Origin of the sequence: Sphingomonas desiccabilis, assembly GCF_004135605.1 — a bacterium.
GTDB lineage: Bacteria > Pseudomonadota > Alphaproteobacteria > Sphingomonadales > Sphingomonadaceae > Sphingomonas > Sphingomonas desiccabilis.
Window position 1 is genome coordinate 1 of sequence record NZ_SDPT01000002.1, and the last position, 55,349, is coordinate 55,349.

General features: G+C 70.5%; 54 protein-coding genes and 1 tRNA gene (1 of these 55 running past the window's edge). 29 read left to right on the top strand and 26 right to left on the bottom strand.

Features of this window, described 5'->3' with window-relative positions; all coding sequences use genetic code 11:
* Positions 1–416: 416 nt before the first annotated feature.
* Positions 417–1,418, bottom strand: a complete 1,002-nt coding sequence (locus EO081_RS08180; protein ID WP_129341497.1) for a LacI family DNA-binding transcriptional regulator — start codon at positions 1,416–1,418, stop codon at positions 417–419.
* Between the two features lie 123 nt (positions 1,419–1,541).
* On the opposite strand from EO081_RS08180, the gene EO081_RS08185 reads away from it, so the two are divergent.
* From EO081_RS08185 to EO081_RS08220, 8 genes are read left to right on the top strand one after another with little or no spacing between them, the layout of a single operon-like run.
* Entirely contained in the window at positions 1,542–2,792 is a 1,251-nt protein-coding gene (locus tag EO081_RS08185; protein WP_129341498.1) for an MFS transporter, read from the top strand.
* Positions 2,789–3,853: a sugar phosphate isomerase/epimerase family protein gene (locus EO081_RS08190; RefSeq protein ID WP_129341499.1), complete on the top strand. Its 1,065-nt coding sequence runs from the start codon at positions 2,789–2,791 to the stop codon at positions 3,851–3,853. Before EO081_RS08185 ends, EO081_RS08190 begins: the two co-directional genes overlap by 4 nt.
* On the top strand, positions 3,853–4,998 hold the full coding sequence (locus tag EO081_RS08195) for a Gfo/Idh/MocA family protein (protein ID WP_165284563.1): 1,146 nt from the start codon (positions 3,853–3,855) through the stop codon (positions 4,996–4,998). The genes EO081_RS08190 and EO081_RS08195 overlap by 1 nt, the downstream gene beginning before the upstream one ends.
* Positions 4,995–5,366, top strand: a complete 372-nt coding sequence (locus EO081_RS08200; RefSeq protein ID WP_129341500.1) for a c-type cytochrome — start codon at positions 4,995–4,997, stop codon at positions 5,364–5,366. Before EO081_RS08195 ends, EO081_RS08200 begins: the two co-directional genes overlap by 4 nt.
* A 13-nt stretch (positions 5,367–5,379) precedes the next feature.
* Positions 5,380–6,294: a hydroxypyruvate isomerase family protein gene (locus EO081_RS08205; protein ID WP_129341501.1), complete on the top strand. Its 915-nt coding sequence runs from the start codon at positions 5,380–5,382 to the stop codon at positions 6,292–6,294.
* A gap of 43 nt (positions 6,295–6,337) precedes the next feature.
* A complete protein-coding gene (locus EO081_RS08210; RefSeq protein ID WP_129341502.1) occupies positions 6,338–6,907 on the top strand; it encodes a gluconate 2-dehydrogenase subunit 3 family protein in 570 nt (189 codons plus the stop codon).
* Entirely contained in the window at positions 6,904–7,746 is an 843-nt protein-coding gene (locus EO081_RS08215) for a sugar phosphate isomerase/epimerase family protein (RefSeq protein WP_129341503.1), read from the top strand. The genes EO081_RS08210 and EO081_RS08215 overlap by 4 nt, the downstream gene beginning before the upstream one ends.
* Positions 7,747–7,772: 26 nt before the next feature.
* Positions 7,773–9,449, top strand: coding sequence for a GMC family oxidoreductase (locus EO081_RS08220; protein WP_129341504.1), 1,677 nt, complete (start codon positions 7,773–7,775; stop codon positions 9,447–9,449).
* A gap of 41 nt (positions 9,450–9,490) precedes the next feature.
* Here the strand turns inward: EO081_RS08220 and mgrA are convergent, their stop codons facing one another.
* From mgrA to EO081_RS08255, 7 genes are all read right to left on the bottom strand, one after another.
* Complete coding sequence (mgrA, locus tag EO081_RS08225; RefSeq protein WP_129341505.1) at positions 9,491–10,570, bottom strand: L-glyceraldehyde 3-phosphate reductase; 1,080 nt, start codon at positions 10,568–10,570, stop codon at positions 9,491–9,493.
* A 159-nt stretch (positions 10,571–10,729) separates the two neighbouring features.
* Positions 10,730–11,257: a hypothetical protein gene (locus EO081_RS08230; protein ID WP_129341506.1), complete on the bottom strand. Its 528-nt coding sequence runs from the start codon at positions 11,255–11,257 to the stop codon at positions 10,730–10,732.
* Positions 11,258–11,355: 98 nt separating this feature from the next.
* On the bottom strand, positions 11,356–12,435 hold the full coding sequence (gene aroC, locus EO081_RS08235) for a chorismate synthase (protein ID WP_129341507.1): 1,080 nt from the start codon (positions 12,433–12,435) through the stop codon (positions 11,356–11,358).
* Positions 12,432–12,959: a GNAT family N-acetyltransferase gene (locus EO081_RS08240; protein WP_129341508.1), complete on the bottom strand. Its 528-nt coding sequence runs from the start codon at positions 12,957–12,959 to the stop codon at positions 12,432–12,434. Before EO081_RS08240 ends, aroC begins: the two co-directional genes overlap by 4 nt.
* Positions 12,956–13,759, bottom strand: a complete 804-nt coding sequence (gene fabI / locus EO081_RS08245) for an enoyl-ACP reductase FabI (RefSeq protein WP_125961322.1) — start codon at positions 13,757–13,759, stop codon at positions 12,956–12,958. The genes EO081_RS08240 and fabI overlap by 4 nt, the downstream gene beginning before the upstream one ends.
* Positions 13,756–14,631 (bottom strand): YihY/virulence factor BrkB family protein, encoded by an 876-nt coding sequence (locus EO081_RS08250; RefSeq protein WP_129342418.1) that lies wholly within the window; start codon positions 14,629–14,631, stop codon positions 13,756–13,758. The genes fabI and EO081_RS08250 overlap by 4 nt, the downstream gene beginning before the upstream one ends.
* Before the next feature lie 95 nt (positions 14,632–14,726).
* A complete protein-coding gene (locus EO081_RS08255; RefSeq protein ID WP_129341509.1) occupies positions 14,727–15,656 on the bottom strand; it encodes a DnaJ C-terminal domain-containing protein in 930 nt (309 codons plus the stop codon).
* Between the two features lie 97 nt (positions 15,657–15,753).
* Here EO081_RS08255 and EO081_RS08260 point away from each other — a divergent pair, with 97 nt between their 5' ends.
* The gene (locus tag EO081_RS08260) at positions 15,754–16,443 is read left to right on the top strand and encodes a DUF4197 domain-containing protein (protein WP_129341510.1); all 690 of its coding nucleotides are present in this window, start codon (positions 15,754–15,756) and stop codon (positions 16,441–16,443) included.
* A 7-nt stretch (positions 16,444–16,450) separates the two neighbouring features.
* Here EO081_RS08260 and EO081_RS08265 read toward each other — a convergent pair whose 3' ends face one another.
* The 4 genes from EO081_RS08265 to ku all read right to left on the bottom strand — a co-directional run bounded on the left by EO081_RS08265 (position 16,451) and on the right by ku (position 23,483).
* Positions 16,451–17,332, bottom strand: a complete 882-nt coding sequence (locus tag EO081_RS08265) for a transglutaminase family protein (protein WP_129342419.1) — start codon at positions 17,330–17,332, stop codon at positions 16,451–16,453.
* Positions 17,332–19,818 carry a circularly permuted type 2 ATP-grasp protein gene (locus tag EO081_RS08270; protein WP_129341511.1) on the bottom strand — a complete coding sequence of 829 codons (2,487 nt, stop codon included), beginning with the start codon at positions 19,816–19,818 and terminating at the stop codon, positions 17,332–17,334. The genes EO081_RS08265 and EO081_RS08270 overlap by 1 nt, the downstream gene beginning before the upstream one ends.
* A gap of 81 nt (positions 19,819–19,899) precedes the next feature.
* On the bottom strand, positions 19,900–22,422 hold the full coding sequence (ligD, locus tag EO081_RS08275; RefSeq protein ID WP_129341512.1) for a DNA ligase D: 2,523 nt from the start codon (positions 22,420–22,422) through the stop codon (positions 19,900–19,902).
* A gap of 128 nt (positions 22,423–22,550) precedes the next feature.
* Positions 22,551–23,483 carry a non-homologous end joining protein Ku gene (gene ku / locus EO081_RS08280; protein ID WP_129341513.1) on the bottom strand — a complete coding sequence of 311 codons (933 nt, stop codon included), beginning with the start codon at positions 23,481–23,483 and terminating at the stop codon, positions 22,551–22,553.
* Between the two features lie 122 nt (positions 23,484–23,605).
* Between ku and pdxH the strand changes: the two genes are divergently transcribed.
* Genes pdxH through EO081_RS08295 form a run of 3 tightly spaced genes read left to right on the top strand, consistent with a single transcriptional unit; the run spans position 23,606 to position 25,934 of the window.
* Complete coding sequence (gene pdxH, locus EO081_RS08285) at positions 23,606–24,187, top strand: pyridoxamine 5'-phosphate oxidase (RefSeq protein ID WP_129341514.1); 582 nt, start codon at positions 23,606–23,608, stop codon at positions 24,185–24,187.
* Positions 24,184–25,137 carry a cation diffusion facilitator family transporter gene (locus EO081_RS08290; protein ID WP_129341515.1) on the top strand — a complete coding sequence of 318 codons (954 nt, stop codon included), beginning with the start codon at positions 24,184–24,186 and terminating at the stop codon, positions 25,135–25,137. The genes pdxH and EO081_RS08290 overlap by 4 nt, the downstream gene beginning before the upstream one ends.
* 2 nt (positions 25,138–25,139) lie before the next feature.
* Positions 25,140–25,934: a PhzF family phenazine biosynthesis protein gene (locus tag EO081_RS08295; RefSeq protein WP_129341516.1), complete on the top strand. Its 795-nt coding sequence runs from the start codon at positions 25,140–25,142 to the stop codon at positions 25,932–25,934.
* A 215-nt stretch (positions 25,935–26,149) separates the two neighbouring features.
* On the opposite strand, the gene mnmA is transcribed toward EO081_RS08295, so the two are convergent.
* Complete coding sequence (mnmA, locus tag EO081_RS08300; protein ID WP_129341517.1) at positions 26,150–27,259, bottom strand: tRNA 2-thiouridine(34) synthase MnmA; 1,110 nt, start codon at positions 27,257–27,259, stop codon at positions 26,150–26,152.
* A gap of 124 nt (positions 27,260–27,383) precedes the next feature.
* Here mnmA and EO081_RS08305 point away from each other — a divergent pair, with 124 nt between their 5' ends.
* The 3 genes from EO081_RS08305 to EO081_RS08315 all read left to right on the top strand — a co-directional run bounded on the left by EO081_RS08305 (position 27,384) and on the right by EO081_RS08315 (position 29,405).
* A complete protein-coding gene (locus EO081_RS08305) occupies positions 27,384–27,629 on the top strand; it encodes a hypothetical protein (RefSeq protein WP_183947947.1) in 246 nt (81 codons plus the stop codon).
* Between the two features lie 86 nt (positions 27,630–27,715).
* Entirely contained in the window at positions 27,716–28,015 is a 300-nt protein-coding gene (sciP, locus tag EO081_RS08310) for a CtrA inhibitor SciP (protein WP_125961312.1), read from the top strand.
* A gap of 100 nt (positions 28,016–28,115) precedes the next feature.
* Entirely contained in the window at positions 28,116–29,405 is a 1,290-nt protein-coding gene (locus EO081_RS08315; RefSeq protein WP_129341518.1) for an adenylosuccinate synthase, read from the top strand.
* A 275-nt stretch (positions 29,406–29,680) separates the two neighbouring features.
* On the opposite strand, the gene EO081_RS08320 is transcribed toward EO081_RS08315, so the two are convergent.
* The 4 genes from EO081_RS08320 to EO081_RS08335 all read right to left on the bottom strand — a co-directional run bounded on the left by EO081_RS08320 (position 29,681) and on the right by EO081_RS08335 (position 34,005).
* On the bottom strand, positions 29,681–30,589 hold the full coding sequence (locus EO081_RS08320; protein ID WP_129341519.1) for a prephenate/arogenate dehydrogenase family protein: 909 nt from the start codon (positions 30,587–30,589) through the stop codon (positions 29,681–29,683).
* On the bottom strand, positions 30,589–31,680 hold the full coding sequence (locus EO081_RS08325; protein ID WP_129341520.1) for a pyridoxal phosphate-dependent aminotransferase: 1,092 nt from the start codon (positions 31,678–31,680) through the stop codon (positions 30,589–30,591). Before EO081_RS08325 ends, EO081_RS08320 begins: the two co-directional genes overlap by 1 nt.
* Positions 31,681–32,272: 592 nt before the next feature.
* Positions 32,273–32,965 carry an RlmE family RNA methyltransferase gene (locus EO081_RS08330; RefSeq protein WP_129341521.1) on the bottom strand — a complete coding sequence of 231 codons (693 nt, stop codon included), beginning with the start codon at positions 32,963–32,965 and terminating at the stop codon, positions 32,273–32,275.
* Entirely contained in the window at positions 32,962–34,005 is a 1,044-nt protein-coding gene (locus tag EO081_RS08335) for a Ppx/GppA phosphatase family protein (protein ID WP_183947945.1), read from the bottom strand. The genes EO081_RS08330 and EO081_RS08335 overlap by 4 nt, the downstream gene beginning before the upstream one ends.
* A 249-nt stretch (positions 34,006–34,254) precedes the next feature.
* Here EO081_RS08335 and EO081_RS08340 point away from each other — a divergent pair.
* A tRNA-Gln gene (locus tag EO081_RS08340) sits at positions 34,255–34,328 on the top strand.
* Between the two features lie 206 nt (positions 34,329–34,534).
* Here EO081_RS08340 and EO081_RS08345 read toward each other — a convergent pair.
* Positions 34,535–35,662 carry a glycoside hydrolase family 26 protein gene (locus tag EO081_RS08345; protein WP_129341522.1) on the bottom strand — a complete coding sequence of 376 codons (1,128 nt, stop codon included), beginning with the start codon at positions 35,660–35,662 and terminating at the stop codon, positions 34,535–34,537.
* Between the two features lie 389 nt (positions 35,663–36,051).
* Between EO081_RS08345 and EO081_RS08350 the strand changes: the two genes are divergently transcribed.
* Entirely contained in the window at positions 36,052–36,921 is an 870-nt protein-coding gene (locus EO081_RS08350) for a PEP-CTERM sorting domain-containing protein (RefSeq protein ID WP_129341523.1), read from the top strand.
* Positions 36,922–36,925: 4 nt separating this feature from the next.
* Here EO081_RS08350 and EO081_RS08355 read toward each other — a convergent pair whose 3' ends face one another.
* Entirely contained in the window at positions 36,926–37,483 is a 558-nt protein-coding gene (locus tag EO081_RS08355; RefSeq protein ID WP_129341524.1) for a hypothetical protein, read from the bottom strand.
* Positions 37,484–37,547: 64 nt separating this feature from the next.
* Between EO081_RS08355 and EO081_RS08360 the strand changes: the two genes are divergently transcribed.
* Positions 37,548–38,219: a glutathione S-transferase family protein gene (locus tag EO081_RS08360; protein WP_125961305.1), complete on the top strand. Its 672-nt coding sequence runs from the start codon at positions 37,548–37,550 to the stop codon at positions 38,217–38,219.
* A 200-nt stretch (positions 38,220–38,419) separates the two neighbouring features.
* A complete protein-coding gene (locus tag EO081_RS08365) occupies positions 38,420–39,271 on the top strand; it encodes a glucose 1-dehydrogenase (protein WP_129341525.1) in 852 nt (283 codons plus the stop codon).
* A gap of 100 nt (positions 39,272–39,371) precedes the next feature.
* On the opposite strand, the gene EO081_RS08370 is transcribed toward EO081_RS08365, so the two are convergent.
* Both EO081_RS08370 and EO081_RS08375 read right to left on the bottom strand, forming a co-directional pair.
* Entirely contained in the window at positions 39,372–39,989 is a 618-nt protein-coding gene (locus tag EO081_RS08370; protein WP_129341526.1) for a YbhB/YbcL family Raf kinase inhibitor-like protein, read from the bottom strand.
* 562 nt (positions 39,990–40,551) lie between these two features.
* Positions 40,552–41,115 (bottom strand): peroxiredoxin, encoded by a 564-nt coding sequence (locus tag EO081_RS08375; protein ID WP_129341527.1) that lies wholly within the window; start codon positions 41,113–41,115, stop codon positions 40,552–40,554.
* A gap of 111 nt (positions 41,116–41,226) precedes the next feature.
* Here EO081_RS08375 and hisN point away from each other — a divergent pair, with 111 nt between their 5' ends.
* On the top strand, positions 41,227–42,012 hold the full coding sequence (gene hisN, locus EO081_RS08380) for a histidinol-phosphatase (protein WP_129341528.1): 786 nt from the start codon (positions 41,227–41,229) through the stop codon (positions 42,010–42,012).
* Between the two features lie 149 nt (positions 42,013–42,161).
* Here hisN and mscL read toward each other — a convergent pair whose 3' ends face one another.
* Positions 42,162–42,650, bottom strand: coding sequence for a large conductance mechanosensitive channel protein MscL (mscL, locus tag EO081_RS08385; protein WP_129341529.1), 489 nt, complete (start codon positions 42,648–42,650; stop codon positions 42,162–42,164).
* An 81-nt stretch (positions 42,651–42,731) separates the two neighbouring features.
* Here mscL and EO081_RS08390 point away from each other — a divergent pair, with 81 nt between their 5' ends.
* The 4 genes from EO081_RS08390 to EO081_RS08405 are packed head-to-tail and all read left to right on the top strand — an operon-like array spanning position 42,732 to position 45,425.
* Complete coding sequence (locus tag EO081_RS08390; protein ID WP_129341530.1) at positions 42,732–43,322, top strand: LemA family protein; 591 nt, start codon at positions 42,732–42,734, stop codon at positions 43,320–43,322.
* A gap of 8 nt (positions 43,323–43,330) precedes the next feature.
* A complete protein-coding gene (locus tag EO081_RS08395; protein WP_129341531.1) occupies positions 43,331–44,221 on the top strand; it encodes a TPM domain-containing protein in 891 nt (296 codons plus the stop codon).
* On the top strand, positions 44,221–44,892 hold the full coding sequence (locus EO081_RS08400) for a TPM domain-containing protein (RefSeq protein ID WP_375781660.1): 672 nt from the start codon (positions 44,221–44,223) through the stop codon (positions 44,890–44,892). The genes EO081_RS08395 and EO081_RS08400 overlap by 1 nt, the downstream gene beginning before the upstream one ends.
* The gene (locus tag EO081_RS08405; protein ID WP_129341532.1) at positions 44,889–45,425 is read left to right on the top strand and encodes an NUDIX hydrolase; all 537 of its coding nucleotides are present in this window, start codon (positions 44,889–44,891) and stop codon (positions 45,423–45,425) included. Before EO081_RS08400 ends, EO081_RS08405 begins: the two co-directional genes overlap by 4 nt.
* A gap of 19 nt (positions 45,426–45,444) precedes the next feature.
* Here EO081_RS08405 and EO081_RS08410 read toward each other — a convergent pair whose 3' ends face one another.
* The 3 genes from EO081_RS08410 to EO081_RS08420 form a co-directional block, all read right to left on the bottom strand.
* Positions 45,445–45,726 (bottom strand): ETC complex I subunit, encoded by a 282-nt coding sequence (locus EO081_RS08410; protein WP_129341533.1) that lies wholly within the window; start codon positions 45,724–45,726, stop codon positions 45,445–45,447.
* A 41-nt stretch (positions 45,727–45,767) separates the two neighbouring features.
* A complete protein-coding gene (gene hrpB / locus EO081_RS08415) occupies positions 45,768–48,233 on the bottom strand; it encodes an ATP-dependent helicase HrpB (RefSeq protein WP_129341534.1) in 2,466 nt (821 codons plus the stop codon).
* Between the two features lie 254 nt (positions 48,234–48,487).
* Positions 48,488–50,119: an FAD-dependent monooxygenase gene (locus EO081_RS08420; protein WP_129341535.1), complete on the bottom strand. Its 1,632-nt coding sequence runs from the start codon at positions 50,117–50,119 to the stop codon at positions 48,488–48,490.
* Positions 50,120–50,241: 122 nt separating this feature from the next.
* Here EO081_RS08420 and EO081_RS08425 point away from each other — a divergent pair, with 122 nt between their 5' ends.
* Together EO081_RS08425 and EO081_RS08430 are read left to right on the top strand one after the other, a co-directional pair.
* The gene (locus EO081_RS08425) at positions 50,242–51,333 is read left to right on the top strand and encodes an anhydro-N-acetylmuramic acid kinase (RefSeq protein ID WP_129341536.1); all 1,092 of its coding nucleotides are present in this window, start codon (positions 50,242–50,244) and stop codon (positions 51,331–51,333) included.
* Positions 51,334–51,378: 45 nt separating this feature from the next.
* Entirely contained in the window at positions 51,379–52,023 is a 645-nt protein-coding gene (locus EO081_RS08430; RefSeq protein WP_165284565.1) for a class I SAM-dependent methyltransferase, read from the top strand.
* 11 nt (positions 52,024–52,034) lie between these two features.
* Here the strand turns inward: EO081_RS08430 and EO081_RS08435 are convergent, their stop codons facing one another.
* Complete coding sequence (locus EO081_RS08435) at positions 52,035–52,625, bottom strand: TetR/AcrR family transcriptional regulator (RefSeq protein ID WP_129341537.1); 591 nt, start codon at positions 52,623–52,625, stop codon at positions 52,035–52,037.
* Positions 52,626–52,701: 76 nt separating this feature from the next.
* Between EO081_RS08435 and bdcA the strand changes: the two genes are divergently transcribed.
* From bdcA to EO081_RS16820, 3 genes are all read left to right on the top strand, one after another.
* On the top strand, positions 52,702–53,415 hold the full coding sequence (gene bdcA / locus EO081_RS08440; protein ID WP_129341538.1) for an SDR family oxidoreductase: 714 nt from the start codon (positions 52,702–52,704) through the stop codon (positions 53,413–53,415).
* A gap of 107 nt (positions 53,416–53,522) precedes the next feature.
* On the top strand, positions 53,523–54,551 hold the full coding sequence (locus EO081_RS08445) for an MBL fold metallo-hydrolase (RefSeq protein WP_311721253.1): 1,029 nt from the start codon (positions 53,523–53,525) through the stop codon (positions 54,549–54,551).
* A gap of 73 nt (positions 54,552–54,624) precedes the next feature.
* A protein-coding gene (locus tag EO081_RS16820) for a TonB-dependent receptor (protein WP_165284567.1) crosses the window boundary here: on the top strand, positions 54,625–55,349 show its beginning. The gene runs 2,050 nt beyond the window's last position; only the first 725 of its 2,775 coding nucleotides appear in the window; its start codon is at positions 54,625–54,627; the stop codon falls past the right edge of the window.

Genomic DNA, 55,349 nt, shown 5'->3' on the forward strand with positions numbered 1-55,349 from the left:
GCGGGGTGGAGCAGCCCGGTAGCTCGTCAGGCTCATAACCTGAAGGTCACAGGTTCAAATCCTGTCCCCGCAACCAACACTCAACACACAGCAAAGCCCGCCAGGTCCAACGACCTCGCGGGCTTTGCTGCGTCCGGGGTAGGCGGGTTCAGGACCTGGAGATGCCGTGGCCGCGTGGAAACGGTCGCGGTGGGCGTGGCGCGCCTCCTCAGCCGAACTGGCGCCAAACAGCGCGCTCATCAACAGGGCTCACCGCAACTGGACCCCGGCCTCCGCCGGGGTACGATGAAAGTGGTTCCTCGGGATCGACGGCGTCTTTCGAGCTCAGGCGTCAAGCGCGGCTTCGCTGCTTTGCCGGTGTTGCGTGGGTCCGCAGAGGATCTTCATGGTGCTGCGGCCGACCACGGGCGGCCGCGCTAGCGGCGGGCCGGGGCGGTGCTGCTGCGGACGACGAGTTCGTGGGCGAGGGTCAGCTGGCGGCGGGCGGGCGTCGTGCCGCGCAGGATGTCGACGAGGAGCTCCACGGCGCGCTGGCCGATCAGGTCCTTGGGCTGGGCGATCGTGGTGAGCGGCGGCGAGAAGAAGCGGGCGAGGGGCAGGTCGTCGAAGCCGATCACCGAAACCTGGTCGGGACAGGAGAGTCCCGCCTGGGCGATCGCGCTGATCGCCCCCATCGCCATCTCGTCGCTGAAGCAGAAGATCGCGGTGACCCCGCCCGCGAGCAGTTCGCCCGCGCGCTGGAAGGCGGAGGCGGCGGAATAGTCGCCGGCGCGCAGCTGCAACTGGTCGCCAACCCCGTGCCGGTCGGCGGCGCGCAGCGCGCCCGTCAGGCGATCGCGGCTGATCGGGCTGATCGCCGGGCCGGTGATGACGCCGATGTCGCGGTGCCCGAGCGCGATCAGATGCTCGATCGCGTCGCTGCTGGCGGCGGCATTGTCGATATGGACGCTCGGCACGCCGATGTCGGGGCTGTATTCGCAGCCGTTGACGATCGGTGCTGCCGTCCCCTGGGCGGCGAGCAGCGGCGCGAGGCTGGCCGGAAGGCGGTGGCCGAGGAACACCAGCCCGTCGACCTCGCGGCGCGAGAGCATGTCGGCGTACTGATCCTCCACCTCCGGATCGTGGCGGGTGTCGCCCACCACCACCGAATAGCCGGCATCGCGCGCGGCCTCCTCCGCGCCGCGGATGACGCTGGCGAAGAAGGGGTTGGAGATGTCGGGCACGGTCAGCAGGATCTTGGCGGCGCGCAGGGTGCGCAGGCTGCGCGCGGCGACGTTGGGCTGGTAGCCGAGCGCATCGACGGCATCGAGCACGCGCCGGCGCGTCTGCTCGGCCACGCGCGCAGGCTGGCTCAGCACGCGCGACACCGTCGCGGTGGAGACCCCGGCGACGGCGGCGACCTGGATGATCGTCGTCATGCCCACTTCATGTCGCCTGCGGCGAACCGTGTCGATAGCTGGTGATGTAATCCTTTACATGGCGGTTCGCGCTGTTAGGCTACCCCGTGAGAGCAGGAAAACTGCGGCGGAGGGGATAAGCGCATGGTCGCTGCCGAAGGGACGTTGACGGGTGACGTGCGCCCGGCGTCGGGAATGCTGACGGGGCGGCTGAGCGCCCTGATGTTCATGCAGTTCTTCATCTGGGGCGCGTGGAACGTGACCCTGGGCCTGGTCATGCAGACGGTCGGCATCGGCAACCTGATCGCCAACGCCTTCTCCGTGGGGCCGATCGCCTCGATCGTGGGCTCCTTCCTGCTCGGCATGGCCGCCGCGCGCTATTTCAGTCCCAAGATGCTGATGGTGATCCTGCACCTGGTGGGCGGCGTGCTGCTGTTCGTGCTGCCCTCGCTGGTGACGCCCGAGCATGGCGACAGCTTCGTCTGGCTGCTGCTGGGCTACATGATCCTCTACATGCCGACCGTGGGCCTGGCGAACACCATCGCCCTCAAGAGCTTCGGCGAGCGGGTCGACCGCTTCCCGTTCGTGCGCGCGTTCGGCACGCTGGGCTGGATCGCGGCGGGGCTCATCATCGGCTGGGCGGGTCTGTCGGCGAGCCCGCAGATCTTCACCATCGCCGCGGCGGTCTCGATCGCGCTCGGGCTCTACAGCGCCACCCTCCCCAATGTGGAGGCGGACGCCCCGCGCGACGAGAGCGTGATCCGGCAGGTGCTGTGCATCGAGGCGTTCGGCCTGATGCGCCAGCGCTCGTTCCTGATCTTCATCGCCTGCGCGACGCTGATCTCGATCCCGCTGGCGATGTATTACGCCTATGCCTCGGCCTATATCGGCACCGCGGGCATCGAGAACGTCGGCGGCACCATGGCGATCGGGCAGATGTCCGAGCTCGCCTTCATGTTCTCCATGCCCTGGCTCTATCGCCGCTTCGGCGTGAAGCCGCTGCTGCTGGTCGGTATGATCGCCTGGGCTGTGCGCTATGCGCTGTTCGCGATCGGCGACGGCGGTGATTCGCTGTGGGCGATCTACCTGGGCGTGGCGCTGCACGGCGTGTGCTACGACTTCTTTTTCGTAGCGGGCGCGATCTACACCGGCACCATCGCCTCGCCCAAGGGCGTCAACGCGCAGGCGCAGGGGATGCTGACGCTGTTCACCTATGGCGTGGGCATGCTGCTCGGCTCGCAGATCGGCGGCCTGCTCTACGCCCAGCTGCCCGAGACGCCGAGCGTCGCCGACTGGCAGCACATGTGGTGGTACCCCGCGATCGCGGCGGCGGTGGTCGCGATCCTGTTCCAGATCAGCTTCCGCGACCAGACCAAGGGAGAGGCGCGCGCATGACCGCGATGAAGGGGCCGGGCATCTTCCTGGCGCAGTTCCTGGGCGACACCGCGCCCTTCGACACGCTCGACGGGCTGGCCGAATGGGCGGCGGGCCTCGGCTTCGTGGGCGTCCAGATCCCGTGCGACCCGCGGCTGATCGACCTGAAGACCGCGGCCGAGAGCAAGGACTATTGCGACGAGCTGCGCGGGCGGCTCGCGCGGTTCGGGATCGAGCCGACCGAATTGTCGACGCATCTCCAGGGCCAGCTGGTGGCGGTGCACCCGGCCTATGACGCGCTGTTCGACGGCTTCGCGCCGGCCGAGGTGCACGGCAGGCCCGACGCGCGCCAGGCCTGGGCCGTCGAGCAGGTGACGCTTGCCGCCAAGGCGAGCGCCAACCTGGGGCTGTCGGCGCATGCGACCTTCTCCGGCGCGCTGGCCTGGCCCTATGTCTATCCCTGGCCGCAGCGGCCCGCCGGGCTGGTCGAGGAGGCGTTCGCCGAACTGGCGCGGCGCTGGACGCCGATCCTCAATGCGTTCGAGGATGCGGGCGTGGACTGCGCGTTCGAGATCCACGCCGGCGAGGACATCCACGACGGCGCATCGTGGGAGCGGTTCCTGGCGGCGGTCGGCGAGCACCCGCGCGCGCGCATCCTGTTCGATCCGTCGCACTATGTGCTGCAGCAGCTCGACTATCTCGACTTCATCGACCGCTATCACGACCGGATTTCGTGCTTCCACGTCAAGGACGCCGAGTTCAACCCGAGCGGCCGTTCGGGCGTCTATGGCGGCTATGAGAGCTGGGTGAACCGGGCCGGGCGCTTCCGCTCGACCGGCGACGGCCAGGTCGACTTCGTCGGCGTGTTCAGTAAGCTTGCCCAATATGGCTACAAAGGCTGGGCGGTGCTGGAGTGGGAATGCGCGCTCAAGCGCTCCGAGGACGGCGCGCGCGAGGGGGCGCCGTTCATTCGCGACCACATCATCCGCGTGACCGAGCGCCCGTTCGACGACTTCGCGGCGAGCGGCGTCGACCGGGCCGCGATTCGATCGCTGCTGGGCCTGAAGGAAGGCGAGGCGTGATGCGGCAGCCGCTCCGGCTCGGCATGGTGGGCGGCGGCGAGGGCGCGTTCATCGGCGCCGTGCATCGCATGGCCGCCGCGCTCGACGGCGACTGGCGGCTGACGGCCGGCGCGTTCAGCACCGATGCCGGGCGCAACCGCCGCACCGGCGAGCAGCTGGGGCTCGATCCCGCGCGCGTCTATGACTCGCTCGACGCCCTGCTGGCGGCCGAGCGTGCGCTGCCGGCGGAGGCGCGCATCGATGTGCTCGCGATCGTGACGCCGAACCACCTCCACGCGCCGATGGCGATCGCCGCGCTGGAGGCGGGCTTCCACGTATTCTGCGAAAAGCCGATGGCGATGAGCGTCGCCGAGGCGGAGGCGATCGCGGCGGCGGCCAAGGCGAGCGGGCGGACGTTCGCGCTGGCTTTCACCTACAGCGGCTATGCGCTGGTCGAGGAGGCGCGCGTCCGGATCGCGCGCGGCGACCTGGGCGCGATCCGGTTGGTGCAGGTCGAATATCTCCAGGGCTGGCTGAGCGCGCCGATCGACGAGGCCGGCAACAAGCAGGCCGAGTGGCGCACCGACCCTGCGCGCGCCGGGATCGGCGGCTGCCTGGGCGACATCGCCACCCATGCGTTCCAGCTGGCCGAGCATGTGTCGGGGCTGCGCGCCGAGGCGGTGGCGGCGGACCTGACCATCCATGTGCCCGGACGGCGGCTCGACGACGACGTGAGCGCGCTGCTGCGCTTCGGCGGCGGCGCGCGCGGGACGCTGAAGGCGAGCCAGGTCGCGGCCGGCGAGGAAAACGGCCTGAAGTTGCGCATCCATGGCGAGCGCGGCGGGCTGGAATGGGCGCAGATGGAGCCCAACACCCTCACGCTGCGCTGGCTCGATCGGCCGGCGGAGATCCTGCGTGCGGGCGGGCCGGGCTTGAGCGACGGCGCGAGCGGGCTGCTGCGCACCCCCGCGGGGCATCCCGAGGGCTATGTCGAGGCGTTCGCCAACCTCTATCGTGGCTTTGCGGCGGCGCTGCGCGGCGAGTCGGGCGGCTGGTTCCCCGGCGTCGGCGACGGGTTGCGCACCATGAAATTCGTCGAGGCCGTGGTCGCCAATGCGGCCTCGGACCGGAAGTGGACCAGGATTGATCCGGGAGAGAGTGTATGAAGCGTATCATCAGCCTGGGGGCGGCGGCAGCGATGCTGGTCGTCACCGCGGCACCAGCCGTGGCGCAGACCGCGCCGCCGCCCGCCTTTGCCGCCTGCAAGGCGTGCCACACCGTCGACAAGGGCGGCCGCAACGGCGTCGGCCCGAACCTGAACGGCGTGGTCGGCCGGCCCGCGGCCGCGGTGCCGGGCTTCAACTATTCCAACGCCTTGAAGGCCTCGAAGCTTCGCTGGGACGAGGCGACGCTCGACCAGTTCCTGGCCGCGCCCACCAAGAAGGTGCCGGGCACGCGCATGCCGATCGGCATGGCGGACGCCGCCAAGCGCAAGGCGATCATCGCGTTCCTGAAGGCGCAGGGCGGCAAATGATCGGGCGGGGGGCATGACGGTCTCGCGTCGCACCGTGCTGGCTGCCGGCGCGGTCGCGCCGCTCGCGGCGAGCGCCGGCCTGGCGCAGGGCGGCGGCGGCTCCAACGCCGCCCGCTTCTCGCTGGGCTATGCGCCGCACGAGGGCAGCTTCGCCAGCCGCGGCGGCCTGCTCGAGCAGATCGCCTATGCCGCCGACCAGGGCTTCACCGCCTGGGAAGACAATGAGGCGCGCAGCCGGCCGGTCGCGGAACAGGAGCGCATGGCCAAGGCGCTGCAGCAGCGCGGCATGGCGATGGGCGTGTTCGTCGCCAGCATGCCGAAATGGTCGCAGTCGCGGCCGCTGCTGGGCGCCAACGACGGGGCCGAGCGCGAGGCGTTCCTGGCCGACGTCCGCAGCGCCATCGACGTCGCCAAGCGGCTCAATGCCAACCGGATGACGGTGGTGACCGGCTTCATGGACCCCAAGGTGCCGGTGGAGATCCAGACCGCGCGGGTGATCGACGTCATGCGCCGCGCCGGCGACATCGTCGCGCCCCACGGCATCGCGATGGTGATGGAGCCGCTCAACACGCGCACCAACCATCCCGGCGTCTACATGCAGAGCATCGCCCAGGGCTATGCCGTGGCGCGCGGAGCGAACAGCCCGGGCGTGAAGATCCTGGCCGACCTCTACCACGAGCAGATCCAGTCCGGGAACCTGATCCCGGTGATGGACGCCTGCTGGAGCGAGATCGGCTATATCCAGTTCGGCGACAATCCCGGGCGCAACGAGCCCGGCACCGGCGAGATCCATTACGCCAACATCGTCCGGTGGCTGCGCCAGCGCCGCTATCCCGGCGTGATCGGCATGGAGCACGGCAATTCCATCAAGGGCCGCGCGGGGGAGGACCGGCTGATCGCCGCCTATCGCGCGATCGACGCACAATGACCGGGGAGGGACGGATGCCCCGCACTATGGGAGGAGAAGCGAAGTGATCGATCGCAGAACGGCACTTGCCGGCGTGGTCACGATGTTCGGCGCGGGGCTGTTCGCCCCGATCGCGCGGGCGGCCGGTGCCGCCCAGGCATCCCGGATGCCGGTGATCTCCGACGGCCCGCCGAGCACGGCGGTCTTCACGCCGGACCAGCGCGCCCTGGTGACGGTGCTGAGCGAGCGGATCATCCCGACCACCGACACGCCGGGCGCGATCGCCGCGGGCGTGCCGATGTTCATCGAGAAGCTGCTCGCCGACTGGGCGGTGCCGGACGATCGCAAGCCGATCCTGGCCGGGCTGCAGGCAGTCGAGGCCCGCAGCCTGAAGGATTATAAGGTCTCCGCCGCCAAGGCGACGCCGGAGCAGCAGGATGCGCTGCTGACGCTGGCGATGAACGGCCAGATCCCGGGCGGCAAGGACTTCTTCGAGGCGATGCGCCAGATGGTGATCACCGGCTATTACACGTCGGAGATCGGCATCACCCAGGAGCGCGAGTATCTGCCGGTGCCGGGCGAATACAACGGCGCCTTCCCCTATTCCCAAGTCAACAAGGTCTACAGCGCATGATCAGCCGCCGTACCCTGCTCGCGGGCGCCGGGGGCGTCGCGGCCGTCGCCCTGTCGGACCGGATCGTCCCGGCCGCCCTTGCCGCCCAGATCCCGGCGGTGGGGATCCAGCTCTACACCGTGCGCGAAATCTTCCAGAAGGACCCGGTGGGGACGCTGGGGCAGGTGGCGCGCATCGGCTATCGCGAGGTCGAGTTCGGCGGCGGCGGCTATGACGCGATGGACCATGCGCTGCTGCGCCGGACGATGGACCGGCTGGGGCTGCGCGCGCCGTCGGTACACATCGGCTATGACGCGCTGCTCGGCCAGTTTGAGCGATCGGTGGCCATGGCCAAGACGCTGGGCGCGGACACGGTGGTGCTGCCGTACATGACGGACCAGCACCGCACGGAAGCCGGGTGGAAGGCGGCGCTGCCGAACATCGCGCGCTTCGGCGCCGAGCTGAAGAAGGCGGGGCTGGGCTTTGCCTATCACAACCACGACTTCGAGTTCACGGTGAAGCCGGGCGGCAAGAGCCTGTTCGACCGGCTGATCGAGGAGACCGATCCGTCGCTGGTGCAGGTGGAGCTCGACCTCTACTGGGCCGCGCACGCGGGCGAGGACGTGGCCGGGCTGATCGAGCGGCTGAACCGCCGCATCTATGCCTATCACGTCAAGGACATGCGCGCCGACCGCAGCATGACCGCCGTGGGCCAGGGCAAGACCGACTTCGCCGCGCTGTTCCGCCTGAAGGGAAGCGCCGGGGTCCGCCACTTCTATGTCGAGAACGACGAGGCGCCCGCGCCCTATCTTCCCGACATCACCACCAGCTTCAACACGCTCCGCGCGCTGCGGTTCTGAGCACGTACGGCCAGGGGAACAACATCATGGCTTCGACCAACAGGTTCGACGCGATCGTCATCGGATCGGGCGTGAGCGGAGGCTTCGCCGCCAAGGAACTGACCGAAAAGGGGCTGCGCGTCCTGATGCTCGACCGGGGCGTCATGGTCGAGCACGGCGAGGGCTATCCGTATGACGGCAAGCCGGCGTTCGACGTGCCGGCACGCAACATCATGCCCAAGCCGGTGATGGACAGCAATTACTTCATCGCGCGCCACGGCTATGTGCAGCCCAGCAACCAGCGCTTCTACAACGACGACCGGCAGAACCCCTATGCCTATGACGAGGGCGACAAGTTCTACTGGATCCGCCCGGGCGCGGTGGGCGGCAAGTCGCTGATCTGGGGCCGGTGGAGCTTCCGCTGGGCGCCCGAGGACTTCGAGGCGAACAAGCGCGACGGCATCGATGGCGTCTGGCCGATCGGCTATGACGACGTCGCGCCCTGGTACAGCTATGTCGAGAAGTACATCGGCGTGTCAGGCTCGCGCGAGAACCTGCCCTATCTGCCGGACAGCGAGTTCCAGCCGCCGATGCCGATGAACGTCGCCGAGCAGTGGCTGAAGCAGCGGCTGGAGACGAAGTTTCCGGGCCGCAAGCTGATCCACACCCGCCTGTCCAACCTGACGGAGGACAAGCCCGAGCAGAACCGCACCAAGTGCCAGATGCGCAACCAGTGCGGCAACGGCTGCTCGTTCGGGGCCTATTTCTCGACCCAGGCGGTGACGCTGCCGGCGGCGCGGGCGACCGGGCGGCTGACGCTCCAGTCCGACGCGGTGGTCACCAACGTCGAATATGATGCCGCGCGCAAGCGGGTGACGGGCGTGCGCTACGTCGATGCCAAGACCGGCCAGGCGCAGACGGTGTCGGCCGACCTGGTGTTCGTCTGCGCATCGGCGATGGCGTCGGTTCAGATCCTGATGAACTCGCGCGCCGCGGGAAGCGACCGTAGCCATTTCGACAGCAGCGGAACGCTCGGCCGCTATGTGATGGACCATATCTTCCGCGTCGGCATGGAGGGCGAGGTGCCCGGCATGACCGACCTGATCGAATATGGCCGACGGCCCGGCGGCGTCTATATCCCGCGTTTCCGCAACATCGGCGGCGACGAGGGCGTGGGCTTCAAGCGCGGCTACGGCTACCAGGGCAGCGCCAGCCGCGACCCGTCGCCGCCGGTCGGCTTCGGCGCATCGATGAAGCAGGGCCTGCGCCGCTATGCGCCCTGGAAGTTCAGCATGGGCGCGTTCGGCGAATGCCTGCCCTACAAGGACAACCGCGTGTCGCTGCACGCGAACAAGGTGGACCGGTTCGGGGTGCCGCTGATGCGCTTCGACGTGCGCTTCCGCGACAACGAGCTCAAGATGATGGCGGACGCGCGGGTGCAGGGCGAGGCGATGCTGAAGGGCGCCGGCCTCCTCAACGTGCGCAGCTGGGAGGGCGAGCATGTGCCCGGCGACGCCATTCACGAGATGGGCGGCGCGCGCATGGGCGCCGATCCCCGCACCTCGGTGCTGAACGGCTGGAGCCAGGCGCACGACGCGTCCAACCTCTATGTGACCGACGGCGCGCAGATGACCTCCGCCTCCTGCGTCAATCCGTCGCTGACCTACATGGCGATGACCGCGCGCGCGGCCGACCATGCGGTGAAGCAGCTGCGACAGGCCTGAACCGCGGGCGGGCGCCGGGATGCCGGCACCCGCCCGGCCGGTCAGGCGGCGCTACGGCCGCCGGCCGGCGGGGTTTGGCGCAGGCTGGACGAGCCTTCCCACAGGTTGATCCCGCCTTCGCCGGCATGGGCGTCGATGCGGGCGAGCTCGTCGTCCGAGAAGTCGAGGCGCTTCAACGCATCGAGGCTGTCGTCGAGTTGGGCGACGGTGCGCGCGCCGATCAGCGCCGAGGTGACGCGGGGGTCGCGCAGCACCCAGGCGATCGCCATCTGGGCGAGGCTCTGGCCGCGTGCCTGGGCAATGGCGCCGAGCGCGCGGACGCGATCGAGATTCTCCGGGGTCAGCAGCCCCTGCGACAGCGAGCCGCCGCGCGAGGCGCGCGCATCGGCGGGGACGCCGCCGAGATATTTGTTCGTAAGCATGCCCTGGGCGAGCGGGGAAAAGGCGATGCAGCCGGTGCCCAGGTCCGCGAGCGTCTCCAGCAGGCCCCCTTCGATCCAGCGGTTGAGCATCGAATAGCTCGGCTGGTGGATGAGGAGCGGCACCTTGTGCTCGGCAAGGATGGCCGCGGCCTGGCGGGTCAGCTCGGGCGAGTAGGAGGAGATGCCGACATAGAGCGCCTTGCCCTGGGCGTGGATCTGGGCGAGCGCGCCCATCGTCTCCTCCAGCGGCGTGTCGGGATCGACGCGGTGCGAATAGAAGATGTCGACATAGTCGAGGCCCATGCGCTTCAGGCTCTGGTCGCAGCTGGCGATCAGATACTTCCTGCTGCCGCCGATGCCGCCGTACGGCCCGGGCCACATGTCCCAGCCGGCCTTGGTGGAGATCAGCAGCTCGTCGCGGTGGGCGCGGAAATCGTGCGCCATCACGCGCCCGAAATTCTCCTCCGCCGAGCCATAGGGCGGGCCATAGTTGTTCGCGAGATCGAAGTGGGTGACGCCGCGGTCGAACGCGCGGCGCAGAATCGCGCGGCCGGTCTCGAACACGTCCGCACCGCCGAAATTCTGCCAGAGGCCGAGGCTGATCGCCGGCAGGTCCAGGCCGCTGCGACCGCACCGCCGATAGGGCATACGCCCGTCATAGCGCGCGGGATCGGGCTGGTAGGGGGGCTCGAACGACATTCGGCAGGTCTCCGGTTGCGGGGGCCTGCGCCTTGTAGATGCAACGGCGTGCCGGAGCTATTCCGGACGCGGCCCCGGGAAGGGAAAGCGCGCGCCAGCCGGCGGCGCGGTGCCGCCGGCTGGACGTGCGAGGATCCCGGCGGGTGCCGGGAGGGTCGATCAGCGACCGCCCGAGCTGCCGCCCGAGCTGCCGCCGGTGCTGCCACCCGAGCTGCCACCGGTGCCGGTGGTTCCGCTGCCGGTGCTTCCGGTGCCCATCGTCCCGGTCGTGCCGGTGCCGGTGGTGCCAGTCGTTCCGGTGCCGGTGGTGCCGGTCGTGCCCGTGGTGCCGCTGCCGCCTGAGCTGCTCCAGCTACCGCTGGTGCCGCCCGAGCTGCTGGGAAGGCCGTCCGGAGACGTGGTGGTCGAGCCGGGCGTGGTCGATCCGCCCGGTGCGGTCGTAGTGGAACCGCGGTTCGTCTTCGAGCCCCGGCGCGACGGGCGATCGGACCGGTCCGGGGTCGTCGTCGTCGAGGTGTCCGGGCTGGTGGTCTGCGTACCGCGCTGCATGTCGCCGGTCGTTTCCGTGCCCGGGGTGGTGGTCGGATTCGCCGTCGGGTTCGTCGTCGTCGGGCTCGTCGTCGTCTGGGCGATCGCGGCGGCTGAGCCACAAACCGCCAGCATACCGATCAGGATTGTCTTACGCATGATGGGGTTTCCTTCTCCAAAACCGAGGGCTCAACGCCGTGGGTTGCAAGAAGTGCCATGTTTTCGCCAAGATTCTTGGCCGAAAAATCCTTAGATTATCATAGGTTGATTCCACCGCATTGGGCGCGGTGGAGCAGTTTCTGGTCGGCGAGGACTAGCGCGACCATTGCCTCTACTACGGGTACGCCGCGGATGCCGACGCAGGGGTCGTGCCGGCCGCGGGTGGCGAGCGTCGTCGCCTCCCCTTCCCGGGTGATGGTTTCCATCGGCGTCAGGATCGAGCTGGTCGGCTTGAAGGCGACGCGCAGGCGGACGGGCTGACCGGTGGCGATCCCGCCCGCGATGCCGCCGGCGTGGTTGGCGAGGAATCGGGGCCCGTCCTCGCCCGGGCGCATCGGATCGGCATTCTCTTCGCCCGAAAGCGCGGCGGCCGCGAAGCCGTCGCCGATCTCGACGCCCTTGACCGCATTGATCGACATGGCGGCGGCGGCGAGCTCGCTGTCGAGCTTGGCATAGAGCGGCGCGCCCCAGCCGGCAGGCACGCCAGTCGCCTCGCAGGCGACCACGGCGCCGAGCGACGAGCCGGCCTTGCGGGCGCGGTCGACCAGCGCCTCCCAGCGGACCGCGGCTTCGGCGTCGGGGCAGAAGAAGGGATTGCGGCCGATCTCGGCGGCATCGAAGCGGGCATAGTCGATCGCGTCGCCGCCGATCGCCTCGACCCAGGCGGTGATCGTCACCTCCGGGATCACCCGCCGGGCGACGGCGCCGGCCGCCACGCGCGACGCGGTTTCGCGCGCGGAGGAACGCCCGCCGCCGCGATAGTCGCGGAAGCCGTATTTGGCGTCGTACGCATAGTCGGCATGGCCCGGGCGATAGGCCTGGGCGACCTCCGAATAATCCTTGGAGCGCTGGTCGACATTCTCGATCATCAGCGAAATGGGCGTGCCGGTGGTGCGGCCCTTGAACACGCCGGAGAGGATGCGCACGGCATCGGGCTCGCGGCGCTGGGTGGTGAAGCGCGAGGTCCCGGGGCGGCGCGCGTCGAGGAACGGCTGGATGTCGGCCTCGGTCAGCGCGAGGCCCGGCGGGCAGCCGTCGACCACCGCGCCGATCGCGGGGCCGTGGCTCTCGCCCCAGGTGGTGAAGCGGAACACCCGCCCGAAGCTGTTGACGCTCATGCGGCCTCCCCCAGCAGCGCGAAGGCGCCGGCGTGCGTCGCCTCGCCGCGCACGCCGCAGGGCATCGCACCCTGCTGCAGCGGCAGCGCCAGCAGATAGTCGCCGGCATAGGGCGAGGCGAAGCCCTTCGCCCAATCGGCGGCAAAGCCGAAGCGGCCGTAGTATTCGGGATCGCCCAGCACGAAGCAGAGGTGCACGCCTGCGTCGGCGAGATGCTGGAGCCCGGCGCGGACCAGCGCCTCGCCCACGCCTTGGCGGCGGTGGGAGGCGGCGACCGCGACCGGCGCGAGTGCAACCGCGGCGATGGGCTTGCCCGCGATCTCCACGGCCATGCGGCTGAACGCCACCATGCCCGCGAGCATGCCGTCGTCCTCGTCGTCCGCGACCAGCGTCAGCACCATGTCGCCGTCGATGCACAGCCGCTGGACCAGCATCGCCTCGTCGGGTGCCGGAAAGGCGGTGCGCAGCAGCGCGTCGATGGCGGCTACGTCCCCGCCCGAGGCCGGGCGGATGGTGATGCTCACGACAGCGCGATGTCGGGCGCGTCCTCGGCCTTCATGCCGATGACGTTGTAGCCACCGTCGACGTGGTGGATCTCGCCGGTGACGCCGCTCGCCAGGTCGGAGAGCATGTAGAGGCCGGCGCCGCCCACGTCCTCGATGGTGACGTTGCGGCGGAGCGGCGAGTTCAGCTCGTTCCACTTCAGGATGTAGCGGAAGTCGCCGATGCCCGAGGCCGCGAGCGTCTTGATCGGGCCGGCCGAGATCGCGTTGACGCGGATGTTGTCGCGGCCGAGGTCGACCGCCAGATACTTGACCGAGGTGTCGAGCGCCGACTTGGCCACGCCCATCACGTTGTAGTGGGGGACGACCTTTTCCGAGCCGTAATAGGTCAGCGTCAGCAGGCTGCCGCCGTTCGGCATCATCTCCCGCGCGCGCTTGGCGACGGCGGTGAAGCTGTAGACCGAGATGTTCATGGTCATCAGGAAGTTCTCGAGGCTGGTGTCGTAGTAGCGACCGCGCAGCTCGTTCTTGTCGGCAAAGCCGATCGCATGGACGACGAAGTCGATCGTCGGCCACTTCTGCGCCAGCTCGTCGAACGCGCGGTCGAGCGCGCCCATGTCCGACACGTCGCATTCGATCAGCGTGTCCGAGCCCAGCTGCTCGGCGAGCGGCTTCACGCGCTTGCCCAGCGCCTCACCCTGATAGGTGAAGGCCATTTCCGCGCCCTGCTCGTGGAGCGCCTTGGCGATGCCCCATGCCAGCGAACGATCGTTGGCAAGCCCCATGATGAGCCCACGCTTGCCCTGCATCAGTCCCGTCACGCCGCTGTATCCTCCTGTGGTCCGGCCGGCTCCTCTAGCCCCGCTTCGGGGGTTTCCGCCAGCGCCGCGTTCAACTCTGCGCCGACGACCACCCCCAACCCCACGACGAAGAAGAAGATCAGCGCGATCATGACGCCTGCCAGGCTGCCGTAGGTGAGATCATAGCCCCCGAGCAAGTCGAGCGACAGCGGCAGCAGCGCGGTGGTGCCCAGCCACCAGCCGGCCGTCAGCGCCGCACCCGGCCATTTGGGGCACTTGCTGTAGCGGTACTTGCTGGGGGTGAGGGTGTAGAAGAGCATGTAAAGCGCGACGAACAACGCGACCGCCGGCGCCAGCCGCGCGACCGAGAGGATGCGCGCCGTGTCGGTCAGGAACGGCATCACGCGCAGGATGAACTGCTCGACGCCGAGCAGCGCCACCTGGAAGCTGAACGCCGCCATCGCCAGGATCACCGAGCCGACGATCAGGCCGATCGAGCCCAGGCGATATTCCCAGAACGGCCGGCTGAAGGGGATGCCATAGGCCTGGCGCAGGATCGAGCGCACCGTCTCGATGAAGCCGGTGGTGGTCCAAAGGCCCACCAGCGCGCCCAGCCACAGCAGCGAGCCCGAGCGCGCCTGGAGCACGTCCAGGATCGGCTTTTCCAGCACGCTTGCGACTTCGGGCGGGACGGTGCGCAGGAACGCCTCGACCGCGTGGACGCCGTCGCCGGTGCGCCCCACCAGCCGCGCGACCGCAGCCGCCACGATGAAGAAGGGGAACAGCGTCACCAGCGAGAGATAGGCGAGGTTGCCGGCGTGGGTGAAGCCGTCGGTATAGGTGCCGACCGCGACCCGGCGCAGGATCTCGATCACCCGCTCGCTCAGCCCCATGCGCGACAGCAGCGGCGCACGGCGGTGCCGCCGTGCCTCCGGGCTCTCGGGGGAAACCGCGCCGATCGGAAGGTCGGAGCCGACGCGGGGATCCGTCACAGGCCGAGCTTCGAGCGGGGATCCTGATCGCGGCCGGGCCAGCCCTGCACGAATTCGACCAGCGCGTCGTCGCCGACCGGCAGGTCCACCATCAGCGTCACCAGCTGGTCGCCGCGGCCGCCGCCCTTCTTGTGGAAGCCGCGGCCCTTGAGGCGCAGCACCTTGCCCGAGGTCGAGCCCTTGGGGACCTTGAGCATCACCGCGCCCTCGACGGTGGGCACGCGCACTTCGCCGCCCAGCACCGCCTCCGCCAGGCTGACCGGCAGGTCGAGCCGCACGTCGTCGCCGTCGCGGGTGAAGAAGCGGTGCGGCTGCACCTCGAGGGTGACGATCGCGTCGCCGGGGCCGCCGGGGCCAGGATCGCCCTTGCCCGCGAGGCGCATCTGGGTGCCGCTTTCGAGGCCAGCGGGAAGCTTCAGGTCGATGGTCTTGCCGTCGCGCAGCATGATCCGCTGCGGGCTGAGCGTCGCGGCATCGGCAAAGGAGACCGCGAGGCGATAGGGGACGTTGGCGCCCTTGGGCGCCTGCCGCCGGCCGAAGCTGCCGCCGCCAAAGCCGCCGCCTCCGCGCTGGCCGCCGCCGAACAGCCCCTCGAACAGATCCTCGAAGCCGCCGGCATCGCCGCCGCCGCCGAAGTCGAACTGGGTGCGTCCGCCGCCGCCCGGGCGGGGGCCGCCGCCGCCGAAGCCGAAGGGTGCGGTGGGATTGCCTTCGCCGTCGATCTCGCCGCGATCGAACCGGGCGCGCTTGTCCTTGTCGGTGAGCAGGTCATAGGCCTGGGTCACCTGGCTGAAGCGCTCGGCGGCCTTGGGATTGTCCTTGTTCCGATCGGGGTGCAGCTCCTTGGCGAGCGTACGGTACGCCTTTTTAATGTCCGCTTCGCTCGCGTCGCGGGCCACGCCCAGGGTTGCGTAAGGGTCTGCCATGCCCGTTAGCTAGGCGGTGCAGGGCGCGGCGGCAATGGGTCGGCCGCATCCATTTCCATGGCGGAACGAAGCCTGCGGGCGGCCGTTTCACGAGGTCATGACCGCCTGCGCTTCCCCCGCCCGTCGCCGCCTGCTCGTCCAGTCCGCACTGCTGCTCCCGCTGCTTGCCCTGCCGGGCTGTGCCACGACGCTGGGAAGCTATGGCGTGGAGGAGGGCGTGCGGCGGCTGCTGACGCTGTCGAGCCAGCGCGCCTTTGCCCGGCTGACGGAGCCCGGCGGCTTCTATGACGACCAGCTGACCCGGCTGACGCTGCCCGATACCGGCGGCAACGACGTGCTGGGCGCGCTGCTGCGGACCAATGCGGTGCGCAGCCGGGTGGCGATGGCGCTGAACGACGTGGCGGTGGATGCGGCCGAGCGGGCGACGCCGGTGGTGCTTGATTCGATCCGGTCGATGAGCGTCACCGACGCGATCGCGATCCTGCGAGGCGGGCCGACCGCAGCGACCGACCTGCTGCAGCGGCAGGTGGGCGGCGCGCTGGTGGAGGCGATGTTCCCCGAATTCTCGACCGGCCTGCGATCGGACGCGCTGGAGATCCTGACGGCGGTGGCGGGTGCGCGCACCGGCATCGACTATATGGCGCTGGCACGCACGGGCGCGGAGCAGGCCGGGCAGGCGATCTTCCGCGCGATCGGGCGCGAGGAATCCGCGATCCGTGCCGATCCGCGCAGCACGCGGGACCCGGCGCTGATCGCGCTGCTGGCGGGAAGCGCGCTGGTGCGCTGAGGCGCCTTCAGTCCTCGATCGGCGCGACGTCTACCGAGACGGACATGGTCTGGGCGCCGGAGCCGAGCACGACGCCGTCGATCGGCGCGATCTCTGGATAGTCGCGGCCGACCGCGACGATGACATGGTCGTTCGCCATCCAGATGCCGTTGGTCGGATCGACCCCGATCCAGCCGAGCCGGTCGCCGCACCACAGTAGCACCCAGGCGTGGGTCGCGTCCGCCCCCACCAGCCGCGGCGCGCCCGGCGGCGGCAGGGTGCGCAGATAGCCCGAGGCATAGGCGGCCGGCAGCCCGGCGGCGCGCAGGCCGGAGATCATGATCTGCGCAAAATCCTGGCAGACGCCGCCGCGCTGGGCGAAGGCGACGTGCGGGGGCGTGTCGACCAGCGTGGCGGTGGTGTCGAAGGCGAACTCGCGCTGGATGCGCTGGGCGAGCGCGATCGCCGCCTCCAGCGCGCCGCGGTCCGGATCGAGCTCCTCCGCGCACCAGGCGCCGATGTTGCGATCGAGCGGGATGTGGGGCGAGGGGAAGAGGTAGCTCGCGGGGCTCGCCGGGCCGACGTCGCGGCTGTCGCGCGCCCAGGCGGCGATCTCGGCCAGGGTCGGGTCGTCGGCGGCGGGCATCGGCAGCGGCCGGTCGACCGTCATCCGCGCGCGGCTTTCGATGGTGAGCTCCCGCTCCGGCTTTTCGACGACGAGCCGCATGACGTTGGCGAGCCCGGCCTGGGCGCGTGCGGGGGCGATCTCGCCGCCCGGCTCCACGGAGAGGTGATAGTCGTCGAGCGTCTGGCCGGACCAGAGGATCGGCTTGAGCCGCAGGTTGCATCGCGCGAAGCCGGCCGCATCGGCATATTCGAAGCGGGTCACATGGCGGATGGCATAGCGCATCATGCGAGCGTCAGCCCGGAGCCGCGCAACGGCTCGGCCCCCTGGAGGAAGTAGCGCGCGGCGATCGCGTCCGAGAGTTGCATGAGCTTGGCCTCCAATGCGCCGATGGTGGCGGGATCGAGGCTGGCGGCGGTGGCGGTGGCGACCATCGCCTGGACCGCGGCTGCCACGGCCTGCTGCGGCTCCGCCAGCCCGGAGTCGGAGAGCACGGGAAGCCGGGCGAGATGCTCGGCGATCGCCCCCACCTGAAAGGCGATGGCGCGCGGATTGCCGGGGTCGAGCGCGACCAGGTCCAGCACGGGCAGGCGACCGAAGCTGGTCAGATAGCGCTGGCGGTAGCTGATCTGGCTGTCGGCGAGATCGAGCAGCGTGGAGAGATCGTCCGAGGTCGCCTCGCAGCCGGCAAAGGTGCGAAGCGCGCGGGTGATCGCGAGCGCCCGCTCCAGCCGGCGGCCGAGATCGTGGAAGCGCCAGGCGTCGGTGCGCGCCATATGCTCGGCCGAGAGCCCGGCAAGGGCGGCATAGCGGCGCTGGAGCGAGCCGGCACGGTCGAGCAGCCCCCCGCGGCTGGGGTGGGGCGCGTCGAGCAGGCGCATCATGTCCGCCGACAGCCGATCGCGCGAGATGGCGCCGATGCCGGCCGCCAGCCGGTTGATCTGCCGGACGTTGTGCCACTGGCCCTCGGCGCCGTCGATCGCGACGCGGGCGAACTCGACGAGCTCGCGGCGGCGGCGGCCGGCGGGCGCGGGGGCGGCGCCCGCGTCGGCGATCAGCGCGACCAGCCGCGCGACGGTCTCGTCGGCGAGCGCCGCACCCGTGTCCGCGCTGATCGAATGGCCGAGCAGCACGCGGGTTGCGCCCAGCAGCGCCTCGCCCCGTTCGAGATAGCGGCCGAGCCAGAAGAGATTGTCGGCGACCCGGCTGGGCAGGGTGCCGGGGTTGCGGCGCAGCTCGACCGCGCCGGCGACGGGCAGGAGCGAGACCGGGGGCACCGGGTCGGCGCCGTGGACGCAGACGTCGGCGGACCAGCTTCCCTCGCCCATCACGGTCGCGCGGGTATCCGGCTCGCCGCCCAGGCGCGCGAAGCCGCCGGGAAGCACCGCCCACCGGCCGTCCGCATCGCGCGCGGCGAAGACACGCAGCGTGAACGGCCGTGGGGCGAGCCGCTCCCCCTCGGCAAAGGGCATGGTCGAGAGGCAGACTGCTTCCTGGCCGACATAATCCTGCGGCCGGCGTGCCATGTCCTCGGCCAGGAGCTGGCGGGCGTCGGCATCGAGATCGGCACCGAGCACGGGGCCGCCGCCCGGAAGGCCGAGCGGCACGGCGCCGAACGCGGGTGCCACCACCATCTGATCCAGGTTGGCGAGCACGTGCGCGCGCTCGGCCGGCTGGCCGCACCACCAGGTGGCGATGTTGGGAAGCTGGAGTGGGGCGCCGTTCAGCCGCTGCGCGAGCGCGGGGAGGAAGGCGGAAAAAGCCGGTGCCTCGAGCATGCCGGCACCCGGGGCATTGGCGACGACGACGTTGCCGGCCGCCATCGCGTCGATGAGGCCGGGCACGCCGATCGTCGAGCTGGCGTCGAAGGCGAGCGGATCGAGCAGGCGGGGATCGACCCGACGGCACAGCGCGTCGATCCGCTTCAGCCCCGCGATGGTGCGGACGTAGAGCCGGTCGTCGCGGACGGCGAGGTCGGCGCCCTCGACCAGCAGGAAGCCGAGGTAGCGGGCGAGATGCGCCTGCTCGGCATAGCTGGGGTTGAGGCGGCCGGGCGTGAGCAGGCCGATGCGCGGTTCGCTGCGGCGGCAGGTGGCGGCGAGGCCGTCGCGCATGGCGGCAAAGAAGGGCGCGTGGCGGCGGACGTTGAGCCGGCCCTGCAAGCCGCCCAGCGTACGCGCGATCGCCAGCCGGTTCTCCAGCGCATAGCCGGCGCCGACCGGCGCGCGCAGATGATCGGCGAGCACGCGCCAGCGCCCGTCGGCGTCGCGGCAGAGGTCGGCGGCGAAGAAATGGAGATGGTGGCCGCCCGGCGGCGTCACCCCCACCATCGGCCGCAGGAACAAGGGGCTGCCGGTGACCAGGGCAGCCGGGATCGCGCCATCCGACACCAGGCGTCCGGGGCCGTAGAGATCGGCCGTCACCGCCTCGACCAGTTCGGCGCGCTCGGCGATGCCGGCGGCGATCGCCTGCCACTCGGTGCTGTCGATCAGCAGCGGGACCGGCGACAGCGGCCAGCGGCGCTCCTCGCTCTCGCCGGGCATGCGGTGGCCGAGGCCGATGTCGTCGGCCTGGCGCTGCGCGCGTTCGCGGGCGTGGCCGAGCGAGTCGCCCGCGGCGGCGGCAAGCTCCTCCAGGGCCGCGAGCCAGGCGGCGCGGCCCGCCGAATCGCACAGCACGTCGCCGGCAGGCGCCTGGGCGCAATAATCGGCGGCCCAGCGGCCGGCGATGGTGCGAGCGTCGAACAGGCTGGCTAGGGCGGGGCTCGCCAATTCAACACTCCGGTTGCAGCTGGAGGGTGTCGACCACAATCCGTGCCGCGGTGCAACCGCAGGTGGTGGCGGCGTGCTCCGTCAAAGGTCCGGCAGTGGCTGGTCGGCGATGCCCCAACCGGCGAGGCCGCGTCCGTTGGCGCGCTCGATGAGCTCGGCGGCATCGTGGATCGAGAAGCGCTTGGGCGTCTCGATGTCGCCGAATTCGGCCCAGCTGACCGGGGCCGCCACATGGGCGCCCGGACGCGCGCGCGCCGAATAGGGCATGACGGCGGTGGCGCCGCGTTGGTTGCGCAGCCAGTCGATGAAGATGCGGCCGACCCGCTTCGCCTTGGACATGGTGGCGACAAAGCGCTCGGGCTCGGCGGCGGCCAGGGCGCGGGCGAAGCGATCGGCGAAGGACTTCACCGCCGGCCATTCCGCCTGCGGCGTGAGCGGCACGACGACGTGCACGCCCTTGCCACCCGACAGCATCGGGAAGCTCGCGAGCCCCATGTCGGCCAGGTGGCGCTTCAGATCCTCGGCCGCGCGCTGGACGTCCTTCCAGTCGAGCCCCTCGTCGGGGTCGAGGTCGAACACCAGCCGGTCGGGACGCTCGACATCCTCGGCGCGCGATCCCCAGCCGTGGAATTCGATCGTGCCCATCTGCACGCAGGCCATGAGGCCATCGAGGTCGCGGACGTAGAGATAGGGCTGGGTCGAGCCGTCCTTCTCGCGAATGTCGACATGGTCGACATGGTCGCCGAAGCTGCCGGCATCGTGCTTCTGGAAGAAGCACTGCTTGGCGCGGCCTTGGGGGCAGCGGACCAGGCTGATCGGGCGGTTGGCGACCCAGGGCAGCATGATCGGCGAGACCTGGGCGATGTAGGTGGCGAGATCGCCCTTGGTGAGCCCGTCCTCTGGAAAGATCACCCGGTCCGGGTTGGTGATCTTGACCGAGGAGGCGGGCACCTCCGGCTCGCCGCGGGGTGGCGCGACAGGGAGCTCCTCGGGCGTCTCGGCGACCACCTCCTCCGGGCGCTTGTCCTCGCGCAGCGCGACGAAGCTCGCGTGGCGGATGACCTGCTCGGCGGTGAATTCGGCAAAGGCGACTTCGGCGACGAGCTTCGGCTTCACCCAATGCGCGCCGCGGGCTGCCGCGCGGGGGACGGAGACGGGCGGGGTCTTGGTGGCGATCCTGTGGAGGCGCCGGCGCAGGTCGTCGATGGTGTCTGCGTTGAAGCCGGTGCCGACCTTGCCGGCGTAGACCAGCCCGTCGGGCCCGTTCACCGCCAGCAGCAGCGAGCGCAGGCCGCGGCTGGCGGCGGTCGAGGGCGACCAGCCGACAATCACGAACTCCTGCCGACGGATGCACTTGGTCTTGAGCCAGCCCTTGGAGCGGGTGCCGCGATAGGGGGCATCGGCGCGCTTGGAGACGACGCCCTCATAGCCCTCCCGGCACATCGCCTCGAACAGCTTCTCGCCGGCGCCGACGACATGCTCGGAATAGTGGAGGCGGGCGTCGACATTCTCGATCAGCGGGCGCAGCCGGTCCTTGCGCTGGACCTGCGGCAGGGCACGCAGGTCCTCGCCATCCACCTCAAGCAAGTCGAAGGCGAAGAAGGCCATGTCGCCGCCGTTGCTGATCGCCTCCTGCAGCGTCGAGAAGTCAGGGCGGCCGTCCTTGAACGCGACGATCTCGCCGTCGATCAGCGCGCTGTCGGCGGGGATGGCGGCGGCGGCTTCGGCGATGCCGGGGAACTTGGCCGTCCAGTCGAGACCGCTGCGGGTGTAGATGGTGGGGCCGCCCTTGCCGATCGCGACCAGGGCGCGATAGCCGTCGTACTTCACCTCGTGCAGCCAGGTGTTGCCGGCTGGCACGGCGTCGACCAGCGTGCACAACTGCGGCTCGGTGAAGGCGGGGCGCTTGCCGCCTTGCGCGGTCTTTGCGCGAGACTTGGCGGGGGCGCGGGGCTCGGGCTTGGCGGCGGCCTTGGTGGCCGGTTTGGCAGCCGGCTTCGCCTTCGCCTTGGGCTTGGTCGCGCCCTTCTTGCCGGCGGCGATCTCGTCCATGGTGCGGCCGGTCTTGACGCTGGTGAGCGCGGTTTCGACCAGTGTGTCGGCACCGCCGGCCTCCGCGTCGTCGATCTTGCGCAGCAGCCAGTTCTCGTTCTTCTCGCGGCCGCGCGGCTTCAGCCGGATCAGCAGCCACTCGCCCTTCATCCGCTCGCCGTCGAGGACGAAGTGGAGATGGCCCTTCTCCAGGTCCTTGGCCGACTTGCCGGCGATCGGCGCCCAGGTGCCGTCGTCCCACAGCATCACCGTGCCGCCGCCATACTCGCCCTTGGGGATGGTCCCTTCGAAGTCGCCGTAGGAGAGCGGATGGTCTTCGGTCCGCACCGCCAGCCGTTTCTGGTCGGGATCGAGGCTGGGGCCGCGCGTCACCGCCCAGCTCTTGAGCACGCCGTCCAGTTCGAGGCGGAAGTCCCAGTGGAGGCGGGTCGCGTCGTGCTTCTGGACGATGAAGCGGTTGCCGTGGCCGGGCTCCAGCGTGCCGGCGGGCTCGGCGGTGCGGCTGAAGTCGCGCTTGGCGTTGTAGAGGGCGAGGGGGTCGGTCTTGGCCATGTCAGGCTGCGCTCGTCTCGCGTACCCCGGCGAAGGCCGGGGTCCAGCTGGGACTCACCAGCCGCTGCCCTGCTGGGCTCTGGATCCCGGCCTGCGCCGGGATACGGGTCAAGGGCGTAAGGCGGCGGTCAGGCACGTTTGCGGGCCGGGGCCTTGGCGGCGGGCTTGGCGGCCGACTTCTTCGCAGCCGTCTTGCGCGCGGGCTTGTCTTCGGCGTCGTTCGCCGCCGCCTTGCTCGCGGCACGCTTCTTCGGCGCCGGCTTCGTGTCGCCGGGCTTCTCCAGCGACTTCTTGAGCGCGGCCATCAGGTCGACGACGTTGGAGCCGGACGGGCGGGCGTCCGCGTCGTCGGTGGTGTCGACGATCTTGCCCTTGGACTTCTTTTTGCGCTCGATCAGGTCCTTGAGCGCATCGACGTAGCGGTCGTGGAACTCCTGGGGATCGAACTTGGCGGTCTTTTTGGCGATCAGCGTCTCGGCGAGATCGAGCAGGTCCTCGTCGGGCTTCTCGTCGGGGATGTCGCGGAAATAGCCCTGGGCGCGGTGCACCTCGTCGGCGTAGCGCAGCGTTTCCAGAATCATGCCGCGGCCGCACGGCTTCAGGCTCACCACATATTCGCGGCCGCGGAGCGCGAGCTGGCCCAGACCCACCTTCTTGGTGCGGCGAAGCGCTTCGCGCAGCACGATGAACGCCTCTTCGGCGAGGTCGTCGGCGGGGACCACGAAATAGGGTTTCTCGTAGTAGAGCACGTCGATCTCGTGCGCGTCGACGAATTGGGTGAGCTCCAGCGTCTTCTTGGACTCGAGCTTCACGGCGTCGATCTCATCCTGTTCGAGCAGGATGTAGTTGCCCTTCTCGACCTCATAGCCCTTGACGATCTCGTCGGGGTCGACCGGGCCGACGCCAGCCACGCTCTTTTCGTACTTGATGGGCTTGCCGGTCGGCTCGTGAATTTGCCGGAAGGAGACCGCCGCGCCCGACTTGGTCGCCGTGTAGATCTCCACGGGGATCGACACCAGCGCGAGCCGTATCTGCCCCTGCCAATAGGCCCTTGCCGCCATCGCCGTTTCCTTGTTGCGCAACCGATTCAATTCCCAGGAGAAAGAGTCGTTCCCGCCGCCCGGCGGAATCGCCGCGAGGGCCAGGGGTGCGAAACCGCGCCAACCGGCGTATAGGGCCGCGCATGACGACCGACCCTTTCGCGCTGTTCGACACCTGGCTGGACGAAGCCGCGGCGAGCGAGCCCAACGACCCCAATGCCATGGCGCTGGCCACGGCGGACGCGGGCGGGCGCCCGTCGGTGCGCGAGGTGCTGCTGAAGGGCCATGGCCCGGAGCTGGGCTTCGTCTTCTACACCAATCGCGAGAGCCGGAAGGGCAGCGACCTCGCCGCCAATCCTCAGGCGGCGCTGCTGTTCCACTGGAAGGGGCTGCGCCGGCAGGTGCGGATCGAAGGCGCCGTGGTGCAGGCGAGCGATGCCGAGTCGGACGTATATTTCGCGTCGCGGCCGCGCGACTCGCAGCTCGGCGCCTGGGCGTCGCTCCAGTCGCGCCCGCTGGAGGCGCGCGAGCGCTTCGAGGAGCGGTTCGCCGAAGTGCAGGCGCGCTTTGCGGGCGGCGACGTGCCGCGCCCGCCGCACTGGGGGGGCTATCGCGTCGTGCCCGACACGATCGAGTTCTGGCAAGACCGCGCCTATCGCCTGCACGAACGCCGCCTGTTCACCCGTACCGCCGACGGCTGGACCGAGGGGCTGCTGTTCCCATGACCGAGGCCGAGCGCGGGCGGATCATTCCCTATGCGGTGCGCGCCGCGATCGCGTCGGTCGCGATGGCGCTGGCGCTGCTTTCGCTCAAGGGCGTGGCGGCCTGGACCACGGGCTCGGTGGCGATGCTCGGCAGCCTGGCCGACACCGCGCTCGACCTGCTCGCCAGCCTCGTGACGCTCTACGGCGTGCGGCTGGCGGCGACGCCCGCCGATCACGACCACCGTTTCGGCCACGGCAAGGCGGAGGCGCTGGCGGCGCTGTTCCAGGTCGCGCTGATCGCCGCCTCCGCGGTCGGCATCGCGTGGCGCGCGATCGGCGCCTTTGCCGAGCCCGGCGAGACCGCCGACCCGCAGTTCGGCATCGGCGTGTCGGTGGTGGCGATCGTCGCCACCTTTGCGCTGCTCGCCTACCAGCGCGCGATCATCCGCAAGACCGGATCGGTCGCGGTGCGCGCGGACAGCGTCCACTATCAGTCGGACCTGCTGCTCAACCTGGCCGTGATCGCGGCGATCGCTCTCGATCAATATGTCGGCTGGTCCGGCGCCGATCCGGTGTTCGGCATCGCCATCGCGCTGTGGCTCGCCTGGGGTGCGTTCCGCGCGTCGAGCCAGGCGATCGACCAGCTGATGGACAAGGAGTGGCCGGAGTCCGAGCGGCGGGCATTCCTGGACGTGGCGGCGCGCCAGGACGGGCTGCGCGGTATCCATGACTTCCGCACGCGCCGCTCCGGCAGCCACGACTTCGCGCAGTTCCACATGGAGGTGGACCGCACGCTCAGCGTCGCCGAGGCGCACGACATCGTGGAGGCGGTGGAGAAGAACCTGCGCCGCGCCTATCCGCGGGTGGAGGTGCTGATCCACCTCGACCCTGAAGGGCACGTCGACACCGACAATCCGCTGGTGGAAGCGGACGTGACGCCGCACTGGTTCGGCAAGCGGGTGGGAGGATGAGCATGCGGGTACCGTTCACGCAGGTCGATGCGTTCGCCGACACGGCCTTCGCCGGCAATCCGGCGGCGGTGCTCCAGCTCGAGGCTTGGCCCGACGACGCGGTGCTCCAGCAGGTCGCGGCCGAGAACAACCTGTCGGAGACCGCCTTTCTGGTGCCCGACGCGAGCGGCGAGGCCGATCGCGAGCTGCGCTGGTTCACCCCCACGGAGGAGGTGATGCTGTGCGGCCATGCGACGCTGGCGAGCGGCCACACGCTGCTGTCGGCCGATCCGGCGCTGGAGCGGGTGCGGTTCCGCACGCGCCGTGCCGGGGTGCTGGAGGTGGCGCGCGACGGCGACGGCTATGCGATGGTGCTGCCCGCCTGGGCGCCCGAGCCGAAGCCGCTGCCGGAGATCGTCGCGGCGCTTGGCTGCGCGGTGGAGGAGACGCTGTGGCACGCCAACGGCTATGCGCTGGCGGTGGTGGCGCGTGCCGAGACGGTCGAGCAGCTCCAGCCCGATGCCCCCGGGTTGATGGTGGCGGGCGAGGCGATCGTGATCGTCACCGCGCCGGGCCGCGACACCGACGTGATCAGCCGGGTGTTCGCACCGGGTTGCGGCATCGCCGAGGACCCGGTGACGGGTTCCGCCCATGCGGTGATGGCGAACTATTGGACGCAGCGGCTGGGGCGCGACCGCTTCACCGCCTATCAGGCGAGCGCGCGCGGCGGGCGGCTGAACGTGCGGCTGGACGGGGACCGTGCGGTCCTGGGCGGGCGCTGCGTCACGGTGATCGAGGGCAGCTTCCTGCTGCCGTAAGGGTGGGAAGGCTGAGGGTATTGTGCCCTTTCTTCCCCGTTCGTGCCGAGTAGAGACCGAGTAGCTGCGCCAGCAGCGCATCGAGGGCTCGTATCGAGGTACGGTTCCGAGCGCCAACCTGTCTCTCGATACGCCCTCTCGATACGCGGCTGCGCCGCTACTCGATGGCTACTCGAGAAGAACGGGAATGGGTGGTGCCGGGGTGCTGCTCAACCTCAGGCGGCCAGCGCCATTGCCGGCTCGGTTTCCGCGATCCAGCCGCCGCCGAGCACGCGGTCGCCGGCGTAGAGCACCGCCGCCTGGCCGGGTGCCACGCCATATTCCGGAGCTTCGAACACCAGCCGGTCGCCGTCGAGTCGTGCCGGCACGGGCTTGGCGAGCGAGCGGACCTTGGCGGTGAGCGGCTGGCCCGGATCGCCGCCCAGCCAGTTGATGTCGGCAAGCCGCGCGGCGCCGACCGCGAGCGCGATGCGCGGACCGACGACGAGGCGGCGGGTCTCCGGCTCCAGCCGGACCACGTAGAGCGGCTCGGGCTGGCCGCCGATCTCGATGCCGCGGCGCTGGCCGACGGTGAAGCCGACAAGGCCGGCGTGGCGGCCGAGGACGCGCCCTTCCAGGTCGACGATCTCGCCGCCGGCGTCGGCACCCGGGCGCAGCTTGCGGACCAGCCCGGCATAGTCGCCGTCCGGCACGAAGCAGATGTCCTGGCTGTCGGGCTTGGCGGCGACCCCCAGGCCCATCTCGGCGGCGATCTCGCGCACCCGCGCCTTGGGCATGCCGCCGAGCGGGAAGCGGATGAAGTCGAGCTGCGCGCGGGTGGTGGCGAACAGGAAATAGCTCTGGTCGCGCGCGGGATCGACCGCGCGGTGGAGCTCGGCACCCTCGGCGCCGAGCACGCGGCGGACATAGTGGCCCGTCGCCAGGCAATCCGCGCCCAGATCGCGGGCGAGGGCGAGCAGGTCGGTGAACTTGGGGCCCATGTTGCACTTCACGCACGGGATGGGCGTGCGGCCGGCGAGATATTCGTCGGCGAAGTCGTCGATCACATTCTCACGAAAGCTGGTCTCGTGATCGAAGACATAGTGGGCGATGCCGAGGCTGTCGCAGACCGCGCGGGCGTCGCGGATGTCGCGGCCGGCGCAGCAGCTGCCGGCCCGGCCAACGGCGGCGCCATGGTCGTAGAGCTGGAGCGTGACGCCGATCGTCTCCGCACCCGTGCGCGCGGCCAGTGCGGCCACCACCGAGCTGTCGACGCCGCCGGACATGGCGACGACGATGCGGCGCGCCCGCACCGGGGACTCAAGCTGGAAATCGCCCTCGATCATGGGCGGCCACATAGGGTGCGCGACGACCGGATGCAAAAAGCAGGACGGGCGGAGGGCGTTTTTACGGGCTGTTTAGCATCTTTCCCTAAACCGGCTGGCTAGCGCCCGTTTGGAAGGAGCCTCGTTGGACCTGAGTTTCGCCCGATTGGAGCGCGGCATCGCGGTTACCGCCTTGCCCGTCGATCTGGCCGTGCTGCTCGCGGGGGCAAGCGCGCGCCAGGCGGCAAGTGCGACCGCGCGGGTGCAGGCAAAGGTCGCCATGGCACGGGCAAGCGAAGGCTTGCTGTCGCCGCGCCACGGGGCGTTCCATCCGGCGGTTGCGGAAGCGCTGCGCTCGCCGCGCGTGGCACCGGGGGAAGGGCAGGGGTGAAGGGAATCTTTACCCGCGAGGCATAACAGGGGTCAGAACCGGGAGTCGGTCGTGTTGGGGCAGGCCGGCGCCCCTAGAGGTAGAAGATGATCGAGAACCAGAAGATCCGTCCCGCAAAGGTGATCGGGCCGCTCGGCGAGCCGCTGACGCTCGACTCGCTGCCCCCGCCCGACACGACGCGGTGGGTCGTCCGGCGCAAGGCGGAGGTGGTCGCGGCGGTGAACGGCGGGCTGCTGACCATCGACGAGGTCTGCAGCCGCTACCGGCTTTCGCCCGAGGAATTCGCCAGCTGGCAGCGCGCGATCGACCGGTCGGGCATGCCGGGGCTGCGCGTCACCCGCATCCAGCATTATCGCTCGCTCTACGAGCGCCAGCAGAAATACTGACGCCGGGCGGCCGGCGGCCGTCCGATGCCACGCACGGGTGGACGCGGACGCCCCCGCGCTTTAGGGCGGCCCCGCTTTTCACGCATATAAAGGAACTGGCGTGGCGAACGTGGCGGTAATCGGCGCTCAATGGGGCGACGAGGGCAAGGGCAAGATCGTCGATTGGCTGGCGGAGCGCGCCGATGTGGTGGTGCGCTTCCAGGGCGGGCACAACGCCGGCCATACGCTGGTGGTCGACGGCAAGACCTACAAGCTGTCGCTGCTCCCCTCCGGCATCGTGCGCGGCACGCCCTCGGTGATCGGCAACGGCGTGGTGCTCGATCCCTGGGCGCTTCGGGACGAAGTCGCCCGCCTGCGCGAGCAGGGCGTCGAGGTCACCCCCGACACGCTGCGCATCGCCGACAACTGCACGCTGATCCTGCCGTTCCACCGCGACCTGGACGGGCTGCGCGAGGATGCGAGCGGCGCCGGCAAGATCGGCACCACCCGCCGCGGCATTGGTCCTGCGTACGAGGACAAGGTCGGCCGCCGCGCGTTGCGCGTGTGCGACCTGGCGCATCTCGACTCGCTCGAGCCGCAGCTCGATCGCCTCTCCGCGCACCACGACGCGCTGCGTGCCGGCTTCGGCGAGCCGCCGATCGACCGCGCCGCGCTGCTGGAGCAGCTGCGCGAGATCGCGGGTTTCGTGCTGCCGTTCGCACGGCCGGTGTGGCGCGACCTGAACGAGGCGCGCACCCGCGGCCGCCGCATCCTGTTCGAGGGCGCGCAGGGCGTGCTGCTCGACATCGACCACGGCACGTATCCGTTCGTCACCTCGTCCAACACCATCGCCGGCACCGCGGCGGGCGGTTCGGGCCTGGGCCCGGGCGCGGTGGGCTTCGTGCTCGGCATCGCCAAGGCGTACACCACCCGCGTCGGTTCGGGGCCGTTCCCGACCGAGCTGGAGGATGCGACCGGCCAGCGACTGGGCGAGCGCGGGCACGAGTTCGGCACCGTCACGGGCCGCAAGCGCCGCTGCGGCTGGTTCGACGCGGTGCTGGTGCGCCAGTCCGTCGCCGTGTCCGGCGTGACCGGCATCGCGCTCACCAAGCTCGACGTGCTCGACGGGTTCGAGGAAATCTCGATCTGCACGGGCTACAAGCTCGGCGACGAGACGCTCGACTATTATCCGACGCACGCCGCCGACCAGGCGCGGGTCGAGCCGATCTACGAGACGATGCCGGGCTGGCAGGAATCGACCGCGGGCGCGCGCAGCTGGGCGGAGCTTCCGGCGCAGGCGATCAAGTACATCCGCCGCGTCGAGGAGCTGATCCAGTGCCCGGTGGCGCTGGTCTCGACCAGCCCGGAGCGCGAGGACACGATCCTGGTCCGGGATCCGTTCGCGGACTGAGGCGCCGCACTTGTGCCCCGGCGAAGGCCGGGGCCCAGGTGGAGAGGTGGTGGTGGGGCAGGTCCCCGTGCTTAGCCGATCCCCTGTTCCCTCTCGTATCCCTGCGCAGGCGGGGATCCAGGGCCAAGCAGGACAACAGCGGTTCACCCCCCCAACCCTGGGCTCCTGCCTTCGCAGGAGCACGGCGAGGGCGGGTGACGACTGGGTGCGGCTGCTACGACCGCTTTCCCAACTGGGCCCCGGCCTTTGCCGGGGTACGGTACGGGCTCTTCCCGCTATTCGTGGCTGCGGCCGAAGTCGGCGCGGGCGTCGTCCTGGCCCTGCTCGACGATCGAGCGGCGGATCGCGCGGGTGCGGGTGAAGCGGTCGAACAGCTCGTCGCCCTGGCCCCAGCGGATCGCGCGCTGCAGCGCCGACAGGTCCTCCGAAAAGCGCTGGAGCATGTCGAGCACCGCCTCGCGATTGTTGAGGAACACGTCGCGCCACATGGTCGGATCGGACGCGGCGATGCGGGTGAAGTCGCGGAAGCCGCCGGCCGAATATTTGATCACCTCGCTCTGCGTCACTTCCTCCAGATCCGAGGCGGTGCCGACGATGGTGTAGGCGATCAGGTGCGGCAGGTGGCTGGTGACGGCGAGCACGCGGTCGTGGTGCTCGGGCGCCATCTGCTCGATGTCGGCGCCCAGCCGGCGCCAGAATTCGGCGACGCGTGCGACGGCGACGGGGTCGGCGTCCTCGGCGGGCGTCAGGATGCACCAGCGGTTGCGGAACAGCGTCGCGAAGCCCGCCTCCGGGCCCGACCGCTCGGTGCCGGCGACGGGGTGGGCGGGGACGACAGCGACGCCGGGAAGCGCCTCGGCCAGCGCCTGGGCGACGCTCGCCTTGCTCGATCCGACGTCGGTGACGATCACGCCGGCGGGAAGGTCGGGCGCGAGCTCGGCCGCGACGGCGCCGATCGCGCCGACCGGCACGCACAGCACCACCAGCTCGGCATCGAGGACGGCGGCGCCGGGATGGTCGGCGACGTCGTCGACGAGGGCGAGCGCGCGCGCGGTCTCGCGCACCTGGGGGTCGGCGTCGTGGCCGGTGAGGCGGACGTTCGGCATCGCCTCGCGCACCGCGCGCGCGACCGACGAGCCGATCAGCCCCAGGCCGATCACGGCGACGCGGGCGAAGGGCAGCATCAGCCGACGATCCCGCGCAACGCGTCGGCCAGGCCGCGCATCTGCTCCTCGGTGCCGATGGTGATGCGCAGGCCGTTGGCGAGGCCTTGGCCCGGCAGCCAGCGGGTGATGTAGCCCGCGTCCATCAGCCCCTTGTACGCGGTCTCGGCCGAGACCGGCCCCTCGAACAGGACGAGGAGGAAGTTGGTTTCGGACGGCACGGCGCGCAGGCCGGCGTTGCCGAGTGCGGCGACCTCGCCCGCCAGCCAGTCGCGCCACTGCCGGTTGTGGGCACGGCTGCGTTCGACGAAGCCGGTATCGCCGACGGCGGCAATGGCGGCGAGCTGGCCCGCGGTGGTCACGTTGAAGGGTGCGCGGATGCGGTGCATCGCGTCGATCGCCGCGACCGAGCCATAGCCCCAGCCGATCCGCTCGGCGGCAAGCCCGTGGATCTTGGAGAAGGTGCGGGTGACGAACACGTTCTCATGGGCCTCGACCAGCTGGAGGCCGAGGTCGTCGTCCTCCGGCTCCAGATATTCGGCATAGGCCTGGTCGAGCACCAGCAGCACGTGCGAGGGCAGGCCGGCGTGCAGCCGCGCGATCTCGGCGGCGGGCGCGAAGGTGCCGGTGGGGTTGTTGGGGTTGGCGACATAGACCAGCGTGGTGCGATCGGTCACCGCGGCCAGGATCGCGTCGACGTCGGTCGCATAGTCGCGGTCCAGCGCCACCACCGGGGTCGCGCCGACGCGGCGGATCGCGATGTCGTAGACTGCGAAGCCGTAGCGGACGTAGATCGCCTCGTCGCCCGGGCCGGCATAAGCGCCGGCGGCCAGGTGCAGCAGTTCGTCCGATCCGGTGCCGTAGATCACGCGCGCAGGATCGAGGCCATGGGCGGCGGCGAGCGCTTCGCGCAGCGCGGTGGCGCCGGGATCGGGATAGCGTTCCAGGCTCGCCTGGGCCGCCGCGAACGCCGCCTTCGCCTCGGGCGAGGTGCCGAGCGGGTTCTCGTTGGCCGAGAGCTTCACGACCGGTCGGCCGCCGTCGTTGGTCGCGCGGCCCGGGATATAGGGCGCGATGTCGAGGACCCAGGGCTTGGGAGCGGGTGCGTTCATGCGCCGGGGAGTGGCGCAACGCCTCGCCGAAGGCAAGGCGTGGGCGGAGGCGTGGAAACACGGAGCTGTGGGAAGCTGGAAGGGAAGGTGGGGCGGACGCTGTTCCGCCTGCGCCGAGAACCAATCGGCGGGAACGTCCGCTAACGTTCCATTAGCGGACGTTTGGGGCGCCGTCCGAGTTCGCCGGCATCTTCCCGACCAGCCACCCCAGCGCGATCGGAACCAGAAGCAGAAGATTGGATGCGTACAGAACCAACCATCCGGAGCTTTCCCATTTGGGCCCGAAGGTCGGACTGATGATCATCAGGACCAACCAATTTGCCGACAGGTTCGCATCCCGGAGTCGATGATAAGTCATTCCGACGAGACCTATGTAAATAGGGAGGCCCAGCAGAAAGGCGAGCCACTCCGGTCCACCAAGGGTCGCGACGGCTGCCAGGTCCAACCCCAGGAGCACAACAAGCGTGAGACTTGCCAGTCGGTAAGGGCTTTGCCGTGCGTAGCTTTTGAGGAAGTCCCGCATGCCGGGAGCGTAGCTATGAAGAAGTTAGCTTTCCACCCACTCCCGGCAGTCCGTTCATACGCCTACGGCCTAGTTCTCCGCCGAGTCCTCCGACGCGAGCTTCGCCCGGCCCTTGAAGCCTTGCGCGATCACATACCATTCCGACGAACCCTTGCGGCTCGCCGGGGGCTTGGCGTGCTTCACCGTCGCGAAGTTGCGCTTGAGTTCCGCAATCAGGGCATTGTCGGCGCCGCCTGCCAGCGACTTGGCGACAAAGGCGCCGCCCGGGCGCAGCACTTCGCAGGCGAACATCACGCCGGCCTCCACCAGCGCCATGGTGCGCAGGTGGTCGGTCTGGGGATGGCCGACGGTGTTGGCCGCCATGTCCGACATCACCAGGTCCGCCTCGCCGCCCAAGGCCTCGCGCAGGAGGTCGGGCGCGGTTGCGTGCAGGAAGTCGAGCTGGAAGATGGTCACGCCGTCGATCGGATCGACCGGCAAGAGGTCGATGCCCGCGACCGCGGCGGAGGGCGCGAGCTTGCGCACCACCTGCGACCAGCCGCCCGGCGCGATGCCGAGGTCGACCACGCGCTTGACGCCGCGCAGCAGGTGGAAGCGCTCGTTGAGCTCCAGCAGCTTGTAGGCGGCGCGGCTGCGATAGCCTTCGGCCTTGGCGCGCTTCACATACGGATCGTTCAGCTGGCGTTCGAGCCAGCGCGTGGACTGCGCGGTGCGGCCGCGGGCGGTGCGGACGCGCTGGCGCCCGGGAGGTGCGCCCCTCATGCGTAGCGCCCCTGCATCAGGCGACGCAAAATGCCCTCGCGGATGCCGCGATCGGCGATGCCGAGGCGCTCGGCCGGCCACAGGTCCAGGATCGCCTCCAGGATGGCGCAGCCGGCCACCACCAGGTCGGCGCGCTCGGGCCCGATGCAGGGCACCTTGGCGCGGCCGGAGAGCTCCAGCCCGGCGAGGCGGCGGCTGACCTGGCGCATGGCGTCGGACGGCACGATCAGGCCGTCGATCGCCGAGCGATCATAGCTGTCGAGCCCCAGATGGACGCTGGCAAGCGTGGTCACGGTGCCGCTGGTGCCGAGCAGCCGGCGCTGGCCGGTGACCTTGGGCAGGCGCGCGGCAAAGGGCGCGAAGCTTTCGGCCACGCAGGCGCGCATCGCGTCGAACGCGCCACTAGGAATCGGCGCGGCGCGACCGGCGCCAAGGCTCTCCGTCAGCGACACCACGCCCCAGGGGGTGCTGTGCCAGTCGACGACGCTGGGGACCGGCCCCGCCGTGTCGAGCAGCACCAGTTCGGTCGAGCCGCCGCCAATGTCGAACACCAGCGCAGGGCCGTCGCCCGGCTCCAGCAGCGCATGGCAGCCTAGCACGGCGAGGCGGGCCTCCTCCTCGGCCGAGATCACGTCCAGAAAGATACCGGTCTCCTCATGTACGCGCCGGATGAAGTCGGCGCCGTTGGTCGCGCGCCGGCACGCCTCGGTCGCGACGGCGCGCGACAGGGTGACGTTGCGGCGGCGCAGCTTGTCGGCGCAGATCCGGAGCGCGGCGATGGTGCGTTCGATTGCGGCTTCGCTCAGCCGACCGGTCGCCGCAAGCCCCTCGCCGAGTCGCACGATTCGCGAAAAGGCATCGACGACCGCGAAGCCCGAGCCTTGGGGCCGGGCGATCAGCAGCCGGCAGTTGTTCGTGCCGAGGTCCAGCGCCGCGAAATGGCGCGCCTTGGCAAAGCGCGATTGCGCTGGTGCATGTGGTCCCGAACGGGCGGGGGCAACGCCCCGCCGGTGCGGCAACCGGGCGGTGGAGTCCCCCATGCCGTCACTTTCTTCTTATGTTCTGTTCCGTCACGGCGGAGATCCGCCGCTCGGTGCTTGTCCGAAAAGCTAGCGGAACCTTCTGGCAACGGCAAGGCGAGGCTGGCGGGCGAACGGCAGCCGGGAGCCGTTCCGCGACAGGGCGCCCGCTGGGCTCGCCGGAGCGTGGGGCGGGGGCGATCGCGCATCCGCATGAAAACAGGCTTGACCGCGTCGCGCGCGCCCCCTAACAGCGCGCCCTCACGACATTGCCCTGTCGTCTAATGGTAAGACTACGGACTCTGACTCCGTCAATCGTGGTTCGAATCCACGCGGGGCATCCAGTGCTGCTGATCGGCGAAATGCCCGGTTGGCCTGCGGTTCCGGCCTGGAGATCGGCCCGAGAACCGCACAATCCCGTATTTTGCTGAAATCCATCGCCGAAGCCTGAGGCAGCGTCTCGTGCGCGACTCTGGTGCCGCTGCCCTCGGCGGCTGCCGCTCGGTCCAGGCGGACCGCCCCTTGGGGAGCGGCCCGCCTGCCGGCTGGCTTATCTGCCCGCGATAAGGAGCGGGCCGGCCTTGGGCTTGCCGCCGAAGACCGATTTGAACGTGCTCGCCGCACGCGGGTACTGGCCGTGGCTCAAGTCCCCCCGGAAGGCGGAGTTGTTGTTCCAGTAGCCGTGGTAGACGACGCGGTGATCCTCGAACCACTTCGAGGCCGACTGGATGTAGGCGCCCGCCGTGTCCGAGTTGACGCCCCACTCCGAATAGGCGGTGGGCTTGTTATGCGCCTTGGCGAAATCCTGGTGCCACTGGAGCCCCCACTTCTGGGTGACCATGTAGTTCCAGGCCTTGGCCGGATCGGTGCCGAGCCACTTGGTGTCCCAGTAGAAATCCATGCTGATGATGTCGACGACGTCATCGCCGGGATAGGCGGTGGAAGGGTCCATGCCGACATTGCCGACGTTGGGCGCCCATTCGAACACGAAGCGCTTGGGTGCCACCGAGCGGAAGGCCTGGACGAAGTGGCGGAAGGCGCCCTTGTACTGCTCGGCCTTGCCGACCGCGGACCAGGGGAACCAGCCCTTGCCGTTGAATTCCCATCCGACGCGCAGGTTGATGTACCGGTCGTTGGGCGAGAAGTTCACCATCGTGCGGGCAAGGTTGCGATAGTAGGTGTCGTAACCGCCGCGCGCCGCCTCATCCAGGGTGGCGCCCTTGGGAATGAGGGGGATCGACCAGAGGATGTCGCCCGTCATGCCCTTGTAGCGATTGGCGAGGTAGCCCGGGGAGTTCTGCCAGTCGGTCCAGTTGGCGGCGCCGCCGAAGAGGGTCACGGCATCCACCGGCCGCCCGAGCCACTTCTGATAATAGGTCAGCATCGCCGGATCGTTGCCGATCGCGACCGATTGCCGGACGATCTGCGTGGTCGTCGGCGTGGTCGCCGTGGCGGCCATGAGGGTCGGGGAAGGGGCCGGAGCGGGCGTGGGGGTCGGCGCCGGCCGGGCTGCGGCCCATCGCCGGTACGCGCTTGTAGCGTCCGTCGACGGACGGGGCATGATCACCGTGCCGGCGGTGTCATTCTGCTTTCGAGGCGACCAGCTGGTCGCGGCGAATGCGGAGCCAAGGGCGGCGACGGTCAGGCCGGCGCCCCCCAAAATATAATGGAGTTTCATCGGATACCTTGAGGCGCGAAGACACCGCCCGGCAGCACCAAGCCGACGGGTTCGCGTGGGTTACGAAGTGGGGAAGTTCGGTGCTGAAGGGGGTAGCACGCCCCGGTCGGTTGCCGGGGTCGTGGGGGCGACATCTGAGCGGGCGTTCGAAACGCGGATGCTGGGTCGCTTCTGCCGGCAGCGTTCCTAGAAACGGCAATTCCGGATGACAAACCTATGTTTAGATTGTTGCGGCGAATCCCGCGGTGGGTGAGACAAAGCGCAAGTTGCGCGCGCAGCCGCATGCCGACCGTTCGGGGACTCGGCCGTCCTGCGCGCGGGCGCTTGCGGTGGCGGGGGGATTGCGGTTGATGCACCCGGAGCCGGAGACGGCGCATCGGGAGAGACGCATGAAGTTCGCACGCTGGATCGGTATCGCGGCGGCAGCGCTGTTGGCAGCGGCGGTGCCCGCGGGTGCGGAGACGATCCTGTTCGTCGGCAACAGCTTCACCTTCGGCGCCAACTCGCCCGCGTGGAAATACCGTCCCGACACCGTCACCGACCTGAACGGCGAGGGGCTGGGCGGCGTGCCGGCGCTGTTCAAGCGATTCGCCGACCAGGCCGGGCTCGACTATCAGGTGGCGCTGGAGACGGCGGGCGGGCGCACGCTCAACTGGCACTGGCAGAACCGGCGCGACCGGTTCGATCGCGCCTGGGACCATGTCGTGCTGCAGGAATACAGCACCCTCGACCCGGAGAAGCCGGGCGATCCCGCCGGGCTGATGGAGGGCGTGCGGCGCCTGTCCGCCCTGTTCGCGGCGCGCAACCCCAAGGTCGACCTGCGGCTGATGGCGACCTGGTCGCGGCCGGACCTGGTGTTCCAGAAACCCAGCCCGTGGAGGGGAAAGCCGATCGAGACCATGGCCCGCGACCTGCGCCGGGCGTACGACCGCGCGGCGGCGGTGCGGCCGGGCACGCGCGTGCTGCCGGTGGGCGAGGGCTTCAACTGCGCGATGGCGCGCGGCGTCGCGGATGCGAACCCCTATGACGGCATCGCCTATGACCAGGCGCCGCTCTGGTCCTACGACCAGTATCACGCCAGCGTGTACGGCTATTATCTGGAGGCGCTGATCGTCTTTGCCGAGATCACCGGCCGCGATCCGCGGACGCTGGGCCGCGACGAGGCTTCCGCGATCGAACTCGGCATCGGCAGCGACATGGCGGAGCGGCTGCAGGCGGTGGCGTGGGAGGCGACCCGGCCGGGCACCACCTGCCGCTGAGGCGTCAGCCGATCCGCGCCTGCTTGCGCTGGCGGACGGCGAGCCAGCCGAAGGCGGCGTAGACGCCGAGCGCCGGCCAGCCGCCGTCGGTGACGAACAGATAGGCGATGCCGATCGCGGCGCTGCCCGCCAGCAGCCCCGCGAACCACTTGGGCGGGAAGGTGCGCGCCAGCAGCATCCCGCCGGCGATGGTCAGCGCCAGCGCATTGGCCGCGAGCCAGAGGTAGGAGGCGGTGGCGCCGATCGACCCGGCGAACGGCAGCTTCACCGTCGCATAGCCGGTCATGGCGTTGGGAAAGGTATCGGCGGCGACATGGAGGCCGATGCCGAGCGCGAGCCCGGCCGCCACGGCGCGCCAGCGGGGCGGCCCCAGCAGCAGCAGGGCGGGGAGCAGCGGGCCGTGGGTGAGGATGCTGCGGTGGACCAGCCCCAGCGACAGGTCGAGGTCGGGCAGCGTGGTGCCGGAAAGACACGCGAGCAGCACCGCGCCGGCGCAGGCGGCACGGTTGCGCGACACCTCCGCGAACAGGATCGCACCCGCGAGCCACAGCACTGCCGTCATTCTCTATGCCCGTCCTGCATCAAGCCCCTTCCGCCCGCCTTCCCGCCCGCCTAACAGCAAAGCCATGTGGCAGCTCCTGCAATTCCCGCTGTGTCCCTTTTCGCGCAAGGTCCGCCTGCTCTTGTCGGAAAAGGGCGTCGGTTACGAACCCGTGCGCGAATCGCCCTGGGCGCGCCGCGACGAGTTCCTCGACCTGAACCCCGCCGGGCAGACGCCGGTGATGGTCGATGTCGAGCGCGGCGTCACGCTGATCGATTCGATGGCGATCTGCGAATATTTCGAGGAGACGGTCGACAAGGCGGCGATGCTGAACGGCACCGCGGCCGACCGTGCCGAGATCCGCCGGCTCGTCACCTGGTTCGACACGCATTTCTTCCGCGAGATCACCGGGCCGTTGCTGCTGGAGCGGATGGAGAAGCGCATCGTCCATCGCCTGCCGCCGGACACGCGCGCGCTGCGCGACGCGATGAAGGCGGCGGTCGAGCATCTCGACTACATCGATTACCTGCTCGACCACCGCGCGTGGCTGGGCGGGGCGACGATGAGCCTGGCCGATCTGGCGGCGGCGGCGCAGATCTCGGTCGCGGACTATCTGGGCGGGATCGACTGGAAGACGCACACGACCGCCAAGCGCTGGTACGTCGGCATGAAGAGCCGCCCGAGCTTCCGCCCGCTGCTCGCCGAGCGGATGGAGGGCGTGGCCCCGCCGCCGGACTACGAGAAGCTCGACCTGTAACGCGGTATCCCTGCTCAGGCAGAGATCCAGAGCCAGGCAGAACTAGCGGCGATTGCGCTCCGCAACCCTAGGCTCCTGCCTTCGCAGGAGCACGGGAGGGCGCCCAGCGGCGTGATGCTTTCCACGAAGTGCTGAGTCAGGAACTTCGCGCAGTGCCCTTCCGTTCATGGGGTCTCCCCCAGACGAAAAGGCCTTTCGCGATGAGCGACTTCGACCCGATGATCCATGAGGATGCGCTGCCCGGCCATGAGAGCCGGATGGACGACAAGCCCGACTGGACGCCGCGCTATCCCGGCTCCGGCAGGCTCAAGGACAAGGTGGCGATCGTCACCGGCGCCGACAGCGGCATCGGCCGCGCGGTGGCGGCGCTCTATGCCCGCGAGGGTGCGGACGTCGCGATCGTGTACCTGTGCGAGCACGACGATGCCGAGAAGACCGCGGAGATCGTGCGCGGCGAGGGCCGGCGCGCGCTTACCATCGCCGGCGACGTCGGCGACAAGGCGTTCTGCGAGCAGGCGGTGGCGCAGGTGATCGCCGAGTTCGGCAAGCTCGACGTGCTCGTGAACAATGCCGGCGAGCAGCATGCCGACAAGGACATCACCGACATCACCGAGGAGCAGCTGCGCCGCACCTTCCAGACCAACATTTTCGGCATGTTCTTCCTGGTGCAGGCGGCGATGCCGCACCTGAAGCCGGGCGCGGCGATCGTGAACTGCACCTCGATCACCATGTACCAGGGGTCGAAGGAGCTGCTGGACTATTCGTCCACCAAGGGGGCGATCACCGCCTTCACGCGCAGCCTTTCCGAGAACCTGATCGAGAAGGGCATCCGCGTGAACGCGGTCGCGCCGGGGCCGATCTGGACGCCGCTCAACCCGTCGGGCGGGGCGACCCCGGAGAAGCTGGAGAGCTTCGGCGAATCGACGCCGATGGGCCGGCGCGGCGAACCCAACGAGGTGGCGCCGTCCTTCCTGTTCCTGGCGTGCGAGGATGCGAGCTACATGTCGGGGCAGGTGCTGCACCCGAACGGCGGCACGATCGTCAACGGGTAAGCCAGAACCGGTGCTCCCGCGCGGGTGGGAGCACCGGGCCACAATGCTGCCGGTTGGTCTGCTTGGCCCTGGGTCCCCGCCTGCGCGGGGACCCAGGGGTTCAGGCGGGTACCGCGCTTCCGACCGGGCCGATGTCGGCGGGTTCGTCGCGGGAATAGGTGGCGGTCAGCAGGCCGGCGGCGAGCACGCGGCCGGCCATGGCGTGGACGACCGCGCCGCGGCCGGGGGTAGGATCGAGATCCTCGCCCGGTGCGAGCGCGAAGAGCTGGAAGACGTAGCGATGCTCGCCGTGGCCGCTCGGCGGATCGGGCGGCAGCCAGCCTTCGCGCAGATAGCTGTTGCGGCCGACGTCGCTGCCGTCGAGCGCGCCGTCGCCATCCGCCTGGATCGCGCCCTCGCGCAGCTGGTCGGTCGACGGCGGCATGCCCCAGACGATCGCGTGCACCAGCGGCTGGGCGGCGGGGGCGTCCGGATCCTCCACCACCAGCGCGAGCGACTCGGTGCCGGCCGGGACGCCCGTCCAGTAGAGCGGCGGCGACACGCCGGTGCCGTCGGCGGTGAAGCGTTCCGGCAGCCGCGCGCCGTCTGCGAAGGCCGGGCTCGCGAGGTTCAGCGCGGCGAAGTCGCCGAGCGTCGGGTCCACGATGGTGAGCTTGCTCGCCCCGGCGCGCACGTCGTGCAGCAGCGCGCCCAGCCAGCGTGGTAGATGTTCGAGCATCCCAGTTCCTCTTGCTGCTTGGTGCCCTGGAGAACCGCCCAGCGGCGGCTTGGCTCCAAGGGACGCCCCGATCCTAGGGTTCGTTGCAGCACCGGAACAAGGGTCGGACGCAAAAACGGCCGGGTTTCGCGTCAGGCGATGCCGCCGGCGAAGGGCACGCTGGTCGCGACGATCACCGTGGCGGTGGTGACGAAGGATGCGAGCGCGATGAGAAAGGAGCGCATGGCTGGGTCTCCGACTCGATGGAGAAGGTGTCCCGGTCAGGCGACCGGGACGACCGATGCGGCGGCGCTGATCGTCAGCGAGGCGAAGGCGACGGCGGCGACGAGCGAAGCGAAGCTGAACTGCAGCGTCTGGAGACGGGTCGACATGGTGGAAACTCCCTGATCCTTTCGGCCGCCGGACCATCCGGCGACCGATGCCAGGGACTTTGCAGGGGTCGTGCCAGTTTCCTAAGTGCTTGAAAACACGAGTGCTGCATCGGCCGGAAGCGCCAAGTTGGCGAGACTCGCCGAGCGCGTGCGGCGCAATGCGCCACGACTTGGTGGAACGTGCGGCCGCGTCAGCTGCGCCCGCCGCCATGCTGCCGGTGCCAGCTCTGCACCGCCGCCAGCGTGCGCTGGACATGCTCGAGCGGGCTGGCGTCGTCATGGGCGTAAAGGATGCGGCCGTCCGGCGCGATCACATAGCTGGTGCGGCTGGTACGGATGGGCGCGCTCTTTCCCGAAGCCGGGGCACCCAGGGCGACGTCATAGCCGCGGACCACGCGCGGCGTGGCGCTCGCCACCGCGAACTTGCCCGCGCAATGCTGGGCGGAGAACGCCTCCAGCTTGTCCAGCGGGTCGGCCGACATGCCGATCACGGTCGCGCCCGCCGCGCGGAACTCGTCGACCGCCTCGGCAAAGGCGCGTGCCTCGGCATTGCAGCCGCCGGTGAAGGCGGCGGGGAAGAAGTAGAGCACCACCGGCCCCTTGCGGAGCTGCGAGCGCAGGTGGAGGGTGAAGGGCTTGCCCGCGATCGCGCCCTTGGCGACGAAGTCGGGCGCCTTGGCACCGGGGGCGAGTGCCGCCCCGGCGGGGGTGGCGAAGGGCAGCAGCAACGAAGCGATCAGCAGCATTGGACGCATGGTCGAACTCCCGCAGGACATGCGCCAGCCTAGCCGGGTGGCCGGCCGGCGTCACGCGGCTTCGCGCGGCTTGGTGGTTGGCGGGGGCGCATGCCGGGAGTAGGGGTGGGCATGGCCGTTTCCCAGACCGACATCGACCTCGCCCTGCGCCTCGCGGATGCCGCGGGCGCCGCGATCCGCCCCCGCTTCCGCGCCGAGTTCGGGCTGGAGACCAAGGCGGACGCCTCTCCCGTCACGCTCGCCGACAAGGAGGCCGAGGCGGCGATGCGCCGGCTGCTGGTCGCCGAGCGGCCGATGGACGGCATCCTGGGCGAGGAAGAGGGGGAGCGCGCCGGCACCAGCGGGCGGCAATGGGTGCTGGACCCGATCGACGGCACCCGCGCCTTCATCGCCGGGCGGCCGATCTTCGGCACGCTGATCGCGCTGGTGGAGGACGGCTGGCCCGTGCTGGGCATCATCGACCAGCCGATCCTGCGCGAGCGCTGGCTGGGGGTGGTCGGCCGGCCAACGACTCTGAACGGCCAGGAGGCGCGCACCCGCCGCTGCCGCGACCTGGCGGACGCGCTGCTGGCGACGACCTCTCCCGCGCTGTTCACGGACGACCAGCTCCATGCGTTCGAGCACGTCGACGCGGCCGTCCGCAGCACCGTGCTGGGCGGCGACTGCTACAACTACGCCTGCCTCGCCTCCGGCCATCTCGACGTGGTGATCGAGGCGGAGCTGAAGCTGCACGACTTCGCGGCGCTGGTGCCGGTGGTCGAGGGCGCGGGCGGGCGCATGTGCGACTGGGCGGGCGACCCCCTCCACGCCGCTAGCAACGGCGAGGTCATTGCCGCAGGCGACCCGGCGCGCATCGAGGAACTGGTCGAGGCACTCGCCTGCCGCGGCGGGCACTGAGGGGCGAGGCCCCGCCGGCGCACGGCGCTATCGGATCGGTGCGCAGGCGGGATCCAGGGCCAAGCAGAACAACGGCTTGCGGTGTTTGGGGCTCCAGGCTCCTGCTTTCGCAGGAGCACGGTAAGGGATCTCCGAAGGTCCCGCGTCCGTCAGGATGACGATGTGGGGCTGCTGCCCGCATCATCCTTGCGCGCGCGCAGCTCGTCGCGGATCTCGCGCAGCAGCGCCACTTCGGGCGGGTCGGCGGCGGGAGCGGCGGTGCCGGCCTTCTGCTCCTCGTGCACGACCGCGATCGCGCGGTTCACGAACTTCACCAGCAGGAAGACGATGAAGGCGAGGATCAGGAAGTTGATCACCACGCTGACGAACTGGCCATAGCCGAACAGCGGGACGCCCGCGGCCTTCAGCGCGGCGTAATTGTCGGGGGAGCCGGTGTAGGTGGCGGGGATCGGCCCCAGCCGCAGGAAATAGCTCGAGAAATCGAAGCCGCCGAACAGCCAGCCGATCACCGGCATGATCATGTCGTCGGTCAGCGACTTGGTGATGGTGCCAAACGCCGCGCCGATGATGACGCCGACCGCCAGGTCGAGCACGTTGCCGCGCGCCACGAACTTCCGGAACTCGTGCAACAGCGTCATGAATTCCTCATTGATCGATTGCCCTTCGCGGAACGTTCCTGCCCCGCTACAAGCGGCGATGGCAAGGCTGAGGAGAGACAGATGCGCTTTCGGACGATGCTGACGATGCTGGGTGCGGGGCTGCTCGCGGCTTGCGGGGTGAACAGCGTCCCGACCGCGGAGGAGAATGTGAACGCGAAGTGGGGCGAGGTGCAGAACCAGTACCAGCGCCGCGCCGACCTGGTCCCCAATCTGGTCGCGACCGTGAAGGGCTATGCCGCCCATGAATCGGGCACGCTGACCAAGGTGACCGAGGCACGCGCGCGCGCCACGTCGATCAACATCACCACCGACGACCTGTCCGACCCGCAGCAGTTCGAGCGGTTCAGCGAGGCGCAGAACCAGCTGACCCAGGCGCTGGGACAGCTGCGCACGGTGGTGGAGGCCTATCCGCAGCTGACCGCCAACCAGAATTTCATGGCGCTGCAGAGCCAGCTGGAGGGCACCGAGAACCGCATCGCGATCGCGCGGCGCGACTATAACGAGGCGGTGCAGGCCTATAACACCCGCATCCGCACCTTCCCCGACGCGGTGGGCGCGCGCATCTTCTACGGCGCCAAGCCCAAGGTGCCGTTCCAGGCGCAGGCGGGCGCGGAGACCGCACCCACGGTCGACTTCGGCAACGCCAGCTGAGCCGGGCCATGGCGCTGGTTCGGCTGCTGCTGGCGACGCTGCTCGCGCTGGGAAGCGCGGGCGCGGCGCAGGCGCAGGACTTTCCCAAGTTCACCGGCTTCGTGGTGGATGCGGCGAACGTCCTGCCGCCCGATCAGGAGGCGGCGCTGACGCAGAAGCTCGACCGGCTCCAGCAGCAGACCAACCACCAGCTGGTGGTGGCCACGGTGCCGGACCTGCAGGGCTACCCGATCGAGGACTATGGCTATCGGCTGGGCCGGGCCTGGGCGGTGGGCCTGAAGGACGCGGACAATGGCGCGATCCTGCTGGTGGCCCCCAACGAGCGCAAGGTGCGGATCGAGGTCGGCTACGGCCTGGAGCCGGTGCTGACCGACGCCTATTCGAGCGTCGTCATCAACGGCACGATCCTGCCGCGGTTCAAGGCGGGCGACCTGGCGGGCGGGATCGTCGCGGGCGCCGATGCGCTGGCGACGCAGCTGTCGCTGCCCGACGCCGACGCGCAGGCGCGGGCCAAGGCGGCGGCCGCCGAATATGACCGCACCCACAGCACCGCCGCCAAACGCGGCAACGGCGGCGGCTTCCCCCTGGGGCTGGTGTTCTGGGGCATGGTGCTGCTGTTCGTGCTGCTGTCGATGCTGCGCGGCGGGGGCGGCAGGAAGGGCAAGTGGCGCGGGCGGCGCTATCGCTCGCGGGGCGGCGGCGGCAGCGACTGGCCGATCGTGCTGTGGACCATCGCCAATGCGATCGAACACGGCTCGCGCGACGACGACGACCGCGGCGGCTGGGGCGGTTGGGGCGGCGGTGGCGGCGGCTCAGGCGGTGGCGGCTGGGGAGGCGGCGGCTTCGGCGGCGGCGGCGGCGGGTCGTTCGGCGGCGGCGGCGCTTCGGGGAGCTGGTGATGCATCTGAGCAAACAGGATCATGCGGCGGTCACGGCGGCCGTTGCCGCGGCCGAGCGCGGCACGGACGGCGAGATCGTGACGGTGGTCGCGGGCCGATCCGACTCCTACCACGACGTGGCGCTGCACTGGGCGGTACTCGCCATGCTGCTGGTGCTGGCGCTGCTGTCGGTGTGGCCCGGCATGGCGGCGGCATTGTATGAGCGGGTGTTCGATCCCTGGACGCAGGTGGTGCACCCGAGCGTGCTGCTGCTGATCGCGCTGCTGCTCCAGACGCTGGCGTTCCTGGCGGTGCGGCTGCTGCTCGCCATCCCGAAGCTGCGGATCGCGATGACGCCCGGTGCCACCAAGACGCGGCGGGTGCGCAGGCGGGCGGTGGGGCTGTTCCGCACCGCGGCCGAGAAGCGCACGCGTGCCCGCACCGGCGTGCTGCTCTACCTGTCGCTGGCCGAGCACCGGGCCGAGCTGATCGCCGACGAGGCGATCCATGCCAAGGTCGCGCCCGAAGTGTGGGGCGAGGCGATGGCGGCGCTGGTCGCCTCCGTGCGCGAGGGGCGCGTCGGCGAGGGCATGGCGCGCGCGGTCGAGCAGGTGGGAGTGGTGCTCGCCGAGCACTTCCCGCGCAGCGCCGACGACATCAACGAACTACCGGACCGATTGATCGAACTATGACCAAGGACGCGAACCTCCCCGTCGAGACGATGTGGGAGGGCAAGTATATCGTCGCCAAGAAGCAGGGGACGTGGGAGTATGTGGGCCGGGCCCGCGGCATCGAGGCGGCGGTGATCCTGGCGGTGGACGAGGACGGCTGCGTGTTGCTGGTCGACCAGTTCCGCATGCCGCTGGGCAAGCGCTGCCTGGAACTGCCGGCCGGGCTGATCGGTGACGACGTCGCCGGCGAAGGCGCCGAGATCGCGGCTGCGCGGGAGCTGGAGGAGGAGACGGGCTACCGGCCCGGCAAGATCGAGTCGCTGGGCATGTTCCACTCCTCGCCCGGCATGGTCAGCGAGGGCTTCACGCTGATGCGCGCGACCGAGCTGGTGAAGACCGGCGAGGGCGGCGGCGTCGACGGGGAGGACATCACCGTCCACCGGGTGCCGCTCGCCGAGGTGGAGGCGTTCATCGCCGCCAAGCGGGCCGAGGGCTTCGCGATGGACGTGAAGCTGCTGCTGCTGCTGGGCGCCGGGATCCTGGCGGGGCGGTAAGCGCCGCCCCCGCCCAGGCTTATCGGAAGTTGTCGGCGTAGGCCTGGAGCTTGAGCTTGCGCTCGGGCGCCGGGACGACGTGGTAGGTCAGGCCCTGCTTCTCGGCATAGGCCTGCGCCGCTTCCACGGTCGGGAAGGTCAGGCGGACCTGGTCGCGGGTGTCGCCCGAGCCGGCCCAGCCGGTCAGCGGATCCGCCTGCTTGGGCTCGGTGGACTCGAACTCCAGAACCCACATGTCGGTGCGGGCGCGGCCGGACTGGGTGGAATTCTTGGGGCGCTGATAGATACGGGCGGACGGCACAAGCTTCTCCACGCGGGAAATGGGGTTTGTTGGCAAACGCTCTAACGCCCCTCGCGCGCCCGCGCATCCGCATTTTTGGTGCGCAGCGTCGCGGAGGCCGAGGCGGGATCGTCCGGCCAGGGGTGGCGCGGGTAGCGGCCGCGCATCTCCTTTGCGACCGCCGCCCAGCTGCCGGCCCAGAAGCCGGGCAGGTCGCGGGTCGTCTGGATCGGGCGACCGGCCGGCGAGGTGAGGCTCAGCACCAGCGGCACTGCGCCGCCCGCGACGGTGGGGTGGCGGGCGAGGCCGAACAGCGCCTGGGGGCGCAGCTCGACGCGCGGGCCGCCCTCGGCGCCATAGTCGATCGCGTGGGTGGAGCCGGCGGGGCTTTCGAAGCGCGCGGGGGCGAGGCGGCGCACCGCCTGCATCGCGTCCCAGCCGGCGAGCGCCTCCAGCGCCTGGACCAGTACGCCGCCGCCGATCGCGTCGAGCCGGCGCTTGCCGGTCAGCAGCGGCGGCAGCCATTCGTCGAGCCGGTCGATCAGCACGGCATCCGACAGCGGATCGTCGATGCCGCCCATCTCGGCGGCGAACCGCGCGCGGGCGCGCAGCGCGGCGGCGTCGTCGCCCCAGGGCAGGAGGGCGAGGCCGTGGTTGCGCACGCCTTCCAGCAGCGCGGCCTCGATCTCGGCTGCGGAGGCGGCGCTGTCGGGCCCGGAGCTGAGCCGCAGCGCGCCGAGCGCGCGGGCGCGCACCGCGCTGATCGCGCCGGTGGCGGGATCGAAGGCGACGTCGCGGCGCACGGCGATGCGGTCGCCGAACAGCGACTCGATGGTGGCGAGGTCGAGCGCCGCGGCCGAGAGGATGCGCGCGCCGGAGGCGGCGCCCTGCGTCTCGGCCACCGCCAGCCATTCGGCGCTGGCGAGCGGCGAGGTGGGATCGAGGCGGAAGCCGCGGCCGCCGACGCTCGCCCAATGCTCGCCGGTTGCGTCGCGGCGGCGGGCGACGCGATCCGGAAAGGCGAGCGCGACGCAGGTGGCGAGCGCCTGGGGGTCGCGCTCGGCAGGCGGGGCGGCGGGGACAAGCTTCGCCCAGCGTTGCGCCATGCGGCGGCCGGCCTCGGCGCGCTGGCCGCGCTCGCTGCGCCAGCGGCGGTGGCGCAGTTCGAGGTCGGCGTCCTGGCCGCCGAGGCCGCGCTCGCCGAGCAGCACCGCGACCTCGGCGGCGACCTGGGCGAGGCCGCGCTCGCCGGCCCGCACCAGCATGTGGCCGAGCCGGGGCGGCAGCGGCAGCGATGCGATCACCGCGCCATGCGGGGTAGGCCGGCCGTCGGCGTCGATCGCCTCCAGCATGGCGAGCCGCGCCTTGGCCTCGGAAACCGCGGCGGCCGAAGGCGGATCGAGCCAGCGCAGCGTCGTCGGATCGGTGACGCCCCAGCGCGCGCAGTCGAGCACCAGCGCCGACAAGTCCGCCTCCAGGATCTCAGGGGGATCGAAGCGGGGCAGGCCGGCGGTGGCGGCAGCCTCCCACAGCCGATAGGCGACGCCCGGTCGCTGCCGCGCGGCGCGGCCGGCGCGCTGGGTCACCGCCGCCTGGCTGGCGCGTTCGGTCACCAGCCGGGTCATGCCCGCGGCACGATCGTAGCGCGGGCGGCGGGCGAGGCCGGAGTCGACCACGGTCGAGATGCCGTCGAGGGTGAGTGAGGTCTCGGCGATGGCGGTCGCGAGGACGAGCTTGCGGCGGCCTTCCGGATCGGGGGCGATGGCGGCGCGCTGCTGGGCGGGCTCCAGACTGCCGTGCAGGCGGTGGAGGACGATGTCGGAGCCGAGGCCCTCCAGCCGTTCGGCGGTGCGCTCGATCTCCCCCACGCCGGGCAGGAAGGCGAGGACGCCGCCGTCGGTGTCGGCGAGCGCGGTGCGGATCGCGCGGGCCATGCCGTCCTCGATGCGTTGCTCGGCGGTGCGGCCGAGGTGGCGGAGGTCGAGGGGGTGGCTGCGGCCCTCGCTCTCCACCACCGGCGCGTCGTCGAGCAGCCGGGCGAAGCGGGCGCCGTCGAGGGTCGCCGACATGGCGACGAGGCGCAGGTCCGGCCGCAGGCCAGCCTGGGCGTCGAGCGCGAGGGCGAGGCCGAAGTCGCTGTCGAGGCTGCGTTCGTGGACCTCGTCGAACAGCACGGCCGAGATGCCGGCGAGTTCGGGATCGGCCTGGATGCGGGCGACGAAGATGCCCTCCGTCACTACCGTCACCCGCGTTTGGGCGGAGCGGCGGCTGTCCATGCGGGTGGCGTAGCCATAGGTGCGGCCGACCGGTTCGCCGGCAAGCGCGGCCATGCGCTCGGCGGCGGCGCGAGCGGCGATGCGGCGGGGGGAGAGGAGCAGCACCTCGCCCGTGCACCAGGACTGGTCGAGGAGCGCGGGGGCGACCGCGGTGGTCTTGCCGGCGCCGGGCGGGGCGACGAGCACGGCGCTGCTGCGGCTGGCGAGGTGGCCGAGCAGGGCGGGCAGGACGACGTGGATCGGCAGGGTCATCGCGGCAGAAGGTTCGTCGAACGTGAGTCCAGGATGCGGGGGCGCACCGGCTGCCCGGAGGGGCGGCGTGGGGGCTCCATGCCATGGTTTGGCGGGGTAGGACAGCGGCGGGGGCGGCGGGTCCGATCGAGCGCGCCGTACCCCGGCGCAGGCCGGGGTCCAGGTGGGGGCGTTTCGATGGAGCCGCGAGTGTTGCCTAACTGGGCCCCGGCCTTCGCCGGGGTACGCAGATGGGGGCGTCGCCGCCGCCGGCCTCAGCGGGGGAGGGCGCCCAGTCTGCGGAGAAAGGCGGTGCAGGCGGGGAGGTCGAGGCTTTCGGCGCGCCAGGCGAGGACGCCGTCGGGGCGGACCAGGAGCAGGGCCTGGGCGTGCTCGTCGGCGAGGCCGTAGCGCTCGAACAGGTCGGCGCGCTCCAGGCGCTCGACGGCGCCGTGGGCGCCTGCCGTCATGCGGGCGAGCAGGTGGGTGGCCACGCGCTCGCCGGAAAGGCGCGCGAGCGCGTCGGCGAGGGTGCTCGCCTCGACGGCCGAGAGACGGCGGCGGGAGACGGCGAGGACGTGGAAGCGATAGCCCGCGAGCAGATCGAACAGGTCGCGGTGGCGGGTCAGCTGGGCATTGGGCGCGCGCTCGCCCGGCCGGGGCGCCGGACCCTTGGGCAGCTCCGCGACCGAAGGGTTGGGGGGATAGGCGATGTCGAGCTGGGCAAAGCGGCGAAAGGCACGGTCCTGGACGACGTCGAGCGCGGAAGCCGGGCCCACCAGCATCGGCGCGAGCGCGTCGCGCAGCCAGGCGCGCCAGCCGACCTGGCCGGCGGCGGCGTTAAAGATGCGGTCGGTGAAGCGCAGCACCTCCTGCGCGACGGGCAGGCGCTCGCTGCCATAGCTGTCGAGCAGCGCCTCCGACGCGCCGCCGCGCAGCACCGAGACGAGCTTCCAGGCGAGGTTGGCGGCATCCTGCAGGCCGGTGTTCATGCCCTGGCCGCCGGCGGGCGAATGGATGTGGGCGGCGTCGCCCGCGACGAACACCGGGCCGACGCGGTAGCGATCGACGACGCGGTGATGGCTGCGGAAGCGCGTGAGCCATTCGGGGCGCGAGAGGGTGACGGGAAGGCAGGTCGCGTCGGCAAAGGCCGACTGGAGCTCGGCGAGGGTGAGCTCCGGCGCGGCGTGCTCGTCGGCCCGGGCGTGCAGGTCGGTCGCCATCACCCGCGACAGGCCGGTGCCGTCGAGCGGGAAATACAGGCCGATGCGATCGGCATGGACGAAGACGCGGAAGCGGTCGTGGTCGAGCGGCCAGTCGACCGCGACGTCGCCCAGCAGGAAGTTCTGCGGATAGGGCGCGCCCTCGAACCGGAGGTCGAGCGCGTGGCGGACGATGCTGTGCGCGCCGTCCGCGCCGATCACATAGCGGGCGCGAAGGGTGGTGACGGTGCCGGAAGCGTCCTGCGCCTCCACGAAGACGCCGTCCGGATCGACGGCGAGGCCGGTCACCTCCACCTCCCGCTCCACCGCCAGCCAGGCCTCGTCGAGCGCGTCGAGCAGCACCGCCTCGGTCTCCGCCTGGGGCAGCATCAGGATGAAGCGGTACGGCGTGTCGGGCGAACTGGCGTGGTCGAAGTCGAGCCCGCCGACCCACTCGCCCGACACGTGGAAGCCGATGCCGCTGTCGATCACGCCGCGCTGGAGCAGGGTGTCGGCGAGGCCGAGGCTGGCGAACAGCTCCAGCGTGCGCGCCGAGACGGCAAAGGCGCGGGATTCGCGGGACGGCTGGGCGGCGCGATCGACGATGCGGACGTCGATCCCCTGTCGTCGCAGCAGCAGCGCCGCCATGAGGCCGGTCGGCCCTGCGCCCACCACCAGCACTTCGCACCGATCGCCGTCCGACATGGTCCTGTCTCCACGCTGGCATCGCTTTGCGCGCTGTGCTTTGGATCGGGCAGCAGCGCCGTGGCCCCAAGCTATCGCGGGTCGGGCGGCGCGGCGAGCGGCGATTTGGGTGGAGAGCGGCAATGCGCGTGCTGGGATATATGAGCGGCACTTCGCTGGACGGCGTCGATGCCGCGATCCTGGAGACGGACGGTGCGGGCGTCACCGGCTTCGGCCCCGCGCTGATGCTGCCGTTCGGGGCCGAGGAGCGCCGGGTGCTGGAGCAGGCGACCGAGGATGCGATCGCGAGCGACGGCCACGGCCCGCGCCCGGCGAGCTTCGCCGAGGCCGAGCGGGTGATCCACGACGTCCATGTCCGCGCCGCGCGCGAGCTGCTGGCGCAGCCGGACGCGGGGACGATCGAGCTGGTCGGCTTCCACGGGCAGACGGTGCTGCACCGGCCCGAGCGCCGGCTGTCGATCCAGCTGGGCGATCCGGATGCGCTGGCGGTGGCGCTGGGGGTGCCGGTGGTCGCGGACCTCAGGCAGGCGGACCTGGCGGCGGGCGGGCAGGGCGCGCCGCTGGCGCCCATCTATCACGCGGCCCTGGCGGAGTGGGCCGGGTGCGCGCGGCCGGTCGCGTTCCTGAACATCGGCGGGGTCGCCAACGTGACGGCGATCGCGCGCGACGGGAGCCTGGCCGCGTTCGACGTGGGGCCGGGCAACGGCCTGATCGACCAGCTGGTGCAGGCGCGCGGGCTGGGCCGCTACGACGAAGGCGGGCGGCTGGCGGCGGCCGGGACGGTCGATCGCGGCGTGGTCGAGCGGCTGATGGCGAGCCCGTACTTCACCCGCACCGGGGCGAAGTCGCTCGACCGCTACGACTTTCCGCTCGATGCGGTGGCGGGACTGGCGGACGCGGATGCGGCGGCGACGCTGACGGCGTTCACGGTCGCGGCGGTGGTGGCGTGCCGCGCGCAGCTGGGCGAGGCGTCGGCCGACTGGCACTGGATCGTGTGCGGCGGGGGGCGGCACAATCCGGTGATGATGGCGATGCTGGCGGAGGCGCTGGGGCGGGTGGATTCGTCGGACACGCTGGGCATGCGCGGCGACTTCATCGAGGCGGAGGCGTTCGCCTATCTGGCGGCGCGATCGGTACGCGGGCTGGCGATTTCGTTTCCAGGGACGACCGGGGCGCCGGAGGCGATGACGGGCGGGGTGACGTACCGGGGCTAGGGCGCGCGCCGTGAAAGAAAGCGCTCGTCGCCGTAGCCATTTCGCATGACCGATGTTCTCACAGGCTACGCCGAAGCAAGCGCCGGACTCATCGCGCGGTTCGAGGCCATCTCGACGCGTGACCTCCTCGCTCCCGTAGCGGACCTACTACCGGTCTCGCCGGCACGGATCGCAGACATCGGTGCCGGCACGGGACGAGATGCGGCGTGGTTCGCGTCTAAAGGCCATCAAGTGTTGGCAGTGGAGCCTGTCGAGGAACTCCGCGCGGCAGGCATGGCTCTTCACAGGGACAAAAGGATCGCCTGGCTCGACGATCGGTTGCCGGACCTAGTCGCTGCAAGGCGAGAGCCCGCCTTCGACCTTGTGACTGCGTGCGCGGTTTGGCAGCATCTCGACGAGGATGATCGCGCGGTCGGTATCTGCCACCTTGCCGAGATGACGGCGGACGGGGGTCTCCTGATCCTGTCCCTGCGCCACGGTGCCGGCGCACCGAGCCGGCGGGTTTTCCCTGTTGATGTCGGGCGTACCTTAGCCGGCGCAAGAGAGATCGGCTTCGACATCGTGCGCGTTGCTGAGGCTGCATCCTTGCAGGCCGGCAACCAGGCCGCTGGTGTGAAGTGGACATGGCTCGCACTGCGGAAGGTCCGCTTACCGGCCAACACGAACCGCTTTCCTCGCGGTCCGCTTTGATGGACCTCCCCTCAGTCGCCGAGCGCCTGGGCGATGGCGTGGCTGGCGAGGCGGGCGGTGGCGAGCAGGCGGTCGAGGTCGTGGCCGTGACGTGCCGCGGCTGACACGCCGGCCATGGTGGTGCAGACAAAGTCGGTCAGGCGATCGGCGTCCTCGGGATGGCGATCGGCGATGTAGCGGCGGATCACGGCTTCGGCTGCGACCAGGAAGGCGGAGGCGGCTTCCCGCGCCTCCGCGTCGTTGCAGCGCGTGCCCTCCAGAACCAGGCAGCCGGTGGTGCACGGCGCCGCCGCATAGCGGCGCGCGGCCTCTTCGAGCAGCGCCGCCAGCGCCTCGGCGACCGGGCGGTCGGGCAGGAGGATCGCATCGAGCGGGATCGCGCCGGTGCCGGCATAGCGATCGAGCACGCGCGTATAGAGGCCGAACTTGCTGCCGAACGCCGCATAGAAGCTCGGCGGGTTGATGCCGAGCGCCTCCGTCACGTCGGCGACGCTGACCGCGTCATAGCCGCGCGTGTGGAACAGCGTCTGGGCGATGGCCACCGCCTGTTCCGGATCGAAGCTGCGGGGACGACCGCGGGTGCGGGGTTTATTTGTAGTCACGATTACAGAATGCCTTGACGGTGCGAGGTCGCTGTTTATGTAGCGACCCCTACAGTAATTTGCCAGGGAGTGCCAGATGACCGCGTTTCAGGGAAAGTCCGTTCTCGTGCTGGGCGGAAGCCGGGGCATCGGGGCGGCGATCGTGCGGCGCTTTGCCGCAGACGGCGCGGCGGTGACCTTTACCTACGCAGGTTCGGCCGAGGCGGCGCAGGCGCTGGCGGCGGAGACGGGCAGCACCGCGGTGGTGACGGACAGCGCCGACCGCGATGCGGTGATTGCGCGGGTGCGCGAGAGCGGGCCGCTCGACGTGCTGGTGGTGAATGCGGGCATCGCGGTGTTCGGCGACGCGCTGGAGCAGGATCCGGACGTGATCGACCGGCTGTTCCGCATCAACGTCCATGCGCCCTATCACGCTTCTGTCGAGGCGGCGCGGCAGATGCCGGCGGGCGGGCGGATCATCGTGATCGGATCGGTCAACGGCGACCGGATGCCGGTGGCGGGCATGGCATCCTATGCACTCAGCAAGTCGGCGCTGCAGGGGCTGGCGCGCGGCCTTGCCCGCGACTTCGGGCCGCGCGGCATCACCATCAACGTGGTGCAGCCCGGGCCGATCGACACCGACGCCAATCCCGAAGATGGTCCGATGCGCGACCTGATGCACAGCTTCCTGGCGATCAAGCGCCATGGGCGACCGGAGGAAGTGGCCGGCATGGTGGCCTGGCTGGCAGGACCCGAAGCCGGGTTCGTGACGGGCGCGATGCACACGATCGACGGCGCGTTCGGCGCCTGAGCGGGACGCGCGCGCCCTGCCACCAAAACCGGGCCCGCGCGTTCTCCCGCCGCAGACTGTGACAGGGGGACGCGCATGAGCAAGGTTGGCGGCGCGGAGCACGGCGGGTGGGCAGCTGCCGCCGCAGGGCGGCAGGGCTGATCGTGGCGCGCAACCGCTATTACCAGGGGCCACCGAGCGACCATTTCGACGGCGTGCGCTTCTTCAATCCCGGGCAGCCTGCGACCGATCGCGGGCTGCCCGACATGCTGCGGTGGAAGTTCGGGCCGCGCCCGGCGACCTGGCCCAAGACGGTGCCGGTCGCGCAGGCGGTGCCGGAGCCGCGGGTGGCGGGGCTGTCGATCACGGCAGTCGGCCATGCGACGCTGCTGATCCAGGCGGCGGGCGTGAACCTGCTCACCGATCCCGTCTGGTCGGAGCGGGCGAGCCCCTTCACCTTTGCGGGGCCGAAGCGGGTGACGGCGCCGGGAATCGCGTTCGACGCGCTGCCGCGGATCGACGCGGTGCTGCTGTCGCACAACCATTACGACCATCTCGACATGGCGACGCTGAAGCGGCTGCATGCGCGCGACGCGCCGCTGATGGTGATGCCGCTGGGCAACGACGCGATCGTGAAGAAGGGCGTGCCCGGCGCGCGGACGGCGACGGGCGATTGGGGCGACCGCATCGCGCTGCCCGGGGGTGCCGCGACGACGCTGGTGCCGGCCAACCACTGGTCGGCACGCGGCACCGGCGACCGCCGGATGGCGCTGTGGGCGGGGCATTGGATCGAGACGCCAGCGGGCAGCATCTATTTCGCCGGGGACAGCGGCTGGTGCGGCGGCGGCATCTTTCGCGACATCGCCGCCAGGCACGGCGCGCCCGACGTCGCGCTGCTGCCGATCGGCGCCTATGCGCCGCGCTGGTTCATGGCGCCGCAGCATGCCGACCCGGAGGAGGCGGTGGCGATGTTCGAGCTGCTGGGGGCGGCCCACGCGCTGGGCATCCACTGGGGCACGTTCCAGCTGACCGACGAGGCGCGCGAGGAGCCGGTGGCGCGGCTGGCGGCGGCGCTGACGGCACGCGGCATCGCGCCCGCGCGATTCATCGCAGCGACACCCGGCGACACATATTCCTTCGCACCTGCGATGGCGTGAAACTTCTGCGACATTTGCTCGCTAAGCGCTGCTCGGAGTGAACGCGCGGGCGTCGCGCGGGTGGGAGATACGAATGCGTCCTTTGTCGACGGCAGCATGGTTGCTGCTGGGTGTGGCCAGTCCTGCGCTCGCAGCCGCGCAAACGGACCCGGTGCCGGCCCAGACGACGACGCCGGAGGACCCCGGCGATTCCGGCCCGCCCGAGGTGGTGGAGGAAGAGACCGAAGGCACGGAGATCGTGGTCACCGGGCGTACGCCGCCGGGGACGGTGCCGGGCGACATCCCGCCCGAGATCCAGCTGTCGCCCGCCGACATCCGTTCCTATGGCGTGAGCTCGGTCGCCGAGCTGCTCGACGAGCTGGCGCCGCAGACCGGCAGCGGCCGCGGGCGCGACGGCAACGGCGCGCCGGTGGTGCTGGTGAACGGCAGGCGCACCGCGGGCTTCCAGGAAATCCGCGACCTGCCGACCGAGGCGATCCTGCGCGTCGACATCCTGCCGGAGGAAGCGGCGCTCAAGTTCGGCTTCCGCGCCGACCAGCGGGTAGTGAACTTCGTGCTGCGGCCGCGCTTCCGCAGCATCACGGGCGAGCTGACCGACCGCATCCCGACCGGCGGCGGCAGCAACCAGTTCCAGGCGGAGGCAGGGCTCACCCGGATCAACGACGCGGGCCGGCTGAACGTCAACCTGGAAGCCGAGGCCGTTTCGAAGCTGCTGGAGAGCGAGCGCGACATCACGCCCAGCACCAGCGCGCGACGACCCTTTGACCTTGCCGGCAACATCACTCTCGACCCACGGAT

Coding starts and splice junctions, on each gene's coding strand:
- EO081_RS08180 (WP_129341497.1), bottom strand. CDS start 1,418: ATGACGACGATCATCCAGGTCGCCGCCGTCGCCGGGGTCTCCACCGCG.
- EO081_RS08185 (WP_129341498.1), top strand. CDS start 1,542: ATGGTCGCTGCCGAAGGGACGTTGACGGGTGACGTGCGCCCGGCGTCG.
- EO081_RS08190 (WP_129341499.1), top strand. CDS start 2,789: ATGACCGCGATGAAGGGGCCGGGCATCTTCCTGGCGCAGTTCCTGGGC.
- EO081_RS08195 (WP_165284563.1), top strand. CDS start 3,853: ATGCGGCAGCCGCTCCGGCTCGGCATGGTGGGCGGCGGCGAGGGCGCG.
- EO081_RS08200 (WP_129341500.1), top strand. CDS start 4,995: ATGAAGCGTATCATCAGCCTGGGGGCGGCGGCAGCGATGCTGGTCGTC.
- EO081_RS08205 (WP_129341501.1), top strand. CDS start 5,380: ATGACGGTCTCGCGTCGCACCGTGCTGGCTGCCGGCGCGGTCGCGCCG.
- EO081_RS08215 (WP_129341503.1), top strand. CDS start 6,904: ATGATCAGCCGCCGTACCCTGCTCGCGGGCGCCGGGGGCGTCGCGGCC.
- EO081_RS08220 (WP_129341504.1), top strand. CDS start 7,773: ATGGCTTCGACCAACAGGTTCGACGCGATCGTCATCGGATCGGGCGTG.
- mgrA (WP_129341505.1), bottom strand. CDS start 10,570: ATGTCGTTCGAGCCCCCCTACCAGCCCGATCCCGCGCGCTATGACGGG.
- EO081_RS08230 (WP_129341506.1), bottom strand. CDS start 11,257: ATGCGTAAGACAATCCTGATCGGTATGCTGGCGGTTTGTGGCTCAGCC.
- aroC (WP_129341507.1), bottom strand. CDS start 12,435: ATGAGCGTCAACAGCTTCGGGCGGGTGTTCCGCTTCACCACCTGGGGC.
- EO081_RS08250 (WP_129342418.1), bottom strand. CDS start 14,631: ATGGGGCTGAGCGAGCGGGTGATCGAGATCCTGCGCCGGGTCGCGGTC.
- EO081_RS08255 (WP_129341509.1), bottom strand. CDS start 15,656: ATGGCAGACCCTTACGCAACCCTGGGCGTGGCCCGCGACGCGAGCGAA.
- EO081_RS08260 (WP_129341510.1), top strand. CDS start 15,754: ATGACCGCCTGCGCTTCCCCCGCCCGTCGCCGCCTGCTCGTCCAGTCC.
- EO081_RS08265 (WP_129342419.1), bottom strand. CDS start 17,332: ATGCGCTATGCCATCCGCCATGTGACCCGCTTCGAATATGCCGATGCG.
- ligD (WP_129341512.1), bottom strand. CDS start 22,422: ATGGCCAAGACCGACCCCCTCGCCCTCTACAACGCCAAGCGCGACTTC.
- ku (WP_129341513.1), bottom strand. CDS start 23,483: ATGGCGGCAAGGGCCTATTGGCAGGGGCAGATACGGCTCGCGCTGGTG.
- pdxH (WP_129341514.1), top strand. CDS start 23,606: ATGACGACCGACCCTTTCGCGCTGTTCGACACCTGGCTGGACGAAGCC.
- EO081_RS08290 (WP_129341515.1), top strand. CDS start 24,184: ATGACCGAGGCCGAGCGCGGGCGGATCATTCCCTATGCGGTGCGCGCC.
- EO081_RS08295 (WP_129341516.1), top strand. CDS start 25,140: ATGCGGGTACCGTTCACGCAGGTCGATGCGTTCGCCGACACGGCCTTC.
- mnmA (WP_129341517.1), bottom strand. CDS start 27,259: ATGATCGAGGGCGATTTCCAGCTTGAGTCCCCGGTGCGGGCGCGCCGC.
- sciP (WP_125961312.1), top strand. CDS start 27,716: ATGATCGAGAACCAGAAGATCCGTCCCGCAAAGGTGATCGGGCCGCTC.
- EO081_RS08320 (WP_129341519.1), bottom strand. CDS start 30,589: ATGCTGCCCTTCGCCCGCGTCGCCGTGATCGGCCTGGGGCTGATCGGC.
- EO081_RS08325 (WP_129341520.1), bottom strand. CDS start 31,680: ATGAACGCACCCGCTCCCAAGCCCTGGGTCCTCGACATCGCGCCCTAT.
- EO081_RS08330 (WP_129341521.1), bottom strand. CDS start 32,965: ATGAGGGGCGCACCTCCCGGGCGCCAGCGCGTCCGCACCGCCCGCGGC.
- EO081_RS08335 (WP_183947945.1), bottom strand. CDS start 34,005: ATGGGGGACTCCACCGCCCGGTTGCCGCACCGGCGGGGCGTTGCCCCC.
- EO081_RS08345 (WP_129341522.1), bottom strand. CDS start 35,662: ATGAAACTCCATTATATTTTGGGGGGCGCCGGCCTGACCGTCGCCGCC.
- EO081_RS08350 (WP_129341523.1), top strand. CDS start 36,052: ATGAAGTTCGCACGCTGGATCGGTATCGCGGCGGCAGCGCTGTTGGCA.
- EO081_RS08355 (WP_129341524.1), bottom strand. CDS start 37,483: ATGACGGCAGTGCTGTGGCTCGCGGGTGCGATCCTGTTCGCGGAGGTG.
- EO081_RS08360 (WP_125961305.1), top strand. CDS start 37,548: ATGTGGCAGCTCCTGCAATTCCCGCTGTGTCCCTTTTCGCGCAAGGTC.
- EO081_RS08365 (WP_129341525.1), top strand. CDS start 38,420: ATGAGCGACTTCGACCCGATGATCCATGAGGATGCGCTGCCCGGCCAT.
- EO081_RS08370 (WP_129341526.1), bottom strand. CDS start 39,989: ATGCTCGAACATCTACCACGCTGGCTGGGCGCGCTGCTGCACGACGTG.
- EO081_RS08375 (WP_129341527.1), bottom strand. CDS start 41,115: ATGCGTCCAATGCTGCTGATCGCTTCGTTGCTGCTGCCCTTCGCCACC.
- hisN (WP_129341528.1), top strand. CDS start 41,227: ATGGCCGTTTCCCAGACCGACATCGACCTCGCCCTGCGCCTCGCGGAT.
- mscL (WP_129341529.1), bottom strand. CDS start 42,650: ATGACGCTGTTGCACGAGTTCCGGAAGTTCGTGGCGCGCGGCAACGTG.
- EO081_RS08390 (WP_129341530.1), top strand. CDS start 42,732: ATGCGCTTTCGGACGATGCTGACGATGCTGGGTGCGGGGCTGCTCGCG.
- EO081_RS08395 (WP_129341531.1), top strand. CDS start 43,331: ATGGCGCTGGTTCGGCTGCTGCTGGCGACGCTGCTCGCGCTGGGAAGC.
- EO081_RS08400 (WP_375781660.1), top strand. CDS start 44,221: ATGCATCTGAGCAAACAGGATCATGCGGCGGTCACGGCGGCCGTTGCC.
- EO081_RS08405 (WP_129341532.1), top strand. CDS start 44,889: ATGACCAAGGACGCGAACCTCCCCGTCGAGACGATGTGGGAGGGCAAG.
- hrpB (WP_129341534.1), bottom strand. CDS start 48,233: ATGACCCTGCCGATCCACGTCGTCCTGCCCGCCCTGCTCGGCCACCTC.
- EO081_RS08420 (WP_129341535.1), bottom strand. CDS start 50,119: ATGTCGGACGGCGATCGGTGCGAAGTGCTGGTGGTGGGCGCAGGGCCG.
- EO081_RS08425 (WP_129341536.1), top strand. CDS start 50,242: ATGCGCGTGCTGGGATATATGAGCGGCACTTCGCTGGACGGCGTCGAT.
- EO081_RS08430 (WP_165284565.1), top strand. CDS start 51,379: ATGACCGATGTTCTCACAGGCTACGCCGAAGCAAGCGCCGGACTCATC.
- bdcA (WP_129341538.1), top strand. CDS start 52,702: ATGACCGCGTTTCAGGGAAAGTCCGTTCTCGTGCTGGGCGGAAGCCGG.